Here is a 48,806-nt window from a genome sequence, read left to right on the forward strand (position 1 = left end):
CGCGTCAAGTGTTCGCTTCGCCGGGCTGAAGCCCGCACTTGACCCGCCAAGCCACCCATTCGAGATTTGAAAGAAGCCAGAAATCGAAGCCCGACGCCGTCGCCAATTCAAGTATCGACGGCGGATTGACGGGGACAACCGTGAACGCGGCCTCGACGATGTTCTTCTCGTCGCTGGGCAGCGTTTTCCGCTGTCCGGAATTCGCCTAAACCGGCCCGTTATATCAGACTCTCAAACGGCAATTTCGAAACTGTACCCGGCCTGTGTGGAATTGCAGGCCGATAAAACCTTGCCTCGACTTGTTAGCAGGCAACTCTCCATTTGATACCAATGAACCGTTGAGTTTGACACGAACATCAGGGCCGTTAGCGGTGATGTGATACGTATTCCAATAACGATCACCAGTGTCTCCATCGGGTGCTGGAACAGTCGCAGCCCATTTCGTTGCTGCCGAAATTCCGTAGATTGCACCCGTTTTGTGCTTTGAGTCCCCATAGATTGCTATCGGTACCCGATTTGCATCGAAGTTCTTCCCAAGCTCGTCAATCTGAATTTCTGTGGCAGCATTGTAGAAAGCTGTACTTTCGGCGGCTGAGGAAAAGTTAACATTGCGGGGATCCGGAATCCGCAGAAACACGCCGGAATTTGCCGTCGTCGGAAGTCTGAACGCTTTCCACTGAATCGATAACTCAAAGTCATCAAGCATGAGCGGAAGAAAATAGATCCCAATGCCGCGTTGGTCAGGTTGCGTTTCTATGATGCTTCCGCCGAACAGTTCGATGATCCCATCGTAGGGTACTGTCTCCCAGCCGTCGCTGCGCGCAAGCGAGATGGGTCGGAATAGTGCAAGTTCGGTCTGAGCATCTACTGCAGAATGCCGATTTACGATGTCTTCGGCGACTCTTCGAGCAAGACAAAGACCCGTCAAAGCAGGGTTCGCGGAGCCCACCGTCGGAAACAGAGCCTGGTCGGCACAGTAAGCGTTAGCGATGTGGTGGAAGTGTCCGTTGACGTCGGTGACGGATTGATCCGGGGTATCTCCCATCCACAGTGTGCCTGCATCGTGAAACGTTGAACCGACTCCTTGTTGGTTGCTAAGACTGGGAAGCGTGAAATCACTGGTTCCGGCAACCGAAACATATTCCAAAGGGCCACCATTCGCGATGGCTCTCGCGATAGCGTGCGCCGTGTCATGCATTTCCTGCCAGATTTCGTCGTGGGCATGATCTTGCGGGTCCGACCTGAATTGCACCCACGCGCGTCTGTGACCGAAATCACTATCGAAGTCGGCATCTCCAGCGAGATTCACATAGTCGAACTTTGAATCTCCGACTGGAGCACTGCTTCCCCCCTTCACCTCTCCCGAAGCCCGCAGAACCAGGCTGATGGTTTCTGCACCAAACCCATTAGCGATTGCCCTCTGCATCTCCAGGTCGGGAACCATCCGATATATGTTGGCGTCGGGCCCACCATCGTTAGTCGCTGCATATAACTGAAACTGATAGCTGCCGAACGTCCCCTCGCATTGAATATGCAGGGCTGCGAGCTGCAGTACTTTTGCAAGATCGGTGTCTGGCCACTTCGTTTTGACGAACTTCTCCAGTTCGTCTCTGCCTGCTTTAAAAGCGATGTCCGCTCTGAGGTGAAACATGAAATTTCGCCCCATCAGTTCATCGTTTGGGGGACGTAGCCCCAAGGATGATAATGGAAATGATTCAAGGGCAAGGCGGGTGGATTCAATGCAACTTGCGGCGAGAACTGTCTGACAATGAGGTCCCAGATCGAGCGTTCGTTGTTGGCCTTCCACCTGCACCACGATTCGCGTAACAAGGCCGGTATTGATTCCAGGCGTATCGCTTTGCTCGCACTCGAGTCTCACAACGTGAGCCTTAGGAACAACAGCAATTCCAAGGTCTGTTCGACCATCGCCGTGATCCGCTCGTGTACTCGCTATCAGTGCCGGTAAGCTCGAATACTTGTCCAGAGCAAATAGCCCGGAGATGAATGACTGAGTCTGAACCGCAATCGGCGCGGCGATCACGGCCGTAATCCTCGTGTCAATATTGGCCCGTCGCTCGTTCAGGAAGGTATGCAACGCTCGATTCAGACCAATAGCGCGTTCATCAGATTGCGATATCGAGACCGGATCGAAGACGAAGTCGTCACTCGGAACAACGCCTATCTCGTACTCGACAGTTTCGTAGGCGCTAAGCGGGTCTCCTCTGTGCAGGACCGATTCGGAGAACGGATCGCGATGTTCTATTGGCCTGAAACCAACAGGCGATCCGACATTGACGACTGTCAGATAGTCGGCCACCTCTTTCGGCCATCTTTGCAGATCAGACGGCTGAAAACGCGGACACCATCCACCCCAGAATAGTCCCTTGCCGCCAATACAATAGGCTTGTCCGACGAACGGACGATTACTGCGCCAACCGAGCCCCCAAACCAGATTCCTTGTTACGGGACGCGCGCCCGATCCGCTGAATGTCGTGTTGAAGATGCCTGGGTCATATAGTCCGAGGTTAGGGATATTCTGAGTATGCTCGGAGACCAGAAAAGGGCCCGCATCGAGAACCAGGACGCGCAATGTATTACGCTCGCCAAAGCGTACGCGGCTCAACTCAAAAATCTTCGAAGCGCAATAGCCACCAAACAATCCCGCGCCTACGATCACCACGTCGATCTTTTTCGAATCGACTGTGGCCTCGTCCCATGTGTTACACGAATAGCGCGAGAGCACGTCCTTTGCAAACGTTGTGTTCTGAACGTCGATTGGATCCAGGGTGGATGTGAGGGCATAGATCGTCATCCTGTACTCCAGTATGAGTCGGGAGCGTAGCGTACGCAGGCAATTAGACTACGTGTGAGGTTTGTCGATCGGCCCCTCCGCACCATGCACCACGTTAGAGTAAAGGAACTGGACCGGGATGCGTTTTTTCCTGGTCGTAGCCTGTACCTCCTTGAACACGAGATTCAGATTTCCCTCTTCGCCAGCCTTGAAGATCGGCTGGTCACCGACTTCTTTTCCGTCTCGTGACGTCCAGCCCAGGAAGTCATTATTGTTTTCGCTGATCGCATCGTTGACATCCGCATCCGTTCTGAACTCGTTGATCTCGTGATAAAGCGTTCCGACAACGTTCTTCCACGGACGATCGAAAACCGCGATTCCGTTTTCCTTACCGTTGGCAAGGAGCTGCGAGTACACGTTGGCGGAATAGTAGAGCGTCACTTTTGTCTTGCCACGACGGATGTGAACGGAACCGTGATATCCGCCGAGCCCCGCGAGCGAAGAAGCGCCATCGAGCTTGAGTGAGGTGCCAGAGGGCAAAATCAGGTTGAAGATGCATGAGTCCAAGTCCGATTTGCGGATCAAGCCCGAATCGAACAGGCTGATCACGGTCTCATGCACCTGCGATTCGTCGACGGAGGACGGTTTGCTTTCATCCAGAATGAAGGACTCCCGCATGCTGCAATCAATGGCTTTGTGCGGGAAGTACTGGCTGACGACGTTATTCAGGCGTTTATCCTGCATCGCAAGCTCGATCGCTGTATCGATGGAAGCGATATCCTGTTCGACCCATGAAGGCTCCCCACCGAGATAGACGTTTTGGAACTCCATTTGCGGCACGACCTTTCCGCCGTGGAAAAGCAGATCATCGAGCGGCGACGGATCGATACCAGGCGCAATTGCCTTCGGCATTGGCCACTGCTGCCCAGGAAGCGCGGCCCCGTGGTAATAAAGCCTTTCTGCTTTTGAGCCGGGGCGGACCTGGATTCTCATCGGCTGAAATGCGTATCCGCCGTTAGTGTGCGGTTGAGCCATAGAACTTCTCCAGTTGGTAATGTCAGGTCGTCGTGACGAAGGCAACCGCCGGGCAGCGCGGGATCAGATGGTACGGATTGCGTCAATAGCGGGTGCAAAGAAATATGCGCCGCCCTCCAAATGGACAAAGTTGCCTAGCTCAAATTGTGGTTTGTCGGCCTTATTGCCAGACGATGGGGCCGCGCCTGCGAAGAATCTCAATGGGCCATTCGACTGCCCAATGATCGGATCGATGCCACTCTCAGTCTGTGAAAAAGCACCGTTGTTAGCCCACATTTGCTGCACGAATTCAAATTGATCTTCGATCGACGTCACGTAGCATTTGAAGAGCAAACCCCGTGTCTTGTCACCACCTGCCGAGCGCTCATTCAGTGCCTCGCTTTCGGTTACCTCCGGGCCGAACGTGATGCCCCGGCGTAACATCCGATGCGCCTGGGTAAACGCTTCGGCTTGTGCGACGTCCTCGGGTCTGGCCGGTGCCGTATTGCCAGGCACGTCATCCCGTGGATATGCCTTCCTGATGTGCGCTGCAAACGGACACTTGAGACCCTCTCTGTCATCGCCGAACTCGAAGTCGTTGACGTCGGGTGTATCCTCCGCAATCGTAGCGTCGTCGGCAAGCGGCGCCTTGATGATTGCGGCTCCCGATTTCCATCTTCCAACTAGCTGTGCGCCAAGGAGAGTGGGATTCATCGGATTGGAAGTTCCGGTGATGCTCAGCGCGGCCAGTTTGACTGAACGGTTGAACTCAGGCACTTTTTGCGCAAGCCGACGGAAGACCATAAAGGCACCGTTCTCCATGAACGGCACGGGGGCCGTCTTCGGAAGTCCTTTTTTGTTGAAAGAAGGAGCATTAGCATCCTGCCCCGGATAACCGAATACGAACTCACCCGGCCACAGCAGATCCTGTCCCTTCTGGCCTTGCGTGTCTTCGGCGCCCGGCGCTGTCGGCGTGAGCGGAACGCCCGCCGCAACCAGCCCGCGCACGCCCGGCTGGGAGATGCCATCGGCGTAGCCGAAGTGTTCATGCCCGCGAAACGGTTCGGGACGCACCTGACCCACTTCCGTGTGCAGCAGTTTCCAGCCGTTGTCGTCAGCGGGTGCCAGGCGCTGTGAGATGACATCGACGACCTCTGCGTGGCTGGCTCCCGTTACGATAAAAACGCCGTGCAGATCATGACTGGGACGTAACACGTTCCACGTCAACGCGGGCGGGTCGTCAAGGCGCTGCTGCCTGCTATGCATGCCGCCGCTGAATGCTTCCAGTCTGGACGGGTCGAGCCCCGGAACACCGAGCACAGACAGGCCCGACCACGTAAATGCGATATTCAGTCCTGGCGTAGGCAGCGCCTTGTTGCCGCTCTTGTTTGCGTCAATTCTCTTTTGTTGGTCCTGGCTCTCCTGGACGCTTGTCAAGGGCACTGAACGAACGAAGGTCTTGAACGCGTCGACATGTGTGATCTTGAAGAACATCAGATGCTCGTGACGTTTGATTAGCCCGTACAGAATGTCCGACTGAATCTTGTCGACTGGAAGAAGCGGTTCAGCATTTAGATCACGTGCCATTTCTTTCTCCTTTGGAGGATCTGCTTACGGAAGGCGTTCAAGCGAAAGTGCAACCGCGAGGGCGCGACGAAGACCCGCCTGTGTCGCGCGGCGTTCGTGAACAGCATGGCTCTTATTGAGACGCGCTCAACCGCTTCAGGCGCGACATACGCCGCTGGAAATGGACTTCATATGACTGTGCGTCCAACACATGGACGAGATAAGAGAAGACGTACGCAGTCGCGGCATTGCATAGGCCCATTCAGCAGTGCACGAATCAGAGACGATTCACTCGTTGTCTTTTCGTATAGCGCAGCGTATTTTTATCGTAATTGCGCTGTATGTTTGCGGGAGCTTAGATAGAAGCCGTCATGATGTCCAGGAGGGCATTGCGCGATATGTGCGCAAGCGAACAGTACTATCAATGGAACCGAAACTATGTTTTATACGCTCACTGCCTGCTTACCGAAGACGGTGCCGGACTGTGCCGATACTCGAAATAGTTTGTCTCAGCGCATTAAACGTTGAAATTGGCCGAGCTCAAACCGTCCGCACTCTCATTTTCACCAGATCCAAATTTCTTTATGTGGACACTACATGTCAACGACGGTGGACCGATTTAAGGAACAGCATCTCCATTTCGTTTTAAAGCAAACGAAAGTTGAATAGAACGATGTGGACCAACCTCAACGAGGGACAGTCTGCCGTGCTTTTATAAGTACTGGTCAAGCTCGATCTCGCACACACACACCGCTGCATCTTTGCAGGAGCCGATCATGTTCCACTGGAATCAGCCTTCGGTCCGAGCATCAATGCGAGTCGTCCACGTAGCGCTCGTAGCGTGCACGATGGCTGCATGCACGACCGCGCCCGTCGATCAGGTTAAGTACTTTTCCCAGGCGCTCAGTTCAGTGAATACACTGGGTCAGCCACTCATCGACGATCTTGCGGTTGCCGAGCGCGCGCAGGGACAGCGTGCCGCGATCAGGCGGTCGCAACGTGCCAACCCTGGCGAGGGTGAAGTCTGCTCTCACAATGACATGCCCTGGCTGCCCGTTAGTGATCATACCGGATTCATTCGCGGATTCTGTATAACCGACGCCGGCTATTACTCGCCACTCGGCGACCCGCCTGCGTCAAAGGCGATTCGCGGAGGGCTCACAGTGATCGGAAACTATGCGGACGTGTTGTCCACACTGACGGAGAATCGCAATATCGATGCTGCATTGGGACAGATTGGCACGCTCAGTTCTGACGTCGATGCGCTTGCTGCTATTGCCGGCGCCGCTGCTCCGCCCATTGCGGGTGCGGCAGCCGCGTTGAAGCCAATCCTTGAAGCTGCGGCCCGCCAGAGCAATGCGGCCGAGGCCCGGCGTCTGATCCTCGAAGGTGCGCCTCATGTTAGCGCGTTAATCGATGCGATTCGGCGGGCGACGCCGGCGATCTTCCTGACGCTTATCGAAGGACCTTCCACTGCGCTTGTGTCTGCGCAGGTCGCAGCCACCCCTGCCCTCGCGACCGCCGAGATTGCGAAGGTCGACGCGTACCGCGTCACGGTGTCGAACTTCGTCGTATTGCTAGGCAAGTTGCAGGATGCGTGGGAACTCACGGTGGCTGCGGCACAGTCGCCACAAAGTCCCGTCACGCTCGCGCAACTCGCGCAGCGCAGCGGCGAACTGAGGGCTGACGCCGACGCTGCGCGGCGTGCCTTCTCGTTCATTCGGGCAGGCGGCATGTCGGCAATGAATCCATGAGCGCGCTGCGCGTCGCCCGATCTAGCGCGACGTATTTCAAAGGCAGGAAAATGGAGGTAATGATGGCAACCACACAGTTCGCGCAAGGCGCGCTTGTCGACGCAATAGCGCTATTGATGAAGCGGCGTGCGAATACAACCGACGCAGCAGAGAAAGATCAGATCAGCGTTTCGATAGGCACGCTGGACGGGTTGCTCCAGGACATGGACCAGGCAAGCCTTCTTGATGCAGCCAACGACGTGACCAGTGCAACGGTTGAACTCGAAAAGGTTGTTGGCAGCGCAAGGCTCGGTCCATTCGATACTTACCTCGCCGATATCCAGAACATCCTCCAGCGACTTCAGACGACTCTTGGACAGATGCATGCGAGCGAAGCATTGCCGCCCGCTCCCGATGTGCCGCAGGCTTCAGTGCACGCCGACGTCGTTCAAGCGGCCGCTCCCGCCGCTGTGCCGGGAGCGCCAGGCAAGTCGACGGCGTTCGCCGATCTGAAGGCTGAGTACGAAGCGTATTTCAACGCCTGCTTGCCAAATGACGATCGCAAGGCAAACGTGCAGCACTACATTTCGCAGTTGACGCGTTTCAAGGACGTTTATAAGAGCGTCGGTGACGGACTGGGCATTCCGTGGTGCTTCGTCGGCATCGTCCACGGTCTGGAGTGCGGGTTTAACTTCAATGAACATTTGCACAACGGCGACCCGTTGACGGCGCGCACGGTGCACGTGCCTGCGGGACGACCGGCGGCGGGGGCACCGCCGTTCACGTGGCGAGAAAGCGCGATCGACGCAATGGTGTTCGAGCACTACGCAAACGAGGCGGATTGGAGCATTCCACGCATACTGTATCGATTCGAACGCTACAACGGCATGGGTTATCGCGCGCTCGGCGTGCCAACGCCTTATCTTTGGAGTTTTTCGAATCTCTATAAGCAGGGGAAGTTCTCGTCAGACGGGCATTTTGACGCAACAGCAATCTCCCAGCAATGCGGTGCAGGCGTGATGCTCAAGGTGCTGCAAACGAACGGATTGCTATGAAAGTGCCATGACCGCACCTGCTACACCTATCGTCGGCCTGATGGAGAAAGCTCATGGATTCCGCTTTCCGGCTGCTGGTGCTGCTGTCCACGCTCGCTCTTTGCGCATGTGCATCGCACGAAGCCTACCGTACCCATCTGATCGACGCGTCCCGCGACACGCTCCATTGTCCTGCTGACGTCGACGGCGCGACGATCGACGCATGTAAGCACGTAACGCCGGAAATATTCGACGATAAATATGAACTCCATTTCGTCGAATTCGACGACCAGGGGTGGCTGCATCCCAAGGAAAATGAGAACACTGGCGCAACGACAGCCGATCAATCGTCGCAACAGGTCGACGCATTGATGGCACGTCTCAAGCAGTTGCTCCAGTCAGGAAGCGACCTGAAGGTCATCGTTTTCGTGCATGGCTGGAAGCACAACGCCGACGCCGACGACCCGAACGTCAAGGACTTCCGCCGGCTTCTCGAGCGCGCCGCTTCCGACGAACTGTCGCAGGCGAAGCAACGCAAGGTGGTTGGCATTTATGTAGGCTGGCGCGGCAAGCCGTGGCTCGTTTCCGACCCATTGCTCAATCTGTCTTTCTGGAGCCGCAAGGACACGGCGAGCCGCGTGTCAGTGGGATCGGTACGCGAACTCTTCGCGCGCATCCGAAGCCTGCAACGCTATTTCAACACCCAGGCCGTGAACGAAGATGCGCCACCCCGCATGCGCACGCTGATGATCGGACACAGCTTTGGTGGATTGATACTTTACGCCGCGACGGCCGGTCCATTGATCGAGGTGCTGACAGCACGGGAAGATCTTGCGGATTTGCCGTCTATCCATCCCGGCCCGCAAGACGCCAGGAAGCGCTATCAGGAGACCGAGCGTATCGCCGACATGATCGTGCTGGTCAACCCCGCCTTCGAAGCATCGCGCTTTGAAGCGCTGTACCGCGTTGCGAGCCAGCATCGTCACGCATGCTACGAGCCGCCGCTCCTGATATCGATCACGTCGGAAACCGACGATGCGACGGGCATCGCGTTCCCTGCTGGCCGGTTCATCAACACGTTGTTCGAACGTCCCACCTCTTCGGAGGAACAGGCTGCCGCGATCAAGAAAACGCCGGGCCACATGGCCCCTTACATCACGCACGAACTGCATGGCGGCGCGCCATCGGAGGCACAAGCCGTCTGCGGCGACTGGATTCCCGCCAGCGATCTCATGAAACTCGAAGGCCAGACGCTCGCCGAAGCTGTCGTGAGGAACAAAACCCGCGAGGTGCGCCAATCGACAGAATTCATTTCCGGTCTCAACACATCCGGCAATGCCGCGGACGGATGGACGCGCACTTTCTGCGGCGGTGCCCGGCTCGACGTCGTGAAGAACGACGCGGCGAATAACGGGCAGACGCTTGTCTGGAACGTGCGCTCTGACAAGGCGATCATCGACGGACACAATGACGTGATGAACCCCGCCTTGCTGGACTTTGTGCGCCAGATGTTCCGCGATACCGAACTCGCGCCCGAGATCACCAACGAGTGCCCCTTTCAGTGACGCAGTGTCGCGAGTGTCCGTAAGAGCCGGACGGGCGTAACGGGTTTGCACAGTATCGGGAACGTTTCCAGTGCAGATGCTTCGCCCGCTTCGGGCAGCGCGCCGTGACTCACGATCAGCAATACGGTCGCTCGCGGCCCGGTGCGCCGGCTGAACGCGTCGCGCATCGCGCGCAATGTCTGCAAGTCGCGGCGCTGGAGCTTCGATTCGTATTCGCACAGCACAGCATCGAACACGGCGCCCTCCTCGATCAGGTGCAAGGCTTCTTCCGCGTCTCGCACTCGCCTTAACACCAGGCCAAGCCGGTTCGCGCATTCGTCCGTGATGCAGTCGCCCTTGCCAGCCAGCAAGACGCTATTCACGTTCGACGTTCCGACGACGACTGCACCGCTTGCGCTTCGCATGCCCGTCACCGCCAGGCGCGCGTCGCCGATACGCACCGGGAAGCGAAACGTCGTGCCGCGTCCCGGCGCCGAACGCATCTTCAATTCGCCGCCCAACAACCCGACGAGCCGGCGCACCGTCTCCAGTCCGAGTTGAGGAAAGTCGTCGCGCTTCGCGCTCGTTTCCTGGTTCATGCCGCCCCGAATGAGCGCCTGCTCGCGCGGCGTGAATCCTGCACCCGAGTCGCGTACCTCGATATAGCCGCCGTCGCGTTGCCCCGCGCGTCGAAAACCGATCCAGATACCGCCTGTATCTGTGTGCCGAATGGCGTTCGAGACGAGGTTCTGCAATATCCGCTCGAGGAATCGCGGATCGTCGAAGATGACTGTGTCAGTGGGCGCGATCCGCAGTTTGAGTCCCTTCGCCGCCGCGAGCGGCCGGTAACTCAGGTCCATATGAGCAAAGAGTTCCGCGAGCCGAAAATGGGCCCGCGTCACCGCGGTACCCGCACTTTCGATCTGCGCGAGATCGAGCAACTGATCGAACAGGCGGTTCAGCGCTTCCACCCGCTGTTCGATATGTCCGGCGATCCGCGCGCGCTGCTCCGGCGTCGATTGCGTATCGATCAGCGAGCCGGCGAGCAGCCCAATCGCATGCAGCGGCTCGCGCAGATCACGGCTAGCCGTGGCAAGGGACCGGCTTCGCGCGGCGCCGGAGTGCTCCGAAATCTGCTTCTGCCGGGCGAGCAATGCGGCCATACGCTGCTGGTCCGCATGCGCTTTCATCATCCGTTGGTAGTTCGTGCAATATCGCCACACATACAGACAAACGAGAACGCCGACGAACACGCACATGAGCGCAAGCTTCACCCGGTCGCCGCCAGGCATATGCCAGTACAGTTGCATCGACGGCACGAGCACCCACGGAATCGCACTCGAAAAATTGAGCGGATCGAATCCCGTCGACATCACCAGCACCATGGCGATCACCGACAGCAGGATCGTGTGCACGAGCGGGAACTCGCCACCCGGTATGCTGAGTGCGAACCATGCCGATAGCCCCGCTGCCGCCGCAAGCAGCCCATTGCTGAGCGCATGCAGCGTGATCCAGCGGCGTGCGGGCAGACGCTCCGCCTCATGGCCATGCCAGAGACGCAACGCAGCGGCGGCACCCATGGCGGCGACATAGAACAGCACCCACACGGCGAATTGCCAGGGCGAACGCGTATTCGCCCAATAAACACCAACGAGTACCGTGGCGGCCAGCATATGGGTCGCGAGGCTGACTTGATCCATCGCGAACAGCGCGCGTGCACGATCGTCGTCGATGGCATGCTGGATTGCGTCGTCCGGCATCGTTCTGCCCCTCTCGTCACCGGCCTGCCGACCATCGGCCGGCAGTTGTCGCGGAATGGATACCGCGCGGTTCACCAGTTTCCCTCGAGCATCTTCTGGCTGTTGCTGATAATGACGGTCCAACCTGCATTTGCAGTCCCGCGCGCATGCTGATCGGTTGCGGCTTGCTGCGTGGCCGTGACGCGGACCGGCAAGCGCGCAATCGACTCGAGCAGGCTCAAGGCACTGTAAAAGCTGCGATCTACTTGCAAGGTCCAGCGGTTCTGCTCGCTGGCCGCGCGCGCCTGGTCCAGTGCGTCGTAGATCTGCACGGGAAACTTCACACCCGTCGATTCGATCCGGCTCATCAGCACATGCGCCCGATGTATCTCCTCGCGTATCGGTGCCTCGGGCACGTAGGGAACCTGATCCCGTTCGCGCGTCCGCTCGACTCGCGCCGCATCGGCCTCTTCTCGCGAGGTCAGGCTGAACGCCCTGTAAAGGCGTAACAGATCGGGGAGCAGAGCGCGCATGATTACGGACCTCGTCGTGTGAAAAACACGACTCCATGCTGCCCGCCCCTGACCTCCGCAAAAACCGGCTATGCCGGGGGAAAAACGCCTCCAGATGATGGTACCCGACGCGTCCCCCACTAAGGAGGGATAGCAAACCTTGCGAACGGGCGTACCATGATTCCACCGGAGAAATCGCCATGGATAACCTGTACTTTCGCCACGTGCTGCTCGTCGAAGACGAAGGACTCACGCGCACCGCGATGAAGAGCCTCATCCTCTCGTCACAGCCGACGCTCGACATCGACGAGGCCAACGGCTTCGACAACGCTGTCGAGCGTTTGCGCAGCAAAGCCTACGACCTGATATTTCTCGACTTCCACCTGGGGCCGGATCACACGGGCATGGACCTGCTTCACTGGCTGCAGGAGAACGAGATGGCCTTGCACGTCGTGATGCTGTCGGCGCAGGACGATCGCGAAACGGTCCTCGACTGCATCAAGAACGGCGCCGGCGGCTTCATTTCCAAGGCCAGCGAAGGCGGCGGCGCGGTGTTCCGCGAAGCGATCGAAACAATCCTCGGCGGACGGGTCTATCTGCCCAATAGCGTGCTTGGCAAGGGCGGGCACACGCCACAGGCACCCGCACCCGCCAAAGGCATTCCCATCGATTCGCTGAACCTTCCTCCACGGCTTGCACAAACGCTCCGCTTCGTGCTGCAAGGGCTGTCGAACAAGGCCATCGCGCGCAAAATGGACATCTCGGAGAACACCGCGAAGGAATACATCAGCGACCTGCTGAGCCGCTTCAACGTCTCCCGGCGTACGTTCCTGATAGTCGAAATGGCGCGCCGCGGTATCGAGATTTCCCCCACTCAGGGCGCCGTGGCCTGAACGCCGCTGCGCCGGCTCTCTGTCAATTCGACCATGCGCGCTGCCAGATCGTCGGCGGAGATGGGCTTGCTCAGCACACAGCGCTCCGGCAGCGCGCCCTGAGCATCCGCGATGGCCTCTCCCGTAATGACGAGGCAAGGCACGGGGCGCGTCAGATGGGTTCCGAGCAACTGGACCACATCATGCGCCGTTGAAAGCTCTGGCAGGCGGAAGTCGCTGATGACGAGGTCGGGCATGCGCTCGACGCCCTGTAACAGCGCTTCGAACTCCGCCAGCGAGCGCGCCGACTCGCACAACACGCCCCACTGGACGAACAGCGCGTTCATCGACGCCAGCACGAGACTGTCGTCTTCGACGAGCAGCACATACAGGCCCTGTAGTGAAGAAGGCGACGGCGTGACATCGACGAGCGGCGCGACGGCATCGCAGCCCGCGGGCGATTCTACCGCCGGCAGGCGCACCGAAAAGCGCGACCCGTACCCCACCGCCGATTTCAATTCGATCCGATGCCCTTCCAGCAGCGATACGACGGCATTGACGATCGACAGACCAAGCCCGAGCCCTTTCTCACGATCGCGTTCCGGATTGCCAATTTGCACGAATGGCTGAAAGATCGCGTCCCAATGCTGCGACGCAATTCCGATACCGTTGTCGACGACATCGATACGCACGTAATTCGGCATGCGCACCACGCCGACGATCACGATGCAGCGTCCCGCCTTCGCGGGATCCGCGTACTTGATGCCGTTGGCAACCAGATTGCTCAGCACCCGTGGCGCCCAGTCGGCGTCGCTGCGCACCAGCGCCCTCTTCTGGCCCGCGCGCCGCGCCCTGTACGTCAGTTCGACGCCGCGGCTCTGCGCAAACGGCGTCAATTGCTCGATGGTCTCCTGCGCCACGCGATCCAGATCGACACAGGAATAGTTCGGCGTGACGTGCCCCGACTCCAGCTTGGACAGATCGAGCACGGCGTTGAAGAGCCTCGCCATCAACTCCGACGCTTTGCGCGCCTCGCCGATCAGCTTTCCCGACTCGTCACTATCGTGCTTGTCGAGCGCCTCATCCGCTGCTGCGAGAAACAGGTTCAGCGCGTGCATCGGCTGCCGCAGATCATGCGCGGCGGCCGCCAGAAAGCGTGACTTCGCGCGGCTTGCACGTTCGGCGTCTTCCCGCTGCTGCTCGCGCAGCGCGATTAACGCGTCGGATTTCGCCTGCTGGTCGCGCCGCACGCGTTCAAGATCCTGGTGCTTCTGGGCCAGCTCGGCATTGACTGCCTGCAGTGCATCGTTGCTGCGCGCGAGCATGCGCACCGCGACGAAACGGTCCCGCACGTGCCGCTCTTCGCTGACGTTCACGCTATGACCGACCAGTGCGACGTTGGTCAGGTAGAACATCCCCGCGATGAAGTTCGCGGGTTCAAGCGCCTGCGTAACCAGTTGCGCCACGACGATCATGCCGATCACCCCCACTGTCAGCAGGAAGGTCGTCTTGGCGCGCAAGCGGAGAAAGCCAAACAGATAGAACAGGATCAGATAGAAGCCGACGAAGAAGTGCGTGAAGTTCAGCGGACGCGGCGCAAGAATGGTCTGCACCAGAAGGCACATGCACATGAAAGCAAGGCCCGTCAGCAGGATTCGGTGTGCGACCTCATCCCTGTCGAAACGAAGCCTGAACGCAAGCACGATACCGACCGTGGCGCCCATGACGCCAAGGCATCGAAACGCGAAAATCTCCGGAAAATACGGGCGAAACAGATCGTTGGTCTGCGCGAGGTTGATTTCCCACCAGCCGAAGCACGCCCAGATCAGGGTGCCGAGTATCAGCGCCGCCCGGCGGAAATCTGCGAAACGCCGGCCGTAATCGACGGTGAACTCGCGCTCGACCTGCGGATCGTCGAAGCGCGACGGCCAGCACATCAGGTCGACGAGCCACGCACTCGCCGCACCGAGCGCGGGCCAATGCTCGACGAGCCTGGAACGTGACACCGACGGCAATCTGAACAGGTTCATCGCATTCCACCGTTATCTCGCCCGACTGTTAGTGGTCCGTGAAAACACGCATGACTGGCGCGATGTCAGTTTCATTCTAGGCTTCGAGCGTCGTCTAAACAAACATTGAGGGCACAACAGCCGCCGCGTGTCGTATTTCCGTTATTGCACGCGTGCAAGGCTTTACGGACTAAACGAATACCGGCATACGTGATTGAAGCTCGAACGGCATCACTCGTGGCGAAAGTACTGTCAACGTTTTGGCAACGATGATGTGTAGTAGCAAGCATTCCTGCAATAGTCGCAAGCCAGATTGGGTAGATCGTTGCACCGGTTTGCAGCACGAATGCCGTGCGTGTTACCGAACGAACCAAGACGGTATTCGCCGTTTGACATCTTTGGGGCTTCGCCTATATTCCCCCGTACGCCGCCGGAACCATGTACTCACAACCAGAGTCGCTAGCCCTGCACGAGCGAACTTCTCGCGGCGAAACCCGCAGCAGGCCCCGACACCCGCGATGGGCACGAGGCCACACTCCCCTGCAGCGCTAACCGAATGACCCACACTGAACGTCTCGCACCTTCAGGAGGCGCGATCATGGATACGGTGCCGAAGTCAGGGAATCGCAGGATAACGCGCGCACTGTTCGCCACGGCCTGCGTGCTGACCGTGGCGTTCGGCTCGCTCATGCCGCGCTGCGCGCTCGTCTCCGCCAGCGCCGCTGCGGCGCCCTCCTCCGAAGCGCACGGGGCATCGGAAGCGGCCGCACAGAAGCTCGATGAAGCGCGCAGCGCATATCCGGCTGCAGCCATCGCGCCGCGCGTGTTGATCGGCGGCACGTCACAGGTCGACAAGGACGCGCCCAAGGACGAGGCAGCGGGCGGATTCACCGCACGTGGTGTCAAGCTTTATTCACGTAACGAGCAATGCTTTCCGACCGAACGCCGCAATCTGTTCAGTGAAGTCGACAAAGTGATCGTCGGCGACGACATGACACCGCGCCCGATGGACTATGCCGTAAAAAGGGGCGACGGCACCGGCAAGGTCGTGCCGGACGACGCGCGCGAAGCGATCATGGGTCAGAACACGTGGATGCTATGGGGAGAAGGCAACGAGGCATTCTGGGGCTGGGTACAGGAAAGCGGCTATGGAATCGCCGACTTTCTGGTGCTTATCGATTCACGCAACCACAAGGACCGCTTCGACGATGGCGGCATGATAAACCAGCCAGGGATGATCGAGAACGACAAGCCTATCCTTGGGCTGGGCCTGTACATCGACAAGGCCGACGGAAAAAAGGTGAAGCTCAAGGCGCCGGATGACGACATCGACGAGCATACGAAAAAGCCAGCAGAAACGGAGAAAATGCCGAAAGACGAACACCATCCGTACAACACGTTCTTCGAAGTCGGCGACCAGGCTCTCTACGACCAGACCATCAAACAGCTCGCGGACGACGGTGTCGACCCGCTCGTGTACGGCTATCCATCGGGCGTCGTGGGGCTCAGGCTCTTTCCGAATCCCGACTTCTTTGGCAAATCGAAAGCCGCGGAAGAGGCGCGCCGCTACTGGCAAGACCAGGTGACAAAGGACAACGGCAAAAGGTACTACTCCAAAACCGACAACTCCGTACACGCCGACCCGATGCTCGTGCGCCCGTTCCGCGTCGCGATGGCCTGCGCGTTTTGCCATGTGGCGCCGCATCCTCTTGCGCCACCTGAACATAACGATCGGCTTGAGTGGGGCAACCTGTCGAGCACGATCGGTAACCAGTACTGGTTACCGTCGAAAGCCTTCACGGTTCTAAAGACGGAAGACAGCTTTATCTGGCAGTACGTGGCGAGCCAGCAAGCGGGCACGATCGACACGTCGCTCGTCGTGACCGACCATATCAACAACCCGAATACGATCATGTCCGTGTTCGAAGTCAACGCGCGCATTGCACGGGCTCATGAAAATCCGCCAGAAGATCAAAGCGACATCGGCCTGACGTTACGCAGTATCGAAGATGCACCGCTCGTCACGCTCAACCCGCGCCACACGCCGCGCGTGCTGCTGGATGGGGCCGACAGTGTGGGTGTCGAAGGGGCGTTGCTACGTGTCTACCTGAACATCGGCGCGTATTCCGAGCAGTGGCGCCGCTTGCAGAACCCGATTATCGGTTTCAAGGCACAACAGCCATTCGACCTCGCGACGATCCGCGCGAAGTCCATCTTCTGGAATACCACCGAGCGTAACCGTGTGGGCGAACTGGAGCGCTTCCTGACGTACGTGTCGCCATCGCACGCGAACGTGACACAGCCGATGAAGCTTGCGACCACCCCCGAGGGCCGCAAGCGCATCGAGCAGGACAGCGCGGATATCGACGCTGGCCGCACGGTGTTTCTGAACAGTTGTGCCGTCTGCCATTCAAGCAAACAGCTGCCGGGTCAACAAATCATCTTTTCCGATAAGTGGCGCACGTTGACGGACAACCGTCCCGACACGCTTGTGATGCCGATGGATTTCGCCGACTGGAAAGCATTTACGCAAAGCGCGCCGTATGCCGCTTATCTGAAGCGGTTGTCGGATTACCTGAAAACCGATCAGGGGCAAGATCTGTTCACCAACAACTACCTGTCTACTGACATCCGCGTGCCCGTCACGCTGGTCGGTACGAATTCGCAGCGCGCGGTGGGGACGAATGCGATGCGCGGACAGATCTGGGACAACTTTTCGTCGGAAGGCTATAAGTCTTTGCCGGCCGTCGGCCTCGTGCATTTCTTCAATCCTTTCAAGAAGGATGGCGGTGTCGACGAGTGGGGCAATAATGACGCCTATGCGCCGCCCAGCGGCGGCCCGGGCTATTACCGCCCCGCTTCGCTTGTCAGCCTGTGGGCTACGGCGCCCTTTCTGCATAACAACGCACTCGGCATCTACAACCGCGCCCCGTCCGTGCACGGTCGTCTAACGGCTTTCGACGACGCCATCGACAAGCTGCTCAACAAGAACAAACGCACGGGCTCTGCAACCGTGCAACGCGACGTCAACGCCGCTCGCACCCTTCCCGATAAGGACCAGAAAGACGACTGTCATAAGCACCCGGCCAATCAAAGCGTAGTGTGCAACGCGTTGCGCGGCGACCTGCGGCAGACTTTCGCACAAGCCGGCCTCACGGGTCAGCCAGGTTTCAGTGACGTCGGGTTCATCTACCGGACGACGCAAGACTCATACATCGACTTTCGTCGCCCCTTCATCCGTCCGCTGCTCGACGGTGTGCTGGGACCGCTTACGACGTCCGTTCTCACCTTTTATCTCTGGCTGGTTCTGGCTTTGATCGCGCTCGTGCTCGTATTCATCGCACGCGCGCGGCTGGCGGCCATCTTGCTCGCCGTCACCGCGATCGCGCTGGCCGCGCTATTGCGGGGCACGGCGCTCGACACGATTTACCCATGGCTATGGAGCGTGCCCCTCGTACTGCTCGCCGCCGCATGCCTTTTCTTCGCCGCGCCGAACGCGCGCACGTGCGCGCGCATCTTCTTCGGCCTCGTGGCGATCGCGTTTCTCGCAACAGGAATCTACGCGAAGCTCTATGTAGACGGCCAGATCGACGACGTCAAGATCGGTCCCATTCCGCGCGGCACACCCGTGAACCTGGTGATGAACATCAACCCGGACGCGCCCGCGATCGATCTGTTCAATGCCGTATCGGCGCTCACGCGCGGCATTCTCCGGGTACATCGCGACAACCTCACGCAAGACCCGAATCATCCGTTCGCTGCACTCGCCGCATTTCAGGAAGAAGCGGCCCCGGCGCTGCTCAAGGCGAGCAAGTGTCCCGACTTCGTACTCGACCGTGGGCACTGGTTCGGCGAAGCGCTTACGGATCAGGAAAAGAAGCAGTTGAAGGCGTTCCTTGAAACACTTTGACTAGCGCCATCCGGTGACGGGAGCCGCCATGACTCGCGACAATATGTTCATTGAGCAAGCCGAAGACCGGAAAGCCACGCCGTTCGACTACGTAATCGTGGGCTCGGGCGCCGGCGGCGGCCCGCTCGCCGCTCGCCTCGCGCTCGGCGGATGCAAGGTTCTCGTGATCGAAGCGGGTGTCGATCCCGCAATCAAGCAAGACACCGACGAGGATCACTTCCTCACGCGCGCGGTCCCGGAGGACGGCGACGAGAAAATGCGTCAGGTCTATGCCGTACCGGCCTTCCATGGCCCTTCGACCGAAGATCCGCGAATCAGCTGGGAGTTCTCGGTCCGGCACTACAGCGACAACAAACGGCAGGAGGCAGACACCAAGTATTGCAGCAAACAGGACCCGTCCGCTAACGGCAAGCAGGGGCGAGGCGGCATCCAGTATCCACGCGCGGCCGCGGTAGGCGGCTGCACCGCGCATCACGCGATGATCGTCATCCGGCCCAACGATGCCGATTGGGACCGGCTTGCCGAAGACACCGACGATGCGTCATGGCATTCCGACAACATGCAGGGATATTTCCCTAAGATCGAGAACTGCCTGTATTACTCGGTTTACTCGCAGTTCGCGGGCCCCGTGATCGGTGCGCTGCAATGGATTGCGAAGCAGCTCGCCCCGCGCAGCCAGCTCGATCCCGTTGGGCATGGCTTCGACGGCTGGCAGAAGACGAGCTTCATCAATCCGCTCGTGATTGCCGCCATCGTGCGTGGCGACAAAACCTTTGTGCGTCTGCTGATCGACGTCGCACTGTCGAGGCTCGCCACGCGCGAGGGACGTTCGATGTTATACAAGGCGGTTACCCGCTTTCAGATCCTGCAGTTCCTCGATCCAAATGTACGTTCGCCGGACTTCACCAATCGCAACCATCTGTCGCTGATCTCGATCGGCACGGACGGCAGACGCCGTTTCGGCTTGCGCGATCACCTCCTGGACGTGTCGAAGCGTTACCCCGACAATCTTGTGATTCTCAACCCCGCACACGCGACACGGATCCTGTTCGAGGCGGATGACAAAGTACCTCGTGCAGTCGGCGTCGAGGTCAGGCTCGGCGCGCATCTGTACGGCGCGCGTTCGGCGCAAGTCGTGCCCGACAAAGCGCCCAAAATGAAGCGCCTCTTCGCACGGCGGGAAGTCATTGTCTGCGGCGGCGCGTTCAATACGCCGCAACTCCTCATGCTGAGCGGAATCGGCGATCGAGACCACCTGGACGAGAACCATATCGAAGGACCGCGTGATAGTAAAGGCGCGGTGGTCGCTCCCATCGTGCACCTGCCCGGCGTCGGCATGAATCTGCAGGATCGCTATGAGGTCAGCGTTATCACGACGACGAAGGAGGACTTTTCGACGCTCAAAGGCGTGACCTTCCAGCCCGGCGCAAGAGACGACCCTAAGCTCATGGAATGGCTGGACAAGGGCAGCGGACTCTACTCCACCAACGGCGGTGCGATCGCGTTGATGATGTCGTCAAAGGGCAATACGGCCGCGCAGCGCAGCGACCCGGACCTGTTCATCTTCGGTGTGCCAGCGGCGTTTCGCGGTTACTACTGGGGCTGGTCACGCGAGCTGCTGAGCAAGCTCAAGGGCGCTCCGCCGGACTCGCGCAATCTGTGGAGCTGGGTCATCCTGAAGGCGTACACGAACAATACTAACGGCAGCGTCCGCCTGCGCACGGACAAGCCGTTCGATACTCCGCAAATCGATTTTCATTCGTTCGACGATCCCGCCGTCGCGTCGCGCCAGAAATGGGAAGCGGACCTTCAGGCCTTGGAGGAAGCCATCGCCAAAGTGCGCGAGATCAACGGGCATGTCACGGTATTCAACGAGGAGGTGCAGCCTCGCGCCGATCTAACGGACGATGAGCTGCGCAAATGGATCAAGAACGAGGCGTGGGGACATCACGCGTGCGGCACCTGCCGGATCGGCAGCGACGCATGGCGCGCGGATACGCTCAACCTCGAAGACAGGCACGCCGTGCTCGACAGCCGCTTTCGCGTGCATGGCGTGAAAGGACTGCGCGTGGTGGACACGTCCGTATTTCCGCGTATTCCCGGCTATTTCATCGTCACGCCGACCTTCATGATCAGCGAAAAGGCGGCCGATGTATTGCTTGCCGATACGGACAGCTATCCGCACGCTCTTGAAGCCGCGGAAGCAAAAGCCATCGTCGCGCGTCGCGCGAAGGCGAACCGCGCTTCTCCGGCGGCCAATCCGAATGTCACGCTGCTACCCGACGATACGATCGGGCTCGCGTTGTCGGGCGGCGGCATCCGCAGCGCCACATTCTGCCTCGGGGTGATGCAGGCGCTCGCGAAACGTAAACTGCTGCGCGATGTGGACATCGTCTCGTCGGTTTCTGGCGGCAATCATACGGGATCGTTCGTCGGCAGACTGTTCACCCGTTTGCCGTCCACCGCGCGAGATCCCGCGCGGCGTGTCGAGGAAACGCTGACCGACCCCGCCTCGCCCGAGGTCGGATGGTTGCGGCAGAACGCGCAATACATCGCGGGCGGCGGCCGGCGCGATGTGATGTCGGACATCGCCGTCATCCTGCGCAACCTCGCGTCGATTCATGTCTGGCTAGGCACCCTGCTGTTCGGCGCATTCGGCGTGCTGCGCTGGATCGCGTCGACATGCCCGTTGCTCGCGAAGCCGCCGACGATCTACGGCGTCATACTGTCGAGCTGGTGGTGGTTGCCCGTGATCGTGCTGACGTTCGGCGTGCTGCCGCCTGCGATCGGCTACTGGCTGACCCTGCGCGACAATCTGCTCAAGAACTGGCGCGCGTGGCTGCCTCTCGTGACGTGGCTCGTGCTGCTGGGTTGCGCGATCTATGGACTCGCGCTCCCAGCCATCGCCGATTGGAGTGTCGTCGCGATCGTCGTGCTGGTGATCGCATGGATCGAACAGGAGGTCGTGCGCTGGGGCACGGCGTCTGCGTCCTCGCCGCGAGCGGAGCAGCAAAAGGTACCGCAACCCGCAGCAAAGCCCCCCGTGAAAACGACCGTCGTGCGTAACCGCCTGACGCGCATGCTCGGCACTGCACTCGTCGGTTTCGTCGTCAGCCTGCTCTGGGTGGCGCTCGATACGGCTGCGCGCAAGGTGACGAGGCTGTCGCTTCAACCGGTGCTGTGGTCGATGGCGGGCGCCGTGCCCTTGCTGCCGATGCTGCGGGGGCTCGCGGTCACCGCGCTGAAGCGGCCTTCCAGTGGGCAGCAGACGAAGATCGCCAGCGGCCTCGTGCTCGATATCCTGTTGGGCGTGCTCGCGTTCGTCATCGTGTTCGCGTTGCTGCTGTTTCTCGACGCGCTCGTCTATATCGCATTCGACCGCGATGTGACCGTGAGCCACTGGCTCGTCGTCACGGCGCTGCTCACGTCCGTCGTGGTCGGAAGAACGCTTGCCTTCGTCAATCTGTCGTCGTTGCAGCAAGCCTATTCGCAGAAGCTGGTGCGCACGTTTCTCGGCGCATCGAACGATGCGCGGGTTCGTCCCGCCGGCACGGACAAGCCCGTGCCCGTGAACGTCAGCAGTTTCGGCGACGATATCGACTTCGACACGTACCATCCCGAACACAACGGCGGCCCGCTGCATCTGGTGAACGCCTGTGTCAACAACACCGTCGATCCCTTGTCGGGCAACCAGCTTCACGACGACAAAGGCATGGCGATGTGCGCGGGGCCCGCGGGCATGAGCGTCGGGCGGCGCTTTCACGCACTCTGGGCGGCACGCGACGACGACGTGCCTGCGCACCTCGCCCCCGTCAAGGCGGTGCGGGTCGCGCCCGACCCGCATCAGTTCCATGTGCTCGAACGGCGCGATCACCAACCCGCGCTGGTGGAGCGGCTGCGCCTCGGACAATGGATGTCGATATCCGGCGCGGCGTTCACGACGGGCACGGGACGCAATACGCGCCTTGCGCAGTCGCTGCTGCTGGGACTCTTCAACGTGCGCATCGGCTACTGGTGGAATAGCGGCATCGCCGCCGATCTTCGTCCCGGCCGCTATCCTCCAGGCCCGTGGCGCCGTCTCAAATCGCTGCCTGCCGCCGTTTTCACCTTGCACGCCAAGTTGTTCGACGAATGGCGCGCGTATTTCGAAGGCCCCGCCGCGCGGCTGTGGTATCTGAGCGATGGCGGGCATTTCGACAACACGGGGTTGTACGAACTGATTCGCCGACGCCTGCCGATGATGATCGCCGTCGATGCGACGGCCGATCCCAAATACACCTTCGAATCGCTCTCGCTGCTGACGCGACAGGTGCGTCTCGACTTTGGCGCGACGATCGACTGGCTCGATCTCAAGACGATGCGCGTGAGCACCACGCCGAACGTCAATGCGCAGGCGGCCCCTTGGGATGCATTCAAAGTGCCCGATCTGCCACCGTGGTTCAGGGCGCATCTCGATCCGCAAGCGATCGGGCGCATCGACGATCTGAAGCGCACATGTCTTCGTGGCGCTGCACTCGCGCGTATCACCTATGAAGATGCAAACGACCCATACGCTGCCGACAATCAGCATCGACGTGCACAAGTCAGCTGGCTGCTGCTTATCAAGGCAAGCCTGTTCGCCGACCTTCCCATCGACGTCCGGCATTACGCGCAGAGCAACGATGCATTCCCGAACCAGACCACGGTCGACCAGTTCTTCGACGACAACCAATGGGAAGCCTACCGAATGCTTGGCAAGTTGTCCGGCGAGAAAGTCTTTAAATGAAAGGAGACAGCAATGACACAAAGCCCCCCGAAACGTATCGCTGTTGCAGTACAAGGCGGCGGAGCGCACGGCGCTTTTAGCTGGGGCGTGCTCGACAGATTGCTGGAATCGGTCGGGCAACGGGAACTGGTCATTACCGCGTTGAGCGGCACGAGCGCAGGCGGCTTCAACGCAGCGCTATGCGCGTTCGCGCTCGGCGCCGGCAAGGACCAGGCGTCTGAGGCAGCCAATGCGAAGCGGCTACTCGAAGAGTACTGGCTCGCCGATGCCGCCGAGGCGCTTTTCAGCCCCTATTCATCGACCGCGAAGGTATGGCACGACACGCTCGGAACCTGGAACATCGATAACGCGCCCGTCAGCCTTTTGGCGTCGGTGAACAACCAGGTGTGGTCGCCTGCGTTCTTCCTGCAATACGACTGGCTTGCCGCGGTGCTCGGCAACAAGATCGACTTCAACGCACTGCAGGCACAGACGAACCCACCTGAGTTGTACATCGCCACGACCAATATCACCGAGGGACGCCGCGACATTTTCGCGCGAACTGCTGTCACGCTGGAGGTTCTCAAGGCTTCGGCCAGCATTCCCCAGGTCTTTCTGCCGCCCAAATATGGCGAAAGCTATTACTGGGACGGCGGATTCATGGGTAATCCTGCCATAACCCCATTGATAACCCATGCGACCGATGTCGTCATCATCCAGCTCAATCCGTTTTCTCGTAAAGAGCCACCGCTCACCGCCATGCAGATCAACAACCGGGTCAACGAGATTACGTTCAACTCTTCGCTGGTCCATGAAATCAATGCAATTTGCGCCGTCAACAAGATGGTCGATTACTTCGAAGCTTTGGGAAAAGAGAACGATATCGCGAAGGAAGCGGCGAAACTGCTGCCCGTCAACAAGATCAATCTCACCAGGATCACCAACGAGCCCTTCCTGCGCACACTCGGTTACGCATCCAAGGCCGTTATCGTCAAAGATTTCCTTATTGAGTTGCGTGACCAGGGGCGCGATGCGGCGGATAAATGGCTGAACGAATGTCTCCCGCTGCTTGCCGATACGGCTCCCCCTCATGCGGGAATTCCCAGTCAGCCAACGGACAAACCGCGTGAATTTCCAGCCGATGTCATCGATAAAACGTTGAGCAGGAGACACATTATTCGCTAGCGTATCGGCTTGCGTCGTGCATAGCTTGATCAAAATCAAAAGCGATAGCCCACGCGCAGATAAGTGACGATCGGATCAAGCGAGACCTTCGCTTCAGTGCGCCGCGTGAGTGTGCCGACAGGTGTCTGCGACTGCGTGGTGAAGGTACCCGTTGTACTCATTGGAATATACGACACCGAAAAACCGGCGAACCAATGGTCCGAAAACGCGTAAGTGAATCCTATATTGAATACGGGCGCCCACACCGTACTCGCCTCCACGCTGGTCGGTCCTCCTAGTCCGCGCGCCTCGAAGGCCGCGTTGGTGATTTTTCCGTCGCTGAAAGACGTGCGTGTTACGCCAATGCCGACGTACGGCCTGAATCTGGCTTGAGATGCGAGGAAGAAGTATTTGAAAAGCAGCGTGGGACTCCACTGCTTCACTGATCCGAGCGTCCCGAAACTCGCAAGCGACCCCGTTCCGCTCACGTCGAATTTCGGCGGCACGCCGAATTCGAATTCCCCTGCGATGTGATCCGTTACGAAGTAGCCGACTGTGAAGCCGATCGTGTCGGAACTCGAAACGCCGGCACCCGTGTTGGGAACGGTGATGTCGACGGGGCTCCCTCCGACCGACGTGATCTTCAATGGGCTGCTGCTATCTTGCGGCGCGAAATGAAACCAGCCGGTCGTGACAAAGATGCTCCCCTCCGTTTGCGCAACGCTCGCGATGGGAAGGGCAATCGACAACACACATACGCCAACAAACCCGGATGCATTCACTTTGCGCTCCTCCCGTAACGCGCATCACGAAGCCAGTGCCGATATCTATCGAAACATTGATCGTCATTCTTTTGCTGCTAGAAAAAGTCGTCACGGTATCGCATGTCTCGCAGTTAACCGTAGGTTCCCATCTGAGGAAAGTCAAGGTGCGGCTTTTTTAGTTTACTAAATCCTCAAGGCGCGTTTATATAACCAATAGCCCGCATGCTGATTCTGTGGCGTCTCTTGCAGGGATAGAAAAAAATAGAGTTCTCGCGATGACGATTCAACATCCATGGCACTTTTATAACGGTGGAAGATTTCGTTTTTGTCGACTTCCGGTTTCAGAATTCGGCACTTGCCGAGACATTCTGCGAGCTCTCAGAACAGCATCCGCCTAATTGCTGTGTTTCATCGATTTGTTAGTCGTGCGCGTAAGAGGTTATTGCAAAATGGTTTGTGTCAAGTATCACTGTCTTACATTCCGCAGGTCGAGGACACAATTTGGCGTGAATTTCGTTGCCAGTCTGGTGGGCGAAATGCGCCTCTGGCCCGCCGGGTAGTGGGTGCAACTGACGCCGCAAATCCGTGACTGTTACGAAACGGCATTAACGTTGGTTGAAAATTTAGCAGTACCGATTTAACATAGCGGGAGAATGTCTAGCCGACAAGAACTTTCTCCGCCCAAGGCCCGCTTCATCTTGCACAGCGAGCGCCTGGGACCTTTACCCCTCGTCAATCACTTCATTGATCGACTCGGCCTGGAGGCCTTGCTCGATCGCCACGTTCCCTCAGACGCACGCTGTGCGGTAGCTCACGCCCGGGCCCTTGGCGTGCTGCTGCGCTCGATCATCGTCGAGCGCGAGCCGATCTGCCGCCAGCAGGAGACCGTGCATGGCTTTGCAAGCGGGATGTTTGGCATCGGTCCCGAGGAGATGGATCACCTCAGCGATGACCGGCTTGGCCGTGCGCTGGATCACCTGTTTGACGCCGACCGGGCGCCCTTGCTCACCGAGGCGGCACTGGCCGTTGCCCAGCGCTTCGGCGTCAACTTCGACGAGTGTCACAACGGCAGCACGACCATCAGCTTCTGTGGCAGCTATCGTGGCGCTTCAGGCCGCAAGATCCGTGGACGCACGGCACCGGCGATCACCTATGGGTATTCGAAGTATGTGGCGAGCGCAGTTATGTGGCGGGGTGGTGGAAACCCGGTGATTGATCGCGGGCTCGCCCTGGAGCTGGCCACATAATCAGGAACCCCTAGAATGATGTGTCCTTCCACAAGGAGGTGACCATCATGTTCGAACTACTCTTCTCACGACCGTCTGCAGTGAAGCGGCACCAGGATGCCCCGTTGGCCGCCGAACGAACCGCGTATCTCACGAAACTGATTGATCAGGGATCCTCGTTGAGCGTGGCCCGGCAAGCAGCATTCGTGTGCCGATGGGTTGCTCAGCGGATCAGGAGTTGGCCGCCCGATCTGGCCATATGCGAAGAAGACCTGGAGATGCTAGCCGTATCGTGGGCACGCCGACGTGCGACGAACCGAAGTCGGGCGGTGCCATTAGGCTCGAAGACGCGACTGCGGGGCGCTGCCGAGATTGATCTGCAGATCAGGACGATTATCGAGAAGCACCATGTTGCCCGCTATCTGAAGGTTCGTCGCACCGTATGCGAAGAACACGAGTACAGGCAGACGCGCCGGGGTCGCCCGGGACCCGAGACTGCTTACCGCAAGATCACAAAGCGGCGCTTTGGCATTGAGTGGAGCACCGACGAACAGACCATCGCTAACGACCACTGCAGCGATGGCATGTACCCGTTGGTGACAAACGATCGCAACCTGTCACCGGCCCAGGTGCTGGAGGCCCACAAGGGCCAGCCGATGATCGAGAAGCGCTTCGAACAGGTCAAGACCGTACACGAGATCGCACCGGTGTTTTTGAAGGATGAAGGCCGTATCGAGGCGTTCTTCACGCTGTACTTCCTTGCACTGCTCGTGCAGGCGCTCATTGAACGCGAGCTGCGCCTTGCCATGAAGCGCGAGAATATCGACGAACTGCCTCTTTATCCCGAGCAGCGTCAGTGCGCACGCCCCACGACCGAACAGATCCTGCGCCTGTTCAGCCTCGCCGAACGTCACCGGCTGATCGATGGAGCACACACTGTGCAGGTCTTCGACGTTCCACTCACGGAATTGCAGCGTCAGCTGCTCGGGCTACTCGGTGTCCCGGAAGACGCCTTTCGCCCGCCGCACTAGCGACGAAATTCACGCCAAATTGTGTCCTCGACGTGCGGAATGTAAGTCACTGTCACCCGACACAAAGCTTTCAAAACATCGCAAACATCAGGCGTCTTATCGGAGTCGCCGCCTGCATTCGCACGGCGGGACAGTGCAGGAGAAGATCATGGTGCATGCAGGCTCCGATGTCGACGCGATCAATCAATCGATCGCAAAACGCTGGAACATCCTCGACTGGGACAAAGTGTATCCCTGGTGGCGCAGGCCATCGAACGTTCGCATCCTCGTCTATGCAGACGGCCTGATCCATTTGCAAGGGGGCAGTTTTCAAGGCATGCAGTATGTCTATCAACTGCTGAAGAGTCGAGCATATTCATACGTCAACTTCTCGGTTTCGTTTGCACATCGTGACGGTGCCGATCCCTCTGCAACCATCAAGGGCGCGATGCGGCTGACCGACCTCGATGTCATGAACAACTTTGACGAGATCTTGGTTCTTCGGATTCAACAGCGATCCGAGCCTCACGCCAGCCGAGCTGGCGCTTCTGGACACGTTCATGTCCGCGCCCAAGCAAGGGGGCATACTCGTTACCGGTGATCATGCAAACCTCGGCCAGGGCATTGCGGGACAGATTCGTCTGTGCAGGCAAGATGCGCCTTTATCCAGCGCCCGATAATCTCTTCCCTGACTGGAATACGACACTCGTCGAAGGCCCGGACCCCGGCGCGACTTACGATTTTGACGACCAGTCCGACGACACGCCACAGCAGATTCGCTACAAGCGTTACATCGTGGGGTCCAGGGCGGGCGTGATCTTGCGCACTCGTCCGCATCCCCTGCTGTGCGGGCCGGACGGCCCGATCGATGTCCTTCCCGACCATCAGCACGAAGGGGAAGCATTGGCGCCCATACCCGTTCCGGGCGATCCCGACTGGCCGACCAAAGCCGGGCATCAAGAGCGCCCCGAAGTTATCGCCTGGGGACGGATAAAGGACCCGAATGCCACGAAGCATGGTCAGGAAATTGGCGTGATTTCGGCTTACGATGGACATACCGTCGATGTCGGGCGAATCTCCGCCGATTCTACCTGGCATCATTGGTTCGATATCAATCTCACTGGTCGCGAGCCGACCCCGTCGCTGCCGCCCTACGCTGGGTTTGACCAAACTCCCGCCGGCCAGCAAGTGCTCAAGAAGCTTGATGCATATTTTCTGAACACTGGCGTCTGGTTAGCGCCCCCCTCGCGGCAATTCGAAATGCGCTTCGCCGCATAGTGGCCCATCTTGTGGACGAGTCAGATCATCGAGCTTTCGCGTGCGGCCTCTATTATCCAGCTAGGCGCTGCGGCGATCGATGCACTCGGCCGGCGCACCTCAAGATGCATGGCATACTCGTTTATTCTCGACCTTCCTTTGATCAAGTCAAAAATTCCGAAACACGAATGGCCGGAATTGCAGGATAAGCTCCATCTTGTCGACTTTCCCCTTGAGCAATTCGTGGCCGGTGGAATCATACGTCGGCTAATAAAAGAATTCGGTGTTGGAGTGCAGCATATGAGCTTTCCTGTCGAGCCACCCACTGACGACAGCCTTGAGCGCGCGGTGGAGACGGGCGCTGAAGAGGGGCTGCTCGAACTGGGGCAGTACTATCGTGAAGACATGAAGCAGCTGGGCGAGATTGTCGAACGTCATCTGACCAAGGTGCGAAAGGACCAACCGGAAGAAGAAGTTGTCGCGCCCAAGTAACCCGCGCGGGCGCGTTTGCCTATGCAGATGCGTCCGCGGTGCGGAATTCTCATGCTCTCACTAGCTTGATTTGCAAAACTCAACAATGGTGCATCGTCCGATTGATTTACCTGATGTAGAAGACGACCACTCACAGATCAAGAACATGGCAGCGAGGCATCATCGAAATGCACTGAAATCTGTTTCTGGCTTGAGATTGAGCCATTGACATTTGCATCGTTTGGTCACTCATACTATAGGCGGAGAATCTCCCGCTAGTCGTGTAGCCAGGGAATCAATGTCCTCTCCATGCGAACAGTCCGATACTCAAACCGCATCACGTATGCAAGAATCCTCGTGACACGTCCAACACACGTTCTCCCTTCAACTCATGGGAACTGTTGACCTCGAACCTCAGGTACTCGCTTATCGCCAGGGTGTGGCGTCTGTTCTCGCGCGCCACAACAGCACGGTCGACTGTGTGATCACGATCGCGACGCTGGAAGCCTACTTCTGGCTTGAGCCCTCCAGCCAGTGATGCCCAGATCCTGAAAACGTTCCGGGACGGGTAGACCGCATCCGGACAATCGCCGAACGCAAGATGCTGGCGCAACCAACTGCACGCCTTGAATTGACAGTCGCACTCACCTCTTTCTTTACCGATGGATGGCGCCTCGATTATGGCATTCCGGTTGTCTGCGAGATTACGACAGGTGTGCTGCGAAATTGCTGCGCCCCTGAAGAGACGTGCCGGATTGGCGCCCTCATCGCAGCCCACTACGCAAATCAGAACAAAAAATGCCCACCACCGGATACGGTCGATGCGTAATAACACACACCAAAAATCACGGGTAACTCACTGGTCCTTCACCCGAAGGGACACCGGGTACAACCTCCCCAGACAGCTATCAGCCTGTGCCTTCAGCACGCGTTCGACCAGTTTCCGAGACGACACACCCGCAAAAGTTTCGAGCATGCCGGCCACCGCTTCGTTGTTGAGTGCCGAGACGCTGCCGCCGCGAATCAATGCGCCTACGCCCGCGGAAGACAGCGCTTCCGCGCCCGCCGCGAACATGTCGATTCGCATCGTGAGTTCATCTGCCTGGATATTGGCCGCCATGCATTCGTCGCTGCCGAACAGCCCCGTAGCGCATGCCGTCGAGCCATAGACCGCCTTCGGATGCGGCCCGTTCGCGTCGAAGATCGCCTCCACCAGCACGCGTATCATCTGAGGGCCGAATTCAGATGCCTTCGGGTAGGTTGCCTGCGGAACGAGCGATTGCCCACTACCGACATTCAGGCCGATTCCCGCGAATCGCACCGAAAAGCCCGCGCGAGTAACGAAGCTCGTCGTTCCGAGCGTCAAAGAATCGCACGGGTCATCGCCTCTCTTGCCGCATACTTTTCCCAGTTCGCCGGCAACGATCGTCTTGATCTGATCGTCGGGTACGGCGCCGTTGAGCTTCTCGCCAATGCGCGCTGAAATTCTCTTCGTGACGAGATCGAGAGCGCCACTCTGATCGAACGTCAACTGGATGAACTGTCCGCCCCGGAAGTAGGCGTCGAAGTATGTCGAAAGAAAACGCGCCACATTGAAGAGCTTCACGTCGGTTCTCAGGCCCCTCGATGCGGCGGCGCCGTCGTAGGGCGCATTCACTTCCTGCATGATGCGTCCGGCCGCAAGTAAGGTCACGAGATGAAATGCGCGAAACGCGGCCATCTTCTGAAAATCGCTAGTCAGACTCTTGCGTTCCCGCTCACCGACCGACGCAACCTCGATCCCATCATCGTCGGCTGCTTTGCCATCGCCCGCTGCATTGGTCTGCGGGACATCTCGCGTCTTATCCGGAAGCAATTGCGAACGATCGCCGTCGTGATTCGTGACCACGTCGATGACGTTCAGGCCCTGCTGAACTGCACCTTGCGCATCCTGCGACGCGAGAGTCTCTGAGACGCCCTCCCCACTTGCCGTGTTGAGCCACGGAATGGCGCGAATCAATTGCGCTTCGACCGATTGATCCGTCCGGCTCACTGCGCCGCGCGACGCAACTTGCAACAGCCGCTGAGCCTGCTGGATGTTTTCCCGAGCCACCAGTGGCGCGGTAGGCAGGCCAAGAGATCCCAGACGCTGGAAAGCCGGCTCGGTTCTAGCCCACACGAAGGCGTTGCGCAGACGCGCGTCCGGCGTCGATGCCACGGCGGCCGACTGGTTCTCCTTGGGATTGGAACAGCTTTTGAATGGCGTCGCGACGACGGATGCGCTTTTCGGCATCGACAATGACGAGCATCCGCCAAGCAGCAGCACGAGCCCACCAGCCGACAGGCCGAACGTACAAGAACGGGGCATACGACGAACGGCACTTGCGAGCAGCAGAACACGGGCAAGCGACAAGATACGACCCGGGAATGTGCCGATCATCATTTCCTCCGTGCAGCTTCGTTAGAAGAGGATCATTGCGTCAACCGGATCAGAGCTGGTCAGCCTTTTGAGGCCGAAGCCTGAACGATCACGCTGGTTTGCGCGAGGACGCGTCGCTTCACTTGAGAAAATCATAGTTTTTGAATAAGCCACTCGAATACATAGGAACTCTATCTACTAACGTGACGAAATTTATGTGCTATCTCGTCGCCGTGAGATTCGCTTGCTCAAACGCCCCGCATGCACTATCCATGAAAGGACAGCATTTATCCGCTCCAGGGAGTTCGACATGCACACGTTCCCCTCGCCTTATTCGTGGCTATCTTACCCGGCCCAGCAGGTCATCTTCATCGTGTTGCTCGTATCGACGACCGCATTGACCGTGTACCTGTCGTGTGCCCAGAGCCGGCTGCAATCCGTCCTTAAATATGGCGTAGTCGAACTCGAAACACCGACGACAGAAGCACACGCGACAACGCTCGTCTCCAGTCTGAAAAGCCAGGGACTGGTCGAGGAAGCGCGCCGGCAAACGCTGATCGACTATGTCTATCTGCTGCTTTATCCCCTTGCACTTTCGTTGACCTGCGCACTGCTTGCCCGCGGTCTGGACGGAAAGAACCACCTGATCGGAACAGCCATTTCCTGGGGCGTCCTTCTCGCTTGCCCATTCGATGCGTGTGAGAACTGGGCAATGCTCAAAATGCTGGCGGGCACGACCTCGGCTCCCTGGCCGATGCTCGCCACGATATGCGCTTCGGCCAAATTCACACTGACGGCGGGCGGCATCTTCTTCGTCATCTACGGCGGTATCGCCCGACTATGGCAATGGCTTGCATGAGCAAGGGCAGTCCAATACGACGCTCTGTTCCAAAGCCGCTTAACGGTCGCCTCACGGACGGGCGGTCCGCGCCGGGGCGACATTCGAGGTCGGCGGCTCCTGCTCCTTGAGGCGCTTCATCGTGCCCTGCCAGAGAAACAGCTTGTCGAACACGTGCAGATGCAGGCGTGCAAGCAAAAAACCGAATGTCGCCATCCCAAACCCGATGAGTATTTCCGTTGGCGTCTTTCGATAGTTCAAGACTTTACCGAGCACGCCAAGCCCCAACAGGCACAGAGCAGCAAAGCCCACGCCTGTTGCCAATTGCTTCACGAAGCGCGTGCCGTTGGACGGATCCCAGTTTACATATGTGAAGTACAGGAGAATGACGAGCGTGAAGATCGCGAAGACGCCAGCGATAATCTGCAACTGGCGCATCAACATCCAGACCTTGAAGAAAAGGGTATTGGCAACCTTGAGCTGCGTGACGAGCGGCGCATCGCGGCGCCGATCCTTCAGGAAGCCTTCGATCCCGAGAAAAGTCCATTCCTCCCGAGGGTGCGGTGGGACAGGAAATCCCAACGCCGTGTCGTCGAGGTAATGCTCGGTCATCAGGTAGCCGCTCGCCATCAACGCGTACGCCTCCGCCTCGGAGAACGAATCGAGATCGGTTCGAATGCCGGCAAGCAAGCGCTGAACGTGACGCTGGACGCCGTATGACGTCAGTGGGTCGGGTGTCACTGGCGGCGACGGTTCTTGAGTATCGATCCAGTCGACCGGAGTCGTTTCGAGGTCTTTCTTGAGATGGATGAAAAGAAGTCCTCTGAGCAAGCCGCCTCTCAATCTGCCCGATAGCTGTTCAAACTGAGCGACGCGCACTCGCGCCTGAAGGATGCTGTTTGCCCGCAGCGGCACTCCCAGCAGGCCATTGCTCGGAAAATCGAGGTCCTGCATCTGCCCGCTTGCGTCACTCACGATCAATACCGAGCAGTCCTGTTCTAGCAGCGCCGCCACACCTTGATTGTCGTGCACGCCACCATCCACGAGTCGCACCAGTGGCCGGACCATACGGTCTTCGGTGGACGGTCTGCGCTCATAGATGTTCGCAAGTGTCAGCGGCTCGAAAATTCCCGGCACACACGCGGACGCCGCCACGGCGTAGCCGAGTCGGACGCGCTCATGGGGTGACGGCGCGTCCGAGTAATACATGCGGCGCAGCCGATAATTCGCGTCCACCTCGGAGTCGATACCTGCAGGAGGTTCACCCATCCACGACGCCGTGAAATGCCAGTTGTGCCCGGTGTTCAGTGTCGTCGCATTGAGCACCAGAACCGGTGCCTTCGCCGCCCGACGCCAGTTGTGATCCTTAGGGGAAAAATCGAGCTGCGCGTCCTTCGGGCGAATCTTTACATCGTTTAGCCAGCGACTGCCGGCACCTTCTCCGTCGGCGACCTTCGAAAAGATCTCAGACTCATACAACTCCCCGGCCCGCATGGTGCGGGAATATCCCGGGAGAAAGATCATCTTCAGGTTGGTCAGCCACTCGGCGGCGATCCGCGTTCGTACATTCGACTTGACGCCCTCGAAGAAGTCGGTCTCGATCTTTCGAACGATGCGGATGTAATCGTCTCGCTCGATTTCAAGGTCACGCTTTTCCTGGAGCAGCTTTCGTACCTCCAGATAGTAATGCGCGCCGATGATCGATCCTCCCGAAACGCAGGAGAGACATTCGACGTGACGCAGCAGGTCGAGTTCGGCCAGCTTGGCGAGCACGCCGATGTGATAGAACGACGCCCGAAATCCTCCGCCCGAGAGCGCCAGTCCCACCTTGCCGCGAACCGCGGATTCCAGAGCCTGCGAGCTCGCACCGAGGAACTCGCGCAGGACTTCCTCAAGGCGTGGGTCGACCTGCTGCGAGCGCTGGTGCGCGACATTCCTTTTCATGACCAGCAGCGCCGCGATCTGGCGAGCCGTGCTTTCCTGCTCCCAGTCTGGCACGCCGGGAAGCGCGGCGGCGTTCATCAGCCATTCGCCAGCAGATTCGCAAGCGTCGAGGCCGAAATAGGCTTCTCCGACGGTGACGAGAAACCACCATTTTCCGCGTAGCCATTCCTTGCCGGGTTGATCCGGCAGCGTTGCCAGCTTGTCGACGATTTCCTTGCGGATCGCCATTGCTTCCCGGCGTTGCGGCGATATCAAGAGGTCGACATCTGCGGGCTGGTCGGGCACGTTCGCGATGTCGGCGAGACAATCCGATACGAATGCCGCGTTGATCGCTGTATATCCGAAGTCGTTCTCGACACCCTGCCGATAGCCGCGACAATAGAAAGCAAACGACGATTCGAGATAGCGCACCTGCGCCGTCAACTCCCATTTCCGTTTGAAGATGGCGCCAGCAAGCCCTAGCGTCTCCTGGTCTACAGTCGTTTCGAGGTCGGTCACCGACTGCAGGATACTGAACGCATCGTCGAGTTTCTTGTCGTTCGCGAGGTCCGGATCTTTGTAAGTGCAAAGCGCCCGCTTCTGCCCGACTTTGACCCGCAGCGCCGCATTGCTATTCAGGTCGCGGTGATCCGCGCAACGCTCCAGAATCTTGCGCGCCAGACCGAATCTGCGGCTACGGCGAAGCACTTCCTCCAGATCGAGCACCACGGTCGGCTTCGCTTCCTTGCCGCCTATGATTTCACGCGCTGCGCTCTCTGCTTCCAACAGGCTCTTTTCCATCGCCGCGCCCCTCCATGAACAGGTTGACTATCGGGTTAGCGCCCGGCTTTCAGGTTCGCGGCAGGGCGTCGCTTGAAGTAGGAACTCACATCGTGTCCGGCAAAAGCGCTTTGCCGCGTTGGAAGGCGTCGGTGAACTGGTCGATTCCGTGCGATCCTCCGTTCACCAGCTTGCGCGCGCGGGCCATGTCGCCAGCGATCAGCGCCTGTTTGATCGCGATCTCCTTGTCGGCGAGAAAGAGCGCGAGCAGACTCGAGGCGATGCCCTGTTCGCCGGCGCGCTCGGGCGTTTCGATGAGATTCACCTTCGGCGACAGCAGCGCGCCGTATTTCGCGTAGTTCGCTCGTCCCGTGAGCTGGATGTATCCGCGCCCCTTGAACCGGTCGCCATCAGGCGCGCCCTGGTTGCCGAGGTCCTTGCGCGCGTCGTAGAGATCGAAGGGATGCCCCGACGGAGAGGTATTGAAACGCGACTGTCCTTCGTCGATCGGCTTGAAGCACTCGACTTCCGCACGCACGGTCGCAAGGGCCATGAGGACCATCGGCTTGTCGGAGAGCCGGTGCTCGACGAGTGAAGAAAGAATCCCTGGCAAGTTAGCTTTGATATTGCCAATGGGTGTCGAGGGAAACATCTGGCTGACTACCTGAACGGTAACGGCGGGGATGGAACTCGGCAATGTGTCATCGTTGGCAAGCCCGAGCGCCGTCAGCGTTCGCGGGCCCGCGACTCCGTCGGCGAGCATGCCAGAGCTTTTCTGAAACGCCATCACCGCCGCGACCGTGCCCTGACCGTAGACCGAGTCGATATCGCCCGGATTGAAGCCGCGCTCAAGGAGTGATTTCTGCAACTGCTGGACATCGCTGCCGGTATCGCCTTGCCTGAGAACGCTGGTGACCATGTCTTCTCTCCTGCCGCCATTAAGAATCGAACGGCGCCTTCTCGCCCGCGGGCAGACGCCGCATGTAACCGCAACAGCCTCTGTTGCCGAATCGACCCTTCAGCACGGGCCACCGTCCTTGACCGGATCGCTGAATGGAATGTCTTTGGCCTCACGCAGAATCGAGCGCGGCCCACGTCTTCGGGCCGATGATCCCGTCCGGCACCAGATGCTTGGCGCGCTGGAACTCCCTCACTTTTGCTTCGACGTCCGCATCGAAGATGCCGTCAGCCTCGATGCGCAGCTTCGCCTGCACTTGCTTGACGAACTCGCCCGCCATGTCGCGCCGCAAGGTTGGACGCCTTTGAACACCCGCGGACTCTGGCTCCGCCGCCGGAATCATCGGGCGAGGTGCCGCGGTCCGATTCAGGAAGCCCGCGACCGTCGCGCGAAACACATTCATGTCGAAGGTCGGGTCGCTCTTGCGGCCAGGCGGCAGCGCGTATTCCTTGTGCCCGGCGCATGCGTTCTCGTCGCGCCCAATATGCGCGAGAATCGCCGCGACGCCTCGCGCGTAGGCGTCCATCTGCACCTCAGGCCACGGATCGGACGGCACGCCGCGGTTTTCCGCCTCGATGCCGATGAAGTTCCTATTGCCCGTAGTGACGCCGTACCACGCGCCGTCGCCCGCGTGATTGCATCGGCCGGCCGCGATGATGTAGAAAGTGCCATCCCGTCCCAGCCCGAGTTGTGCGAGCGGGCCACTCAGATCGCTGCGTCCGTCGATAAGCGTACGCAAGCTCGGCATATTGCCGTCGCGCGCGGTCGCCGTGTGATGACAGATGACGCCGGCGATCGCGCCCATGTGTGCGCGCCCTCGGCTCTCCCAACCATCGACGGGCGCGACCTTCAGGCCGGCATTCCTGAGCACGGCCGGCAGCCAAAGCAGTTCGTAGATCATGTCAACTCACGCCTCCTTGAGCCGCAGGCAACTGATTGTCGGGCGTGGCGTCGGTGACTTCGACCTCGCAACCGTCCTCGTGACTGTCGGCTGGCGGCTTCGGCTCGACGGACGGCGTCGGCACGCTGATGGGTGGCGGCATGATCTGAATGGTCGTCGGCGGTGCGCCCGGCATGCGCGTTATATCCGCACCGGTCTGGCGGTCCTCGGATGACTCCTCCTGACTCTTTTCGTGCGGCTTGACGGTCGAGCGGATCACCATGATCTTGTTCAATATGTCGAACCAGAACGGCGCACCCAGTGTGATGGCGACTGCGGTAAGCAGCCAGCCGAGCGGCTTCATCAACCACGCGTGATATCTGTTCCAGGCCGGCCTGAGGTAGTCCACCAGCGTGTGTTCGCCGGGCGACGCCTGCGCCGCTCTCTGCGCGGCCGCCAATCCGTTGGCCGTGTCCTGCGAGTCCTGCTGGAAGAGGAAGTCCCAGCCGATCGGAAGCTGGAGTTTGTTGATCTGCTTCTTCACATCCGCGTAGCTGCTCGGTTCCCCGTTCGTCTCCTTCGCGATCGAACCAGCCTGAGCGACGATGGCTCCGCGCTGTGTCTCGTTGCGATACAGATAATCCGCGAGGCTGATCGTGTCGACGTTGAAACCGACCGCAACGATAAGCCCGATCCAGAACAGCACGCCCTGAGTCGAACGGCGGTAGCGGCCCGATATCCGGTCCATTGCGCTGTCGTACCAGGTCTCAAGGCTCTTCTTCGCCTTCTCGAGATCGCCGCTCGCGGTATCGAGCGCGGTGAGCACGGCGCGCTGCACCGACGGGTTGCCGATGGTTGCGATATGTGCGCGAACGTCGGCGATGGTAATGGGATGCGTCGCATCGGAGTTCGGATGCTGCATGGCGCCGGCCGTGCCCGAATCATTGGAGGGCGCGGGCCCGCGCCCGATGATATCAATGAGCGCCGCGGCGAAGCTGGCGGAGGGGATGTATGCAGGAAGCTTGTGGCCTCGCGTGAACAGACCCGCCGTCCTGCCCGACGCAGGCGAGGCGTAAGCGCCCGGAAAAAGACTGCAGATGAGCGGATGATCGTAGAACAGTTTCGCAAGACCCTTGCCTTCGGCATCGAAGAGCAGTTCGCGAATGCCGCTCTCGAGATACGACGCACGGGTTCGGAGCCATCCCTCGAGGCCTTCACGAAGCGCCGTGCACATCAGGCTCAGCAGCAAGTAGATGAAGACGATCCCAATTGCGACTTCGAGAATGGCCGAATTGAACATGGCGTCTCCCTTTCTTGTTCACGGCGCGATGGGGCGAGCTATCGTTTCTACCAAAGCAGGTTAGTCAAAATTCAGTAAATCTTTTGAATGTTATGTACGTTAGCCAACACAGGCTTCGGCGGCGGCAGCGAACAAATTACTTACTTCGTTTTCCGGCGCACTGCGTTCAACGTCGACTTGAATTTCTTTCGCGGCATCCTGAACGTTTAACCATTCGCAGCGTTTGGCAGAGGACATGGCTTCATCGGTTTCGAATCCGAGGCAAAACACGCAAGCGTATTTTGCACAGCACGGGAGTTCGTTGGCACAACGCTCGATCTCCATCAGTCCGATGGCTATGGAAACCATCAATCATGTCGAGACGGCCTGATCGCAGTCTTCTGCTTCCTAAGCTGGCGCAAGTTTGTGGGCGATTTCCACGGCGACCAGCGGCTTGAGTTGCGGAGTGAAACGCGGCCGCGCGCGATCGGGCGCATCGCTCATATGGCCGCTGAAGAGAAAAGCCGGGCAAAGTTGTCTTTGGCATTTCGGCTTCCCGGTCGAAAGACCTGTTTCCCCATCATGTAGATGGTTGGATGCAAACGGTGCCGCGCGCGACTCACTCTATCAATCCCGTGAATCCGGCGATTGAGTTAATTCAATTTATGCGAGAAGATGTACTGCGATTCATTTGTTTATTATGCTCCCGCTTAAATGCAGCGATTTGTGCGGGGCGAGAATCCAGATGTCGATCCACTTTGAGGCGAGGTGTCGACATCGCGTAGTACTCACTGGGAGGCCGTCATGAGTCGACCCATTTTCATCAGCTACGCGAGCGACAATAGGCGCTTCCAGTCGGATCGCGAACTGTTCGACTCGTTCCTCGAAAAGCTCGAAAACGAGATCGAGCAGATCATGGGCCCTCGTCAAGACAAGGTCGCTTTCGTCGCGCATCGTGACATCGAAACGGGAGACGAGTGGCCGGCCGACCTAGGCGATGCCCTGCGAACTGCTCGCGTCATGCTGTACTTCGGCTCGGCGCATTACTACAACAGTCAGTGGTGCGGCCGCGAATTCGAAGTCTTTCAGACGCGGCGCCGTGCGTGGATTACCGCCCATCCTGGCGAACCGACTCCATTGACGATAGTGCCCGTCAAGTGGATCCCGACCGATGAACCGGAAGTGGCGTCCCGATATCAGGATTCAAATGCTGCGTTTCCGCCGGACTATCGCGAGCTCGGCTTGCGCAAACTGCTGGATCTCGAGCGAAAAGCCGAGTGGAAACAGGTGTTGACAGCGCTAGCGAAGCGGTTGACCGAGGCATTGAACAGCCCGATCCATCTGCCGGATCTGCAGCACCTCGAACCGATGCATCAGATCGCGAGCGCATTCCATTCAGTTCCAGCCGCCACCGGTGCGCATGCCGCGCTGGTGGCACCCGCAGCGTCTGCGATACGCGGCAATATTGCCTGTTTCGTTTTCGTGGCAGGCACGCAAGCTGAAATCGTCAAGGTTGATCGTCGCGATACCACGGCATGGGGCGTCACAGATGGATGGGACTGGCGTCCTTATCATCCGCAATCGCCCGAAAGTGTCGGCGCGCTGGCACAGCGGGCCGCCGGGGATCGCAATTTGCGATTCGTCCAGCTCGATTGTGGCAAGCAACTCATAGACAAATTGCGCGAAGCGAAGGGCGCCCGGATTCCAGTGGTGATTTTCGCTGATCCATGGAGTGCGCAACTCGAGCCGTACCGCGAGTTGCTCAAGGAGTATGACGAAGTGAATCTGCTGAACTGCGCCGTCCTCGTACCGTGGAATCGCGACGATCCTGAGACATTGGACAACGAGAAGACCCTGTTGTCGAATCTGGAGAAGGCCTGCAACCAGAAGATGTTGCTGCGCTATCCGGGCCATCACTGGAAAATCGGTTCGAGCGACGAATTCCGTGCCCGCGCCAGCATGATCCTCGACGAGATCACGCATTCCTTGCTCGCCAACACGGAAAGAGCCGATATCCGCCGCGCGGAAAGCCCCGCACTTGCAGCCGCGGCGAAAGAGCAAGGTATTCGCCCCGACGTACAGCCACATCTCGTGGCCACTCCTCCCGACGCCGGAGCGCCGTCATGTCCAGCCTGAACGGTCGAATCGACATGCAAGCAGCGAAGCCGCCAGGACGTGTCGTCACTTTCTATTCGTACAAGGGTGGAACGGGACGATCGATGGCGTTGGCAAATACAGCATGGGTCCTGGCGGCCAACGGCATGCGCGTGCTGACGATCGATTGGGATCTGGAAGCCCCCGGGCTCCAGCGGTATTTTCAGCCGTATCTTAAGGATCCCGCCCTCGAAGCCTCAGACGGGTTGATGGACTTTATTCTTTCGTTCGCCAATGCGGCCCTATCGTCGCCGGAGCAAGCCGAGACGGAAGCCTGGTTCGAGCGCTACGCGGACTTGCGCATGGTCGCCTATTCCGTCAACTGGGACGGCTTCGAGAAGCGCGGCGGCCGGCTGGATTTCGTCCCCGCAGGACGCCAGGACGCTGGGTATTCGCTGCGCGTCAATTCATTCAACTGGCAGCACTTCTATAGCAAGCTGGGTGGCGGTATCTTCCTCGAGGAAGTCAAACGCCGGCTGCGCGCGGAATACGACTACGTGCTGATCGACAGCCGCACAGGCGTAAGCGACACCTCGGGCGTGTGTACTGTACAGATGCCCGACACGCTCGTCGTCTGCTTCACGCTCAACCAGCAGAGCATTTACGGTGCCGCGGGCACGGCCACGTCAGCAGTCGAGCAGCGGCGCGGGCCGGACAACATCAGTACGTTGCGCGTGATGCCGGTGCCGACACGCGTGGACAGCAGCGAGAAAGAGCGAGTCGATTCCGCGCGCGCGCAGGCTCGCGAACGATTCGAGCGTTTCCTCGACTGGCTCGACGAAGACGAAATCGACGAGTATTGGAGCGACGTCGAGATGCCTTACATCCCGTTCTATTCGCTGGAGGAAGTACTCGCCGTATTTGACAAGCCGCGGGTGCGCACGTCGTTGCTGCCCTCGATCGAGGGGCTGGTGTCCTGGCTTTCTGAACAGACGATCGTCGAAATGCCGGCGCTCGACGAAACGCAGCGGCAGGAGCAGATGGCCCGTTTTCTGCGGCCACCGGCGCCGCCGCGCCCGCGCGTCCGGCAAGAGCGGCGCGTGCTGTTTGCAAGCTACGCGCACCGTGACGTCGACGACAGCTTGCGTACCTTCATGAACGATCTGTCCCAAGAAGTCGGCACACTAACTGGCCTGGACCCCGACAGCGTCGCGTTCTTCGATTCGACTCTTTTCAGTTTCGGCACTTCTTATCTGGAAGGCATGCGCGAAGCACTGATTTCCTCTTCAGTCGTCGTGTGCTTTCTCTCGCCCGCATATATGAACAGCCAGTTTGGGATGGCCGAATATGAGCTTGCACAACAATCCGGAAAGCAGATTGTCTTGATCGAATGGGTGCCAACCCCGCAAACAAAAGACTTGATGCACTTCAGTGGTCTGCAGATGTATCTGTCTCCCAGCCACCGCGGAGGCTTCCGATATCTGATGCGCACCGATGCGGAGCGCAAGGCGTACCAATCATCATTGTTCGACATCGCGATGCAGATCACCGATGCCTGGCGCGCGCATATGGCGATGTCAGAGGCAAGTGCGCCGGTGCGAAGCACCGTCATCAACAAGGTCGAAAAGAGGCACGTACTGGTACCGATCGTAGCCGAGCGGCAACGCGTCATGCGCCTTGCGCGGCCCGCGGCGCGCAACTATGGGCTACGCCGTAGAGACTGGATGCCGTTTCCTGCCGAGCTTGCACAGGGCATCGGCGACACCATCCTGTCCGTCGCATCGAACCTCGGCGTGGATACACGTCTGATTTCGCTACATCGCTTCCGCGAATGGCTAAACCAGAGCACAGGGGCGTCAGCTGAATCGGCAGCAGGTCTGGTCATCGTGGACGCTCTCACAGCGGAAAGACTGGAATACGACCGGGAACTGATGGAGTGGAACCATCATCAACAGTTGCACGCTAGTGCGATTGTCTGCGTTCCGGGGCCGGACGCACGGGAAACATATCGCCAACGCTACCTCCAGCGCGCCGGCGTTACGCGCCGGATCGACATCGTGGCGTCAGCCGAAGAGTTGAAGACGGCACTCGAGCGTGCCTTGAGCGATCTCTCACACGGACTATGAACGCTTAACTGTTGTGTTGCGCATGTTCGGTCCATGTAGTCGAAATTGGCTGACTCGAATAACCATCCGGAAACACCAGATATTCGTCATGTTTCGCTGCATCCAATGCCAGCGCTTACGTAACTAACGACGCGGCGCGTGCAATGCCCGCAAATGCATCGACTCGCGAGTCTGAAGCCATATGCCTTTTACAAAAGGCACTCCCCAATCGTTCTTAGAACAATCGAGAGAATGGCGATTGGCAATCGCACTCTATTGATGCCGCGCAGTGGCGCCGACTACAAATCGAAAATCGTTTTCTTGAGTAAGCCTTCTGCTCTGCCACACTGAAGGGAAGGGTTTAGACTTCCCAGGATGGAATCTCATGGAAGATCTCGACGAATTCTTCTGGAGCGACCTTCTCGACTATATCGATGAAGGACGAGTCATCGCAGTAGTCGACAACGGGTTGTTGCCCGTCAGCCAGGACGAAAAGTCCTTGGGGTTCGATGCGCTTGTCGCCGCTCGCCTCGCTGAAAGGCTGCGCATCGACTTGAGCGAACTTGACGGCCCGCCGCGGCTGGAAGATGTCGTCAGCCGTTACCTGATACAGCCACGCGCGCGCAAGGAAGACCTCTACGTTCGTACCTCGCAGGTCGTCAGAGACCTCACGATCGAGCCGCCACAGGCACTCATCGACCTCGCTGCAGTACGCCGGCTCGACCTGTTCGTTACCCTATCGTTCGATGGCCTGTTGGCGCGCGCGATCGATCTCGTTCGGCACAACGGCGATCCGCGCACGTCAGTCGTGACGTTCTCACCGAATCGCGCAGCCGATCTGCCAAATCCGCGCGATCGTCTGACTGCTCCCACCGTCTTCCATCTGCTCGGCCGCCAATCGTCGGCGCCGGAGTGGGTCATCTGCGATGAAGACCGCCTCGAGTTCCTGCACGCGCTGCAGGACGATGCACGCAGGCCAAAGCTATTGTTCGACGCGTTACGCGATGATCATCTGCTGTTGCTGGGCTGCCGCCTGCCCGACTGGCTCGCGCGTTTCTTTCTGCGAGCGGCAAAGAATGAACGGCTCTCCGCGCGACGCGAAACCGTGGAATACCTGGTCGACCCGCAGGCCGACCGCGACCCCGAGCTCAAGGCCTTTCTCGCCGACTTCAGCCCGGCTACCCGCGTCGTCGCGCTGGAGCCGACAGCCTTCTGCGCCGAGTTGCGCAGCCGATGGGAACAGCGCCATCCCGCGGCCATCGTCAACGTTCCCCCGGCGCCCCCCGTGCAACGGGCCGTCGAAGGCGCGGTGTTTATCAGCTATTCGAGCCAGGATGCCGTCGCTGTGCGCGGCCTCGCGCAAGCGCTCGATGCGGCCGGTATCGACGTCTGGTTTGACCGGAATGATCTGCAGGCCGGCGACGATTGGGAGCGCCGCATCCGACGCGGCCTCGAAGCCAGCAGCCTGTTCATTCCTGTGATCTCTCGGGCCACACAAGATCCTGCGCGACGGCGGGATTTCTTTTGGCGCGAATGGATGGCTGCCGACGACCGCGCTCGCGGCATGGCACCGGACGAGCCCTTTCTCATCCCGGTCGTGATCGACGATACGTCGGCCTACGGCGGCAGCGTCCCCGATCACTTCCGCCGCGCACAATGGATAACGCTGCCCGGCGCACAGCCGACCGATGCGTTCATCACACATGTGCGTGGTCTTTACCGCCAAATCGCCAGCCACTCATGCCGGAGTTGATATGGGCACTGCAGCCGCTGAATTCGCCTTGCACGAAGATGTGTCCGGTGATGATCTGACACCTTCGCATCCGTGGCCGGGCCTCGCCTCTTTCGCCGAGGCGGACCAATACTTCTTTCGCGGGCGGGCGAGCGAGTCGGACGAACTTGCCCGGCTGGTACGTCGCGAAGTGCTGACCGTCCTGTTCGGCCGCTCGGGCCTGGGCAAGACCTCGCTTCTAGGCGCCGGCCTCTTCCCCCGTTTGCGCGAAGATCTGTATTTGCCCGTCATGATCCGGCTCGCGCACGGTGCCGAGCTACCGCTGCGCGAGCAGGTCTGGCAAGCGCTCGCCGCTGCATGCAGCGACGCCGACGTCGACGCCACCGCTCCGTCTGCGGGAGTGTCCATGTGGGAACACTTTCATCGCGCCGGGGAAGGATTCTGGAATGCGCGCAACCGCGCGTTGACACCTGTGATGGTTTTCGACCAGTTCGAAGAGATATTCACACTCGGCCAGGTCGACGAAGAGACGCGCCGCCGCGCCGACGACTTCGTGAGCGAACTGTCAGACCTGATTGAAAATCGCCCGCCGGAACCATTGCGCCGGGCGCTCGATTCCGATGCGGCGCTAGCCGGGCGCATCGACTTCAGTCGTCGCAATTGCAAGGTCGTACTGAGTTTTCGCGAGGACTTTCTGGCGGAGATCGAAGGCTTGCGCGTACGCATTCCATCGCTGATGCGCAACCGATATCGTTTGTTGCCAATGGACGGCCATCAGGCGCGGGAGGTGGTGGACAGTGGGAGCGCACTGGTGGCTGCGGGAGTGAGCGAACGGATTATCGGCCTTGCCTGGCACAACCGCGCCGAGGCCCCTGCGGCGGACGATTATGAGCGGATGGAAGTCGATCCTGCGCTGCTGAGCGTGATCTGCAGCGAACTGAACCTGCGTCGAATCGCACAGCATAGTAATCAGATCGGCGCCAGCCTGCTGGCCAGCGCCGAGCGCGAGATCCTCGTCGATTTCTATGAACGCTCGCTACAGGGTGTAGACCACCGTATGCGTGTGTTTATCGAGGATGAGCTGATCACCGAGGCCGGCCATCGGGACAGCAATGCTGTCGAGGACGCGCTAGCGCTGCCCGGCATCACGCGAGCCGAAATCGATCGGCTTGTCGCCGGCCGGCTGCTGCGCGTCGATGACCGCTTCGGCGTGCGCAGACTCGAACTGACCCATGACGTGCTGACACGTGTCGTCAAGGACAGCCGCGATGCCCGGCGGGTGCGCGAGGCGGCGGCAGCCGCCGATGCAGCCGCCGCTGAGCGTGCACGCGAGGCGCTGAAGGTGCAGCAGCGCAATCGTCGCGTCGCCATTCTGGCCGGATGCGTCGCTCTCGTGGCGACCATTTTGATCGTGGCCGCGGTGGTCGCCATACTCGTCGCGATCAAGCAGCGTCAACATGCGCAGGAGGCAGAGGGTCATACGCGCGAAACGAATCGCCAGATGATGAAAGCGACGGATGCATTGATTAGCGCCACCTCAGAGAGTGATCGGGCAAAACTGAGAAGCGAGCAAGCGGAGGCCGCCAACGCGAAGTCCCTCGACATGTTGATGGCCATGAGGGACGAAGCTGTGAAAGCTGCCACGTCGGCTGCTATTCAGCAGAAGCGGGCAGACGAAGCTATCGCTCATGCCGGACAGTTGACCCGCGACGCGGTTGTCTCCACCCTGATCGCCAACGCCGGCGCCGAAGAGGCGGAACATCCCGATCGCGCGCTTCTGCTGGGTGCCGAAGCCAGCTACGCGGCCCCTGGGCGTCTGGATGCGCAGCTCGCTCAACTCGCACGGCTGATTGCTGAGGAGGGAGTGCGCAAGATGCTCCGCATCAATGACGTAGTGAGCGCAACAACAACAAGCCCAAACGGTCGGCGGATCGCGATGGGCACCGTCAGCGGCGACGTCCTCGATCTCGATCTGGCCACCTGGACCGTGCAGCACCGTCTCCAGGGCCATAAAGGCCGTGTGGTGGCGTTGGCGTACGACTCTGATGCCACGCGTCTTGTGGCTGCAGATGACACAAACACCGTCTTCGCCTGGCAGTTGCGCGATTCAAAGGAAATCGGACACTTCGCTCTTGCCAATGCCCAACGCGTCAAGAGGATGGTCGTCAGCCACCACGGCACGTTCGTCGCGATTGCGACCAATGCGTCAGTCGATGTGTGGACAATGCCGGGACAAGGGGATGCAACGCCGCTGCGCCATGTTGGAGCGGCCGACGGAAGCTGTCTCGGTTTCGACCCGCAAGACACTACCCTGCTCTACGGTGCCCGGGACAGCATTTTCGCCACGCCGCTCTCCGAAGCCGACGGTGCATCGGCGCCCCGGACGACAGGACCTGTGCTCGCGTTCACGCCTGACTGCCGCTTCGATGCGGCGCTCCGCAAGAACTCTGACGACAAGCGCGTCATCGAGCTTCGCGACGAATCGACAGGCATCACCATCGGAACGCTGGATAGCATCGAGGGTAGCGAACTGCAGGTCGCTTTCGAGCCCGGCGGCCGCTTCGTCGCGATTCGAAACAACGGCACGACAACCGTTTGGGAGACCCGGTCCCAGCGGAAAGTCGGTGCGATCCGTCATGACATCGGCCGGGGGAGCCAGATTTCATTGAGCCCGGACGGCCGCTGGATCCGCACGGTCATGGCCGGCGGCGAGGTCGATGTGCTGCCCATCGACGGCGGCCCGGCGCCTGTCAGGACGAGGCCGGCGCAGCGCGGTGCCTACCAGTTTTCGACGAATGACGAACTGTTCGAGTACGAGATCGATCAACAGGAGACGCTGTTCACCATCTGGTCGCTCACTCCGGGCGCCGTGCTGCGTTCTCGCGAAGGCCCATATGCGGCCGACGAAGTCGAGTTCAATCGAACCGGCAGCGTGTTGGGTACATACGGTCCCAAGACCGACACCGCGGACTTCTGGGACGCGATAAAAGGCGTCCCATTGAACTCGGTGCATGCCTTTACTCATACCGACTTCAGTCCCGACGGCTCTCTACTTGCGATCCTGAACAAGGACGGAAGTATCGACGTCCAGGACATGATCGACAATGGGCATGCCCTTCTGCACCTTCCCAAGCCGCAGCATGCAGAGGTGGAGCGCTTTGCCATCAGTTGGGATAACCGGCGCTTCGCGGTCGCCTTGTCCAACGGTTCGATTCATGTGCACGAGATCCGAGGTGGGCACGAGACTGTACTCTCAGGTCATCCAGGGTCGAAAGTCGTTGCCTTCAGCCCTAACGGTCTGGCACTCGCAGTGGCGGGGGACGATGGCGTAGTACGGCTGTACCGCTTTGGTTCGCAAGAGGGCATGTTAAAACTGCCGGACCCGCATAAGAGCACCGTGCAACAACTGGCATTCAGTCCGGACGGGAAGCGACTCGTATCGGGAGGTGAAGACCGTATGGTCATCGTGCGCAACGCCGAAAGCGGACAGACGGACGCGAGGTTCGGCCCCAGTGACGGGCCAGTCAACCGCCTGGTGTTCATTGGCAACGGCGATGCTCTGGTCAGCGGCGAGGCAAAGGGAGAACGGTACGTATGGGATCTTCGCAAAGGAACCGAGCTCGCGCGGCTGCGCGCCGCAGGTGGCACCGTGTCCAGTGTGGACATCAGTCCGGGCCAGCGTCGCGTAGCGGTGCTGCACAAAGACCAGACGGTATCGTTGCGCAACTGGGGGGCGGACTCAATGCGGAAAGACGCTTGCGAGATCGCTAACCGCAATCTTGACTGCACCGAGTGGCGTCAATTCATGCTCGGCGAGCCCTACCACAAGACTTGCCCGGCACTGCCCGCGCCAGTGTGTCATTAGACAGTATGATGTAAGCGGAGCCTTGCAGCGCGTAGCGGATTCGGGAATGGGCGAGATGACACGGTGTTTTAGCCACCTACGCCCACTAGCTTTCGATAGTACGACGCCGCACAGTTTGTCCGCGCATCGTTCCGTTGATCAGCATAACGGATTGCGAACAAGCAGCATTTTTATGCTACCGAGCGCAATGCGGGGTATTCGTTCGAATCGTGCAAAATCTGGCGGTTTGCTCTGAAAAGTGCCGATTGCTCAAAGACTTACGAATCCACCGACGGCACAATAACCGCGAGATTGCGCTGCCTTGCTGCAAGCGGTCTTGCAAGCTGTCAGCGCCAGATTTTGCACGATTCGAACGATTACCCCGAAAAGGCGCATCGGATCCGTGCGAGCAAGGCGAGGATAATTTACGTGACGCTTCGATTTTTCCAATGAGTCACGTGCGGCGAAGTAACAGGCTGATACCGACTTGAGTGTATGCGATCGACTAACGACGTCTACCCAGTGACGCTCTGAGAGGCAGCCCTTTCAAGGTCTTGATCAAAATGTCCCGCCTTTGGCGCGTTTAAGCAGGCGAGCGGTACTGTGATGGGCGCG

30 protein-coding genes and 1 pseudogene are annotated in these 48,806 nt (G+C 59.3%); 18 read left to right on the plus strand and 13 right to left on the minus strand.

Annotation, left to right across the window (positions count from 1 at the left end; genetic code table 11):
* Positions 1 to 223 precede the first annotated feature (223 nt).
* The 3 genes from SB822_RS47290 to SB822_RS47300 all read right to left on the minus strand — a co-directional run bounded on the left by SB822_RS47290 (position 224) and on the right by SB822_RS47300 (position 5,392).
* Positions 224 to 2,812, minus strand: a complete 2,589-nt coding sequence (locus SB822_RS47290) for a family 16 glycoside hydrolase (RefSeq protein ID WP_410857937.1) — start codon at positions 2,810 to 2,812, stop codon at positions 224 to 226.
* A 48-nt stretch (positions 2,813 to 2,860) separates the two neighbouring features.
* On the minus strand, positions 2,861 to 3,826 hold the full coding sequence (locus SB822_RS47295) for a hypothetical protein (RefSeq protein WP_410857938.1): 966 nt from the start codon (positions 3,824 to 3,826) through the stop codon (positions 2,861 to 2,863).
* Positions 3,827 to 3,889: 63 nt separating this feature from the next.
* Positions 3,890 to 5,392 (minus strand): Dyp-type peroxidase, encoded by a 1,503-nt coding sequence (locus tag SB822_RS47300; RefSeq protein ID WP_410857939.1) that lies wholly within the window; start codon positions 5,390 to 5,392, stop codon positions 3,890 to 3,892.
* A 791-nt stretch (positions 5,393 to 6,183) separates the two neighbouring features.
* On the opposite strand from SB822_RS47300, the gene SB822_RS47305 reads away from it, so the two are divergent.
* From SB822_RS47305 to SB822_RS47315, 3 genes are read left to right on the plus strand one after another with little or no spacing between them, the layout of a single operon-like run.
* Positions 6,184 to 7,125, plus strand: coding sequence for a hypothetical protein (locus SB822_RS47305; protein ID WP_410857940.1), 942 nt, complete (start codon positions 6,184 to 6,186; stop codon positions 7,123 to 7,125).
* A gap of 59 nt (positions 7,126 to 7,184) precedes the next feature.
* Entirely contained in the window at positions 7,185 to 8,159 is a 975-nt protein-coding gene (locus SB822_RS47310) for a hypothetical protein (protein WP_410857941.1), read from the plus strand.
* Between the two features lie 53 nt (positions 8,160 to 8,212).
* The gene (locus SB822_RS47315) at positions 8,213 to 9,703 is read left to right on the plus strand and encodes a hypothetical protein (protein WP_410857942.1); all 1,491 of its coding nucleotides are present in this window, start codon (positions 8,213 to 8,215) and stop codon (positions 9,701 to 9,703) included.
* Here SB822_RS47315 and SB822_RS47320 read toward each other — a convergent pair.
* Both SB822_RS47320 and SB822_RS47325 read right to left on the minus strand, forming a co-directional pair.
* Positions 9,697 to 11,442 carry an ATP-binding protein gene (locus SB822_RS47320; RefSeq protein ID WP_410857943.1) on the minus strand — a complete coding sequence of 582 codons (1,746 nt, stop codon included), beginning with the start codon at positions 11,440 to 11,442 and terminating at the stop codon, positions 9,697 to 9,699. The two genes, SB822_RS47315 and SB822_RS47320, sit on opposite strands and share 7 nt — an antisense overlap.
* Before the next feature lie 71 nt (positions 11,443 to 11,513).
* Complete coding sequence (locus tag SB822_RS47325; RefSeq protein ID WP_410857944.1) at positions 11,514 to 11,954, minus strand: hypothetical protein; 441 nt, start codon at positions 11,952 to 11,954, stop codon at positions 11,514 to 11,516.
* A 179-nt stretch (positions 11,955 to 12,133) separates the two neighbouring features.
* Between SB822_RS47325 and SB822_RS47330 the strand changes: the two genes are divergently transcribed.
* Positions 12,134 to 12,826 carry a response regulator gene (locus SB822_RS47330; RefSeq protein ID WP_410857945.1) on the plus strand — a complete coding sequence of 231 codons (693 nt, stop codon included), beginning with the start codon at positions 12,134 to 12,136 and terminating at the stop codon, positions 12,824 to 12,826.
* On the opposite strand, the gene SB822_RS47335 is transcribed toward SB822_RS47330, so the two are convergent.
* Positions 12,808 to 14,835: a hybrid sensor histidine kinase/response regulator gene (locus SB822_RS47335; protein ID WP_410857946.1), complete on the minus strand. Its 2,028-nt coding sequence runs from the start codon at positions 14,833 to 14,835 to the stop codon at positions 12,808 to 12,810. The genes SB822_RS47330 and SB822_RS47335 overlap by 19 nt on opposite strands.
* Positions 14,836 to 15,412: 577 nt before the next feature.
* Between SB822_RS47335 and SB822_RS47340 the strand changes: the two genes are divergently transcribed.
* Genes SB822_RS47340 through SB822_RS47350 form a run of 3 tightly spaced genes read left to right on the plus strand, consistent with a single transcriptional unit; the run spans position 15,413 to position 24,653 of the window.
* Positions 15,413 to 18,724: a hypothetical protein gene (locus tag SB822_RS47340; RefSeq protein WP_410857947.1), complete on the plus strand. Its 3,312-nt coding sequence runs from the start codon at positions 15,413 to 15,415 to the stop codon at positions 18,722 to 18,724.
* 28 nt (positions 18,725 to 18,752) lie between these two features.
* Complete coding sequence (locus tag SB822_RS47345) at positions 18,753 to 23,489, plus strand: GMC oxidoreductase (RefSeq protein ID WP_410857948.1); 4,737 nt, start codon at positions 18,753 to 18,755, stop codon at positions 23,487 to 23,489.
* Positions 23,490 to 23,501: 12 nt separating this feature from the next.
* The gene (locus SB822_RS47350) at positions 23,502 to 24,653 is read left to right on the plus strand and encodes a patatin-like phospholipase family protein (protein WP_410857949.1); all 1,152 of its coding nucleotides are present in this window, start codon (positions 23,502 to 23,504) and stop codon (positions 24,651 to 24,653) included.
* Positions 24,654 to 24,688: 35 nt separating this feature from the next.
* On the opposite strand, the gene SB822_RS47355 is transcribed toward SB822_RS47350, so the two are convergent.
* A complete protein-coding gene (locus SB822_RS47355) occupies positions 24,689 to 25,384 on the minus strand; it encodes an OmpW/AlkL family protein (protein WP_410857965.1) in 696 nt (231 codons plus the stop codon).
* 665 nt (positions 25,385 to 26,049) lie between these two features.
* On the opposite strand from SB822_RS47355, the gene SB822_RS47360 reads away from it, so the two are divergent.
* The 6 genes and pseudogenes from SB822_RS47360 to SB822_RS47385 form a co-directional block, all read left to right on the plus strand.
* Positions 26,050 to 26,643 carry a DUF4277 domain-containing protein gene (locus tag SB822_RS47360; RefSeq protein WP_410857950.1) on the plus strand — a complete coding sequence of 198 codons (594 nt, stop codon included), beginning with the start codon at positions 26,050 to 26,052 and terminating at the stop codon, positions 26,641 to 26,643.
* A 47-nt stretch (positions 26,644 to 26,690) separates the two neighbouring features.
* Positions 26,691 to 27,653, plus strand: a complete 963-nt coding sequence (locus SB822_RS47365; protein WP_410857951.1) for a hypothetical protein — start codon at positions 26,691 to 26,693, stop codon at positions 27,651 to 27,653.
* 148 nt (positions 27,654 to 27,801) lie between these two features.
* Positions 27,802 to 28,233: a hypothetical protein gene (locus tag SB822_RS47370; protein ID WP_410857952.1), complete on the plus strand. Its 432-nt coding sequence runs from the start codon at positions 27,802 to 27,804 to the stop codon at positions 28,231 to 28,233.
* Between the two features lie 2 nt (positions 28,234 to 28,235).
* Complete coding sequence (locus SB822_RS47375; protein WP_410857953.1) at positions 28,236 to 28,910, plus strand: hypothetical protein; 675 nt, start codon at positions 28,236 to 28,238, stop codon at positions 28,908 to 28,910.
* 9 nt (positions 28,911 to 28,919) lie between these two features.
* Positions 28,920 to 29,381 (plus strand): hypothetical protein, encoded by a 462-nt coding sequence (locus tag SB822_RS47380; protein ID WP_410857954.1) that lies wholly within the window; start codon positions 28,920 to 28,922, stop codon positions 29,379 to 29,381.
* Positions 29,382 to 29,751: 370 nt separating this feature from the next.
* A pseudogene (locus SB822_RS47385) lies at positions 29,752 to 29,997 on the plus strand (DUF1488 family protein); the annotation flags it as partial.
* Between the two features lie 219 nt (positions 29,998 to 30,216).
* Here SB822_RS47385 and SB822_RS47390 read toward each other — a convergent pair.
* Positions 30,217 to 31,707 carry a hypothetical protein gene (locus SB822_RS47390; protein WP_410857955.1) on the minus strand — a complete coding sequence of 497 codons (1,491 nt, stop codon included), beginning with the start codon at positions 31,705 to 31,707 and terminating at the stop codon, positions 30,217 to 30,219.
* A 361-nt stretch (positions 31,708 to 32,068) separates the two neighbouring features.
* On the opposite strand from SB822_RS47390, the gene SB822_RS47395 reads away from it, so the two are divergent.
* The gene (locus tag SB822_RS47395) at positions 32,069 to 32,617 is read left to right on the plus strand and encodes a hypothetical protein (RefSeq protein ID WP_410857956.1); all 549 of its coding nucleotides are present in this window, start codon (positions 32,069 to 32,071) and stop codon (positions 32,615 to 32,617) included.
* A 51-nt stretch (positions 32,618 to 32,668) separates the two neighbouring features.
* On the opposite strand, the gene SB822_RS47400 is transcribed toward SB822_RS47395, so the two are convergent.
* From SB822_RS47400 to SB822_RS47420, 5 genes are all read right to left on the minus strand, one after another.
* Positions 32,669 to 35,320, minus strand: a complete 2,652-nt coding sequence (locus tag SB822_RS47400) for a patatin-like phospholipase family protein (RefSeq protein ID WP_410857957.1) — start codon at positions 35,318 to 35,320, stop codon at positions 32,669 to 32,671.
* An 85-nt stretch (positions 35,321 to 35,405) separates the two neighbouring features.
* Positions 35,406 to 36,218, minus strand: a complete 813-nt coding sequence (locus SB822_RS47405) for a peptidoglycan-binding protein (protein WP_410857958.1) — start codon at positions 36,216 to 36,218, stop codon at positions 35,406 to 35,408.
* 151 nt (positions 36,219 to 36,369) lie between these two features.
* Complete coding sequence (locus tag SB822_RS47410; protein ID WP_410857959.1) at positions 36,370 to 37,158, minus strand: N-acetylmuramoyl-L-alanine amidase; 789 nt, start codon at positions 37,156 to 37,158, stop codon at positions 36,370 to 36,372.
* A gap of 1 nt (position 37,159) precedes the next feature.
* Positions 37,160 to 38,437 (minus strand): hypothetical protein, encoded by a 1,278-nt coding sequence (locus SB822_RS47415; RefSeq protein ID WP_410857960.1) that lies wholly within the window; start codon positions 38,435 to 38,437, stop codon positions 37,160 to 37,162.
* Positions 38,438 to 38,536: 99 nt separating this feature from the next.
* Positions 38,537 to 38,785 (minus strand): hypothetical protein, encoded by a 249-nt coding sequence (locus SB822_RS47420; RefSeq protein WP_410857961.1) that lies wholly within the window; start codon positions 38,783 to 38,785, stop codon positions 38,537 to 38,539.
* A 435-nt stretch (positions 38,786 to 39,220) separates the two neighbouring features.
* Between SB822_RS47420 and fsxC the strand changes: the two genes are divergently transcribed.
* From fsxC to SB822_RS47440, 4 genes are all read left to right on the plus strand, one after another.
* Positions 39,221 to 40,552: an FxsC protein gene (gene fsxC / locus SB822_RS47425; protein ID WP_410857962.1), complete on the plus strand. Its 1,332-nt coding sequence runs from the start codon at positions 39,221 to 39,223 to the stop codon at positions 40,550 to 40,552.
* Between the two features lie 14 nt (positions 40,553 to 40,566).
* Entirely contained in the window at positions 40,567 to 42,636 is a 2,070-nt protein-coding gene (locus SB822_RS47430) for a KGGVGR-motif variant AAA ATPase (protein ID WP_410857966.1), read from the plus strand.
* A 364-nt stretch (positions 42,637 to 43,000) separates the two neighbouring features.
* Complete coding sequence (locus SB822_RS47435) at positions 43,001 to 44,368, plus strand: toll/interleukin-1 receptor domain-containing protein (RefSeq protein WP_410857963.1); 1,368 nt, start codon at positions 43,001 to 43,003, stop codon at positions 44,366 to 44,368.
* A gap of 1 nt (position 44,369) precedes the next feature.
* Positions 44,370 to 48,212 (plus strand): WD40 repeat domain-containing protein, encoded by a 3,843-nt coding sequence (locus tag SB822_RS47440; protein WP_410857964.1) that lies wholly within the window; start codon positions 44,370 to 44,372, stop codon positions 48,210 to 48,212.
* Positions 48,213 to 48,806 lie beyond the last annotated feature (594 nt).

Origin of the sequence: Paraburkholderia sp. SIMBA_054 (genome assembly GCF_046534875.1) — a bacterium.
GTDB lineage: Bacteria > Pseudomonadota > Gammaproteobacteria > Burkholderiales > Burkholderiaceae > Paraburkholderia > Paraburkholderia hospita.

Excerpts from the sequence above, each read along its gene's own strand:
- SB822_RS47290 (WP_410857937.1), bottom strand. The coding sequence starts at position 2,812 with ATGACGATCTATGCCCTCACATCCACCCTGGATCCAATCGACGTTCAG.
- SB822_RS47295 (WP_410857938.1), bottom strand. The coding sequence starts at position 3,826 with ATGGCTCAACCGCACACTAACGGCGGATACGCATTTCAGCCGATGAGA.
- SB822_RS47300 (WP_410857939.1), bottom strand. The coding sequence starts at position 5,392 with ATGGCACGTGATCTAAATGCTGAACCGCTTCTTCCAGTCGACAAGATT.
- SB822_RS47305 (WP_410857940.1), top strand. The coding sequence starts at position 6,184 with ATGCGAGTCGTCCACGTAGCGCTCGTAGCGTGCACGATGGCTGCATGC.
- SB822_RS47310 (WP_410857941.1), top strand. The coding sequence starts at position 7,185 with ATGATGGCAACCACACAGTTCGCGCAAGGCGCGCTTGTCGACGCAATA.
- SB822_RS47315 (WP_410857942.1), top strand. The coding sequence starts at position 8,213 with ATGGATTCCGCTTTCCGGCTGCTGGTGCTGCTGTCCACGCTCGCTCTT.
- SB822_RS47320 (WP_410857943.1), bottom strand. The coding sequence starts at position 11,442 with ATGCCGGACGACGCAATCCAGCATGCCATCGACGACGATCGTGCACGC.
- SB822_RS47325 (WP_410857944.1), bottom strand. The coding sequence starts at position 11,954 with ATGCGCGCTCTGCTCCCCGATCTGTTACGCCTTTACAGGGCGTTCAGC.
- SB822_RS47330 (WP_410857945.1), top strand. The coding sequence starts at position 12,134 with ATGGATAACCTGTACTTTCGCCACGTGCTGCTCGTCGAAGACGAAGGA.
- SB822_RS47335 (WP_410857946.1), bottom strand. The coding sequence starts at position 14,835 with ATGAACCTGTTCAGATTGCCGTCGGTGTCACGTTCCAGGCTCGTCGAG.
- SB822_RS47340 (WP_410857947.1), top strand. The coding sequence starts at position 15,413 with ATGGATACGGTGCCGAAGTCAGGGAATCGCAGGATAACGCGCGCACTG.
- SB822_RS47345 (WP_410857948.1), top strand. The coding sequence starts at position 18,753 with ATGACTCGCGACAATATGTTCATTGAGCAAGCCGAAGACCGGAAAGCC.
- SB822_RS47350 (WP_410857949.1), top strand. The coding sequence starts at position 23,502 with ATGACACAAAGCCCCCCGAAACGTATCGCTGTTGCAGTACAAGGCGGC.
- SB822_RS47360 (WP_410857950.1), top strand. The coding sequence starts at position 26,050 with ATGTCTAGCCGACAAGAACTTTCTCCGCCCAAGGCCCGCTTCATCTTG.
- SB822_RS47365 (WP_410857951.1), top strand. The coding sequence starts at position 26,691 with ATGTTCGAACTACTCTTCTCACGACCGTCTGCAGTGAAGCGGCACCAG.
- SB822_RS47370 (WP_410857952.1), top strand. The coding sequence starts at position 27,802 with ATGGTGCATGCAGGCTCCGATGTCGACGCGATCAATCAATCGATCGCA.
- SB822_RS47375 (WP_410857953.1), top strand. The coding sequence starts at position 28,236 with ATGCAAACCTCGGCCAGGGCATTGCGGGACAGATTCGTCTGTGCAGGC.
- SB822_RS47390 (WP_410857955.1), bottom strand. The coding sequence starts at position 31,707 with ATGCCCCGTTCTTGTACGTTCGGCCTGTCGGCTGGTGGGCTCGTGCTG.
- SB822_RS47395 (WP_410857956.1), top strand. The coding sequence starts at position 32,069 with ATGCACACGTTCCCCTCGCCTTATTCGTGGCTATCTTACCCGGCCCAG.
- SB822_RS47400 (WP_410857957.1), bottom strand. The coding sequence starts at position 35,320 with ATGGAAAAGAGCCTGTTGGAAGCAGAGAGCGCAGCGCGTGAAATCATA.
- SB822_RS47405 (WP_410857958.1), bottom strand. The coding sequence starts at position 36,218 with ATGGTCACCAGCGTTCTCAGGCAAGGCGATACCGGCAGCGATGTCCAG.
- SB822_RS47410 (WP_410857959.1), bottom strand. The coding sequence starts at position 37,158 with ATGATCTACGAACTGCTTTGGCTGCCGGCCGTGCTCAGGAATGCCGGC.
- SB822_RS47415 (WP_410857960.1), bottom strand. The coding sequence starts at position 38,437 with ATGTTCAATTCGGCCATTCTCGAAGTCGCAATTGGGATCGTCTTCATC.
- SB822_RS47420 (WP_410857961.1), bottom strand. The coding sequence starts at position 38,785 with ATGGTTTCCATAGCCATCGGACTGATGGAGATCGAGCGTTGTGCCAAC.
- fsxC (WP_410857962.1), top strand. The coding sequence starts at position 39,221 with ATGAGTCGACCCATTTTCATCAGCTACGCGAGCGACAATAGGCGCTTC.
- SB822_RS47430 (WP_410857966.1), top strand. The coding sequence starts at position 40,567 with ATGCAAGCAGCGAAGCCGCCAGGACGTGTCGTCACTTTCTATTCGTAC.
- SB822_RS47435 (WP_410857963.1), top strand. The coding sequence starts at position 43,001 with ATGGAAGATCTCGACGAATTCTTCTGGAGCGACCTTCTCGACTATATC.
- SB822_RS47440 (WP_410857964.1), top strand. The coding sequence starts at position 44,370 with ATGGGCACTGCAGCCGCTGAATTCGCCTTGCACGAAGATGTGTCCGGT.